We start from the raw sequence: 55,669 nt of genomic DNA, 5'->3' as shown, positions 1-55,669 counted from the left end.
CATCCGCAAGGAACGGATCGAGGCCGATGTCGGTCTCGAGGGGGGCCTGTGCGAAGCAGACCACTCGGAAGCGCCCACCCCATGCCTCGGGCTCGTCGGGGTCGTACAGCAGCACGAAGCGACCCGTGCCGAGATCGGAGTCGTCGCCGTGACGGCTCGGCACGATGTCGGCGGCGAACGCCACCGCGAAGGGGGCGAGCGATCCCGGGGCCGGGATCTCCGTGACGCGCAGCTCAGCTCGCGGCGAGGCCGCACGCAGGGCGTCGAGTGCGGCCGCGAACTCGGGTGGCTGATGCGTCGAGGAGTCGGGCACGTGTGCAGACTAGAGTCTCGGGTGGGAGGGATGCGGGCGGCACGCCGCACCGCAGCACACGTGATCGCTTCGCCGGAGGGGGTACGGATGGCTCGACGCATGGGGGCCCGCGACACGCTCGGAATCGCCGCCGCGGCGATCGGTCTGCTCGCGGCGGGGGTCACCGCCGCGGGTGCGATCATCGCGGTGAAGTTCGCTCGACAGGTGGTCACACCGCCGACGAGCCGGGTGGAGGACGTGCGGATCTCCGCGGTCGATCTCGCCAGCGGCGAGGTGGTGTTGGCGGCATCCGATGACTCGCGGATGCGCGGGCGCTACGGTTTCTGGTTCGAGCACGAGTCGGGACACGTCCGTCTCGGAGACGTCGTGGCGGAGGACGCGCGGCTCGTGCGCCGGCGCATCGAGCGCGTGGACTTCGGCAGGTTCGATCGCGCGGCGCGCGGGCGGGTGAACGGCTGGTATCACCTCGGGCCGTGGGAGCTCGGCCATGCCTACGAGAACGTCGTCGTGGAGACGGCGCTCGGGCCCGCTCCCGCCTGGTTCGTGCCGGCGGAAGGCGGCTCCGATCGATGGATCATCCAGGTGCACGGCCGCGGGGCGAAGCGGCAGGAGGGCCTGCGTGCGGTCGAGCCCGCATGGGAGGCCGGCTGGAACACGCTCCTCGTCTCCTACCGCAACGACGGTGAGGCGCCCGAGAGCGAAGACCGCAGGTACGGTCTCGGCGGCACGGAGTGGGCCGACGTGGTCGCGGCGACCCGCTATGCGATCGAGCACGGCGCCGAACGGATCGTGCTCATGGGCTGGTCGATGGGCGGCGCGATCGTGCTGCAGTCGGTGCTCCGGTCGGAAGAGGTGCGCGAACGCCTCGTGGCGGTGGTGCTCGACTCGCCCGCCATCGACTGGGTCGACATCCTGCGATTCCAGGGCGAAGCGCTCGGATTCCCGCGCGGGCTCGGCGACGTCGTGTCGCGGCTCATCGGCGGGCCGTGGAGCGGCGGCCTCACCGGCCTCGCCGCTCCCATCGACGTCACCGACCTGGACCCGGTCGCCCGCGCCGACGAGTTCGACATGCCGATGCTCCTCATGCACAGCGTCGATGACGGGTTCGTGCCGATCGACGGCTCACGACGTCTCGCGGAGGCGCGCCCGGATCTCATCGAGTTCGAGGTGTTCGAAGGCGCGCGGCACACCAAGCTCTGGAACCACGATCCGGAGCGGTGGACCGGGCTCCTACGCGGCTGGCTCGAGCGCAGCGCCGAAGGGCCGGAGCGAATCCAGGAGGAAGCCGAGATCGTCGGCTGATCTCTGGCTGAACTCAGCGGATGCCGACAGAGCGCCGCGCCCCCGCCCTCACGCGGCGATGCGCTCGCGCAATTGCCGTTTGATGCGCGCGAGCATCGCCGTCATCCCGCGCACCCGGAGCGGCGACACCGCCTCCGACAGGCCCAGCGACTGCGGGTAGTCATCGGGGATGTCGAAGACCTCGCCGACGGTCAGCCCGGCGAGTCCCTGCGCCAGGATCGAGGCGAATCCCCTGGTCGTGGGGGACTCGGCGGGAGCTGTCGCGTACAGGTGCACGAGCCCGTCATCGACCTCGACGAAGATGTAGACGGGGGACTGGCACTCCACGACTCGCTCGAGCAGGTCGGGGTGCTCGGCGTAGCGTTCGGGCAACTCGGGCAGCTCGTTCGAGAACTCGAGCAGCAGTTGCAGGCGGTCGGGGATGCCGAGCGCGAGGAAGTCATCGCGCGTCTCGGCGAGCGCGGTGGGCAGGGCCGTGGCGTCCATCGGTTCCATTCTCCCACCGATGACGACCGAGCCGGCCCGCCGGCGCCGTCGTCAGCGGGCCGGCACGTCGCCGCGCGCAGCGCCCGTCACGATCGGCACGCGCACGGCGCTGCCCCACTCGGTCCACGAACCGTCGTAGTTGCGCACCTTCTCGAAGCCGAGGAGATGCGCGAGCACGAACCACGTGTGGCTCGAACGCTCGCCGATGCGGCAATACGCGATCACGTCGTCGCCGTCGGTGAGGCCGGCCTCGTCTCGGTAGATCGCGTCGAGCTCTGCGCGCGGCTTGAAGGTTCCGTCGGGCGCCGCAGCACGTGCCCAGGGCACGGATGCCGCGGTCGGGATGTGGCCGGCACGCAGTGCACCCTCCTCGGGGTACGCGGGCGCGCTCGTGCGCTCGCCGTTGTACTCCTCGGGGGAGCGCACATCGATGAGGGGGTTGCCGAAGTGGGCGAGCACGTCTTCCTTGAACGCACGGATGATCGTGTCGTCACGCTCGACGACGGGGTAGTCGACCGGGGCCACCTCCATGACGTCGGTCGTGATCGGCCGGCCCTCGGTGATCCAGAGGTCGCGGCCGCCGTCGAGGAGGCGCACGTCTTCGTGGCCGAAGAGGGTGAACACCCAGAGCGCGTACGCCGCCCACCAGTTGTTCTTGTCACCGTAGATCACGACGGTGGTGTCTCGGGCGATGCCCTTCGACCCGAGGAGGGCGGCGAACTGCTCGGCGTCGACGTAGTCGCGCACGACGGGGTCGTTGAGCTCGGTGTGCCAGTCGACCTTCACTGCCCCCGGGATGTGCCCGGTCTCGTACAGCAGCACGTCCTCGTCGGACTCGACGACGACGATCCCGGGTTGCCCGAGGTGATCGGCGAGCCAGTCGGTGGTGACGAGGCGCTCGGGGTGGGCGTACTCGGCGAACTTGGCCGCAGAGTCGAACTCGACGGGCATGGGAACCTCCTGGGGTCGTCCGTTCGGACGGGGTCGGCGGGGAGCGGACTAGGCTGGTGACCTGTCCACCTCGAATCTACGCGGCATGCGGGTGGAATTCAGCATGCCGGTCATCCGGTGCAATACGGGAGCCCTCCAGCATGACCACGGCCTCGAGCCATGCCCTCGTTCGTCTCGTCGAACGGAATCCGTCGATCACGGGTGCCGAGATCGCGTCGGAGCTCGCGCCGCCCCCGCAGTTCGAGCACGCTTCGTTCGAATCGTACCGGCCCGACTCCGGGTTCCCCTCGCAGCAGGCTGCACTCGACCGACTCAACACATTCGCCGGCGCGTGGCGAGCTGCGCAACGGCCCGGCGGATTCTTCTCGCGCAAACGGCCCGCGCGCATCGAGCTGCCGGGCGTCTACCTCGACGGAGGGTTCGGCGTGGGCAAGACCCACCTTCTGGCCGCACTCTGGCATGTCGCGCACGGGCCGAAGTACTTCGGAACGTTCATCGAGTACACGGCGCTGGTCGGCGCGCTCGGCTATGCGAACGCCGTGAAGCTGCTCTCGGGGGCGCGGCTCATCTGCATCGACGAGTTCGAACTCGACGACCCGGGCGACACCATGCTCATGACGCGGTTCCTCGGGGAGCTCATGGCCGGGGGCACGCGGGTCGCCGCGACCTCGAACACGCCGCCGAACGCGCTCGGCGAAGGCCGTTTCGCCGCCGCCGACTTCCTCCGTGAGATCCACGCCCTCGCCTCGAACTTCGAAACGCTCCGCATCGACGGGCTCGATTACCGTCGCCGCGACACCGAGGGGCACGCCGAGGCGCTCGGCCGCGACGCCGATGCCGAGCACAGCGCGACGGCGCTCGCCGACCGCGGGCACCGCGTCTCACTCGACACGTTCGACGCGCTCATCGCACACCTGGCGACCGTGCATCCATCGAAGTACATCAAGCTGATCGACGGCATCGAGTTCATCGCGCTCACCGGTGTGCACCAGCTCACCGACCAGAACGCGGCGCTGCGGCTCGTGGCCTTCATCGACCGCGTGTACGACGCCGAGATCCCGATCATCGCGAGCGGCACGCCGCTCGATGAGGTGTTCGCCGACGACATGATGGCCGGCGGCTACCGCAAGAAGTACCTGCGCTCGATGAGCCGCATGATCGCGCTCACCACGGGCGAGCTCCCGCCGCACGAGTGAACCCGCGGCTCGTGATGCACACGGATTCCCGGGCCTGCCGAAACGTGCTGTTTACCCAGGGCCTGAGTCCGTAACACGGCGGAAACACCAGACGTTCCCACTCGAAACGTCGCCTCATGAAACTTGGCGGCACAGGCCCCCTGTGTCCCGAGAGAGGTTCGAGATGGATCAAGGCAACACGGCGTTCATTCTGATAGCGGCAGCACTCGTGTTGCTCATGACGCCAGGACTCGCGTTCTTCTACGGCGGTCTCGTCAAGGCGAAGAGCGTCATCAGCATGATGATGATGAGCTTCGGCGCGATGGGCCTTATCGGAGTGCTCTGGGTGCTCTTCGGGTACGCCATCGCGTTCCCCTCGGCCGAGGGCCTGAGCGCGCCGTGGGCCATCGACTGGTCGGCACTCGGCTTGAGCAGCCTTCTGGAGACCCCCGAAGGTGCTGCCTTCCCGCCGCTCGCGTTCGTGGCGTTCCAGGCGACCTTCGCGATCCTCACGGTCGCTCTGATCTCGGGTGCGATCGCCGACCGGGCGAAGTTCGGTGCCTGGATGGTGTTCGCGGGTATCTGGGCGACCATCGTCTACTTCCCGGTCGCGAGCTGGGTCTTCAACTTCGGTCTCGCAGATGACGGAAGCTTCGCGTACGGCGGCTGGATCACCTACGGCATGCAGGAGCTGTTCGGCGTCGGTGCCATCGACTTCGCGGGCGGCACGGCGGTGCACATCAACGCCGGTGCGGCGGCACTTGCTCTCGCCCTCGTGCTCGGCAAGCGCGTCGGCTTCTCGAAGGGCGCGCACGTGCCGCACAACCCGCCGTTCGTGCTCCTCGGCGCCGGCCTCCTGTGGTTCGGCTGGTTCGGCTTCAACGCCGGTTCCGAGCTCGCCGCCGACGGCACCGCTGCGCTCGCGTTCGTCAACACGATCGCCGCACCGGCCGCCGCGCTGCTCGCCTGGCTCGTCGTCGAGAAGCTCAAGGACGGCAAGCCCACCTCGGTCGGCGCCGCGTCGGGCGCGGTCGCCGGTCTCGTCGCGATCACCCCCGCCTGCGCATCGCTCACCCCGGTGTGGGCGATCGTGCTCGGCCTCGTCGCCGGAGCGGTCTGCGCCCTCGCCATCGACCTGAAGTTCAAGCTCGGGTTCGACGACTCGCTCGACGTCGTGGGCATCCACCTCGTCGGCGGCCTCATCGGAACGCTCTACCTCGGCTTCTTCGCCAACGGCAGCGGCCTCGTCTACAGCGGCGATCCCACGCAGCTGATCGTTCAGGCGATCGCCGCCTTCTCGGTGCTGGCCTACTCGTTCGTGCTGACGTTCGTCATCGGCACGATCATCCAGAAGACGATGGGCTTCCGCGTGACGAACGAGGACGAGATCGCCGGCATCGACACCGTCGTGCACGGCGAGGAGGGCTACAAGCTCGAGACCGTCTGACGACGCCGGTCCCTGAGCCCGTCGAAGCGGTCCCTGAGCCCGTCGAAGGGCGAGGGCGGTGGGGTAGTGTGCGGGTGTGCCTGACACCAGCCGCTTCCTCACCGCCCTCGGGCGCGTCATCCGGTCGTTTGCAGGTGCCCGGCCCGAAACGGTGGCGACGGATGCCGCGGGGCGCGGCTCCTCCGCAACGGACCTGCTCTCACCGGGGCAGGCCGGGCCGTCGGCCACGGTCGAGGTGGACCCTCGTGCCATCCGTCGCGTTCGACTCTCCTACACGCCATCGCGCGACGGTGAACCCGATCCCGGCGAGATCGTCTGGACCTGGGTGCCGTACGAGGAGAACGACGGGCGCGGCAAGGACCGCCCGGTCGTCGTGGTGGCGGCATCCGGTGCCGGCGACTACCTCGCGGTGCAGCTCACCAGCAAGGACCACGGTGGTGACCGCGACCATGTCGCCCTGGGCCGCGGCGCGTGGGATTCACAGGGGCGGCCGAGCTGGGCGCGCATCGATCGCGTCTTCCGCGTGCGCGGCGACGGCATGCGGCGCGAGGCCGCGTCGCTCGACGCGGAGCGGTATGCGCGGCTGGCCGACGCGCTCGGCGAACGGTACGGCTGGGGCTGACTTGTCCTCGCGTCAGTGACGTGGCGGGCGGTGCAGTCCGAACGGCGAGCCCTGGTCGTCACGGCACAGCCGGAACTCGCCGAAGATCGCCACGGATGCCTCGTCGTCCGCGTCGGTGACCGTGTCGACCGTGCCGCCGAGCCGCTCGACGGTGGCGACCGCGGCCTCGAGGTCGTCGACCCTGAAGAAGACGTAGGGCGCGGCCCCCTGGTCGCCGCCGTGGACGCCCGCCGGCACGCCCGCCCCGTCGATGGCATAACCGTCGCCTCCGGGACCGGACTCGAACGTCCAGCCGAACAACTTGCCGTAGAAGGAGCGTGCGGTCATGGCGTCCGCGGCCCCGAATTCGATGAATGACACCTCACCGGTCATGGTTCCCCCTCGAATCGCTGCTCGTGCGACACGTTAGGCGCGACGAACGCACGCCACAACGGGGTTGCACGGTCGAGTCTCGTGCTCGGCGCGAAACGAAGAACGCCCCCAGTGGAGTGGGGGCGTTCGTGGGCGATGCCGGGCTCGAACCGACGACCTCTTCCGTGTGAAGGAAGCGCGCTACCAGCTGCGCCAATCGCCCATCTGATCGCGACCCGGACGCGCCGTGCCGCGGACTCGATACTAGCCGACCCGGGTGCACGAATGCACATCGACGCGGGGTGGGGTGACCTGCTGTAGTTGCCGCGGTCGCATGACACGCCCGGGAATCTGTGACGGATTGGCGCGATGATCGGCATGAACGTGTCACACGACCCGCTCGGTTTGAGAATCGATCGGGGAATCGGCTAGAGTCTCTCTGCACGCAGAAATGCGGGCAACGCGGATGTGGCGCAGTGGTAGCGCATCACCTTGCCAAGGTGAGGGTCGCGAGTTCGAATCTCGTCATCCGCTCTGATCAGGATCGGGCGAAAGCCCGATTCCTGTTCTTTTGGTGGTGAACCCAGACACGGTGGATTGGCCGAGAGGCGAGGCAGCGGCCTGCAAAGCCGTATACACGGGTTCGAATCCCGTATCCACCTCCAAGCTGAGAACCCGTTCTCGACTTGGGCGATTGGCGCAGCGGTAGCGCGCTTCCCTGACACGGAAGAGGTCACTGGTTCGATCCCAGTATCGCCCACCACGACACCCCGGCCCCGGCCGGGGTTCTTTCGTTCTCCGCTGCAGACCCCGTTGACTTCCGTGCCGGGCGCGGCGTGATTCTCCCGCCATCGACGATCGCTCATGCGGCCGGTGCGAACCCGCCGTCGCACTACAGTTGAAGGGTTCGTTTCGACTCCAGGGATTGGATCACAGTGGCCGACGGCTTCGAGCTCTTCACCGATCGATCCGTTGTCGCGATGCGCGTCAACGGCGAGCTCAAGGACCTCGCCACGACGGTGACCGACGCCGACGCGGTCGAGCCGGTCACGATCGACTCGGCCGACGGGCTCGCGATCCTCCGCCACTCGACGGCGCACGTGCTTGCCCAGGCCGTGCAGGCCGTGAATCCCGAGGCGAAGCTCGGCATCGGGCCGCCGGTCACCGACGGCTTCTACTACGACTTCGATGTCGCCGAGCCGTTCACCCCCGACGACCTCAAGGCGCTCGACAAGGAGATGGCCCGCATCATCCGCTCAGGGCAGCGATTCATGCGCCGGGTCGTGACCGAAGACGATGCGCGCGCCGAGCTCGCCGACGAGCCCTTCAAGCTCGAGCTGATCGGGCTCAAGGGCCCTTCGACAGGCTCAGGGACCGAGGTCCCGACCGACGAGAACGAGTCCGTCGAGGTGGGTGGCGCCGAGCTCACGATCTACGACAACGTCGACCCGAAGACGGGCGAGACGATCTGGAAGGACCTGTGCCGGGGCCCGCACCTTCCGAACACCCGCATGATCGGCAACGGATGGGCACTCTCGCGCGTCGCGGCGGCGTACTGGCGGGGCTCCGAGAAGAACCCCCAGCTGCAGCGCATCTACGGCACCGCCTGGCCCACGAAAGACGAGCTGCGCGCCTACCAGCACCGCCTCGAGGAGGCCGCTCGCCGCGACCACCGCAAGCTCGGCGCCGAGCTCGACCTGTTCTCGTTCCCCGAGGAGATCGGCTCGGGCCTGCCCGTATTCCACCCCAAGGGCGGCGTCATCAAGCGCGAGATGGAGGACTACGTCCGTCGTCGCCACATCGAGGAGGGGTTCCAGTACGTCTCGACGCCGCACATCACGAAGTCGCACGTCTTCGAGCTGTCGGGTCACCTGCCGTACTACGCCGACACGATGTTCCCGCCGATGGAGCTCGAGAACAGCGAGTACTACCTGAAGGCGATGAACTGCCCGATGCAGAACCTCATCTTCCGGTCTCGCGGGCGCTCCTACCGCGAGCTGCCCCTGCGGTTCTTCGAGTTCGGCACGGTCTACCGCTACGAGAAGTCGGGTGTCGTGCAGGGCCTCACCCGCGTGCGCGGGCTGACCCAAGACGACTCGCACAGCTACGTCACGCCCGAACAGGCGCCCGGGGAGATCAAGCACCTCCTCGACTTCGTGCTCGGACTCCTGCGCGACTTCGGCCTGGACGACTTCTACCTCGAGCTCTCGACCCGCGACGCGGCATCCGACAAGTTCAAGGGCACTGATGAGCAGTGGGATGTCGCGACCGACGTACTGCGCGAGGCCGCCGAGGCCTCGGGCCTCGAACTCGTGCCCGATCCCGGCGGGGCCGCCTTCTACGGCCCGAAGATCTCGGTGCAGGCGCGCGACGCCATCGGCCGCACCTGGCAGATGTCGACCATCCAGTACGACTTCAACCAGCCGGCGGGCTTCGGGCTCGAGTACACCGCCGCCGACGGCACGCACCGGCAGCCCGTGATGATCCACTCGGCGAAGTTCGGCTCGATCGAGCGGTTCTTCGGCGTGCTCACCGAGCACTACGCAGGTGCGTTCCCCGTCTGGCTCTCGCCCGTGCAGGTCGTGGGCATCCCGGTGGCCGAGGAGTACGCCGACTACCTCGGCGGCATCGTCGATCGGCTTCGGCGCGATGGCGTGCGGGCCGAGCTCGACACGAGCGACGATCGCATGCAGAAGAAGATCCGCACGCACACCACGCAGAAGGTCCCGTTCCAGCTCATCGCCGGCGAGAACGACCGCGCGGCCGAGACCGTGAGCTTCCGGTTCCGCGACGGCAGCCAGGAGAACGGCGTGCCGATCGACGACGCGATCTCCCGCGTCCGCCGCTCCATCGAGGCGCGCATTCAGGTGACCACGAGGGACGACCTGTTCGCATGACGGCGTACCGACCCGATGAGTTCGATCGCGTTCCAACGGATGCCGCGGCCGACCTGGCCGGGGTCCCCGACGCGTTCCAGCGGCTCTGGACGCCGCACCGGCTGGTCTACATCCAGCACGGCCAGCAACCCGACGAGCATGCGTGCCCGTTCTGCCGTGCCCCTGAGATGACCGACGAGCAATCGCTCATCGTCGCGCGCGGCACGCACGCCTACGCGCTGCTGAACCTCTACCCGTACAACAGCGGACACCTTCTCGTGTGCCCCTACCGCCACGTCGCGACGTACGACGAGGCGACGCCTGAGGAGGTCGCCGAGATCGGCGAGCTCACGCAGACGGCGATGCGGGTCGTGAAGCAGGTGTCGAGGTGCGACGGCTTCAACATCGGCATGAACCAGGGTCGGATCGCCGGGGCGGGCATCGCCGAGCACCTGCACCAGCACATCGTGCCGAGATGGGCGCTCGACTCGAACTTCTTCCCGATCATCGCCGGAACGAAAGCGCTGCCCCGCCTGCTCGGCGAGGTGCGCCACGAGATCGCCGAAGCCTGGCCCGCCTGAACGCCGGCGGGCCGGCCGGACGGCGTGCGCGCTCAGCGCACCTGTCGCGCGGCGAACTGCATGCGCGGATTCGCGAAGTACTCCTGCGATTCGACGATCCGCAGTTCCCGATTGCCCGACTCATGGGTCTGCCGCAGCAGATCGAACACGCTCGACGCCGTGCGCGCGAGCGACTCCGCCGCGTCGCCGGTACGCCCGTAGTGGGCCGTGAAGAGCGCCGCAGTCACGTCGCCCGAGCCATTGGCCTTCAACGGCAGCAGCGGCGTCTGGACGATCCACGCGCCACGGTCGTCGACCGCGAGCATCTCGATGGTGCCGGGCTCACGGTCGGGGCGCTCCATGCTCGTGACCAGCACGGCGCCCGGACCCGAGGTGCGGGCGAGGTCGACGGCGTCGAGGGTCGACTCGAGGGTGTCGGGCCGGGTGCCCGTGAGGTACCCCAGCTCGAACTGGTTCGGGGTGATGAGGTCGGCGGAGGGCACGACGCGGTCGCGCAGCAGCACCGGGATGGCCGGGGCGACGAAGCATCCCGACTTCGCATTGCCCATCACGGGGTCGCAGGAGTAGACGACGTCGGGGTTCACCGCTCTGATGCGCGCGACCGCATCGAGGATCACGTCGGCGATGCCCTCACTGCCCTGGTAGCCCGACAGCACGGCATCGATCTCACCGAACACTCCGCGATCTTCGATGCCGGCGATCACCTCTCGCACGTCGTCGGGGCTGATCAGCGGCCCCCGCCAGGCGCCGTACCCCGTGTGGTTCGAGAAGTTCACGGTGTACACCGGGAGCACTTCGACCCCGATGCGCTGGAGCGGGAACACGGCCGCCGAGTTGCCGACGTGCCCGTAGGCGACCGCCGACTGGATCGAGAGGATCTTCACCGCTCGATCATCGCAGATCCGCCGCGTCCGGCTGTGGCCCGGGTCAGCTCGCGCGCAGCCCGGACGGAGGCGCCGACATCCGCCGCCAGCTTCTGCAGATCGGCGTCGTCGAGGTCGTGGACGGTGAGGCGCAGCCGGTCGGACGGAGCGCCCTCGCCGATCGCGAACTCATCGCCGGGTCGCGCGAGCCAGCCCCGCCGCATCAACTGCTCGGACACGGCGTAGGCGGGCGCGCCGAGTCGGACCCAGACACTGAGGCCGTCACCGTGCTGCGTCGGGATGCCCTCTGCCGTGAGCAACTCGGCGAACGCGGCGTTTCGCGCCGCGTAGTGCGCGCCCGCGGCCCGAATGCCCGTCGCGACCTCCGGGTCGGTCGCAAGGGCATGCACGAGACGCTGCAGGAGGTGGCTCACCCAGGTGGTGCCCGGTGTCAGCCGCATCGCGAGCCGCTCGGCGGTCTCAGGGTCGGAAGCAGTCACGGCGAGGCACATGTCAGGCCCGAGGAACTTCGACACGGAGCGAACAAGCGCCCAGCGCCGATGCTCGGCGCCGACCAGGGAGTGGTACGGCCGTCGTGAGAGCAGCGAGTAGTGATCGTCCTCGATGACCAGGACGTACGGGTGATCGCGGAGCACTGCGCGGAGTTGGGCCGCGCGCCGATCGGAGAGGCTCGCCCCCGTGGGGTTCTGCGCGCGCGGCGTGCAGATGACCGCGCGGACCCCGTGTTCGAGTGCTGCTCGGAGGCCGGAGACGGTCATCCCCTCGTCGTCGACTGCAACCGGCACAGGCCGGTAGCCGGCGACGCGGACCGTGTGCATGCTCGTGAGGAAGCACGGGTCCTCGAGGGCGACGGCATCATCGCGGGTGAGCGCTTGGGCGAGCAACCGCTCGACGGCGTCGGCGGCGCCGCTCGTCACCGTCAGGCGAATCTCGGTACTCGGTGGCAGATCTGCGCTCATCCATGCGTGCGCCCACCGTTCCAGGTCGGGGTCGATGACCGGTTCGCCGTAGAGGACAGGGCGCCGGACGATGCCCGCCAGCGCTCGCGACGGGTCGGGGATGTATGCGGCATCGGGATTGCCGGTGCCGATGTCGCGGAGCGCCGTGTCGGCGGCGAATCCCTCCTGAGCGACGTGCGTGGCGCCCGCCACGCGGGTGCCGCCGCGGCCCCTGGTGATGACGACGCCCGCGCTCGTCAGCTGCCGGTAGGCGGCCACCGCGGTGTTCCGATTGACGCCGAGGTGCTCCGCAAGCGCTCGAACTGACGGAAGTGCGTCGCCCGGGCGAAGCGTGCCGCGCTCGATGAGCGCGCGCAGGCTGTCGGCGATCTCGGCTGCAGAGCGCCCCTCGATCTGGATGGTCACGTCACCGCCTCTCCTCATGCATGCGACCATGCTATCTTTTGGCCTAGGACAATACTTCCGTTGATCTGTACCGGTGCGCGAGGTCATCGCGCGCGCTCGTCCGAGAGGATTCCCTGTGACCGTACCCGAGACTGGCTCGAGCCGCGTGAAGCGCGGGCTCGCCGAAATGCTGAAGGGCGGCGTCATCATGGACGTCGTCACGGCCGAGCAGGCACGCATCGCCGAGGACGCCGGCGCCGTCGCGGTCATGGCGCTCGAGCGGGTGCCCGCAGACATCCGCGCCCAGGGCGGCGTCGCGCGCATGAGCGACCCCGACCTCATCGAGGCGATCATCGCCGAGGTGTCGATCCCCGTCATGGCGAAGGCACGCATCGGCCACTTCGTCGAGGCCCAGGTGCTGCAGGCGCTCGATGTCGACTACATCGACGAGTCCGAGGTGCTCTCGCCCGCCGACTACGTGAACCACATCGACAAGTGGGCGTTCAACACCCCGTTCGTCTGCGGTGCGACGAACCTCGGCGAGGCGCTGCGTCGCATCAACGAGGGTGCCGCGATGATCCGCTCGAAGGGTGAGGCCGGCACCGGCGACGTCTCCGAGGCCACGAAGCACATCCGCAAGATCATGGGCGAGATCAACCAGCTGAAGTCGATGACTCGCGACGAGCTCTACGTCGCCGCGAAGGAGCTCCAGGCCCCGTACGACCTCGTCCTCGAGATCGCCGAGACCGGCAAGCTCCCGGTCGTGCTGTTCACGGCCGGTGGCGTCGCGACGCCGGCGGATGCCGCGATGATGATGCAGCTCGGCGCCGACGGCGTGTTCGTGGGCTCCGGCATCTTCAAGTCGGGCAACCCCGAGGCGCGCGCGGCCGCAGTCGTGAAGGCCACCACGTTCTACGACGACCCGTCGGTCATCGCCGACGTGTCGCGCGGCCTCGGCGAGGCGATGGTCGGCATCAACGTCGGCGACCTCGCGGCTCCGCACCGCCTCGCCGAGCGCGGCTGGTGACGACGCTCCGCACCGAATCACTCGACGCTGGGGCCACGGCTTCGGCCGGCCCTCGCGTCGGTGTTCTCGCGTTGCAGGGAGACTTCCGTGAGCACGCCCACGTGCTCACGAAGCTCGGCGCACGGGTCTCGCTTGTTCGGCGGCCCGAAGAACTTGCAGTGATCGACGGGCTCGTCATCCCGGGTGGCGAGTCGAGCGTCATGGACAAGCTCGCCCGTACCTTCGGCCTGCAGGCGCCACTCGAGGAGGCGATCGCGAGCGGAATGCCCGTGTACGGCACGTGCGCGGGCCTCATCATGCTCGCCGACACCCTGCTCGACGCGATCGACGGCCAGCAGAGCCTCGGCGGCCTCGACGTGGTCGTGCGCCGCAACGCCTTCGGGTCGCAGAACCAGTCGTTCGAGACCGACCTCGATATCCCCGCGCTCGGCGAGGTGCCGGTGCACGCCGTGTTCATCCGCGGACCGGTGGTCGAATCCGTCGGTCCCGCGGCGACGCCGCTCGCGTCTCTCGCCGACGGCCGCGTCGTCGCGGTCGAGCAGGGCAACCTCGTGGGCACGAGCTTCCACCCCGAGATCACGGGGGAGTACCGCTTCCACGAGTACTTCCTCGGCATGGTGCGCGCGGCCTGAGCCTGCACCAGCAGTGCGAGTCGACCTCTGGCGGATGCTTCGGACGGCGAGTACATTCGACTCGTCCGTTGTCCATTCGATGCGCCGACGACGGTGACCCCTACGCACGCGATGCGGCGCGGAACAGGGGTTCGACATGGTCACGAAACTGCCCAGCAGCTCAGGTCCGAAGCCTTCCGGGCAGCAACCGGGTTGCGACACCTCCGATCTCATCCAGGTGCACCGCATCTTCCGGTGGCTCTACAACGAACTCCCGGGCCTCATCCGGGGGGTCGACGACGGCGACGTGGATCGGGCATCCGTCGTCGGCGACTACGCGCACATGGACTTCTTCGGTCTGCATCTGCATCACGAGGGCGAGGATCTCGTGCTCTGGGATCGGCTCACGGAACGCTCGCCCGGCTGCGCGGCGCACGTCGACCAGATGAAGGCCCAGCACGCGCAGGTGGCGGCGCAACTCGCCGACGTCGAGCCGCTCCTCGAGCAATGGCGCACGCACGCGGATGCCCCGACACGCGACCGACTGGCGGCGGGCGTCGAGCACCTGCGAGACACGCTGTTCGGCCACCTCGCACCCGAGGAGGAGCACATCATGCCGGTCGCAGGATCGGTGCTGACGCAATCGGAGTGGGACGAGATGGGCGAGCACGCCCGAACCGGCCTCCAGAAGTCGCGCAAGGAGTTGCCGCGCGATGTCATGGCGCTGCAGCTGGGCCTCATGCTCGAGACCGTGCCGGCCGACGAGCGCCCCGAATGGATGAAGGCGAATCTGCCTGCCCCCGTGCGGCTGCTCTACTCGCTGCTCTTGAAGCGACGCTACGAGAACGCGATGAGCGAGTTGTACGAGGGCAGGCCGGTGCCGCCCATCCCATGACGGCAGTCCGTCATACGCTCGGCTCATGGCCGGTTACATCGCACTGCTCCGCGGCGTGAACGTCGGCGGCATCACCGTGAGGTCGGCCGAGCTGCGCGAACTCTTCGAGGGCCTCGGCTTCGGGGGAGTGCGCACCGTGCTCGCGAGCGGCAACGTCGCGTTCGAGAGCGACCGGCGCGAGACATCCGCGGCACTGAAGAAGCGCATCGAGCAGGCGCTCGGCGAGCGTTTCGGGTACGCCGCGTGGATCGTGCTCGTCACCCGCGAGCACCTCGCCGACGTGGTGCGCGACTTTCCGTTCGACGCCGAGCGCGAGGGGTGGCATCCGTACGTGCTGTTCGGTTCGGATGTCGCGAGCCTCGCCGAGCTCGCGAATTCGGCCGGCGATCTCGACGCTGCCGATGACGTGATCCGGCGCGGAAACGGCGTGATCTACTGGCACAACCGTCGAGCGCGGGGCATCGCCAGTTCCTTCGCGAAGCTCACTGCCAAGGCGCGTTTCAAGGAGACCACCACGAACCGCAACCTGCGCACGCTCGTGAAGCTGCTCGCCTGAACCGGGGTGCACGCGGCCCCTGTTCTAGAATGGACTCCGCGCGGCGCGCAGTGCCGTACGCCAGGATTCGATTCAGGAGACGCATGTCCGGGCATTCCAAGTGGGCCACGACCAAGCACAAGAAGGCGGTCATCGACGCACGCCGAGCCAAGTCGTTCGCCAAGCTGATCAAGAACATCGAGGTCGCCGCGAAGATGGGCGGGGCCGACCTCTCGGGCAACCCGACCCTCGTCGACGCCGTGCAGAAGGCGAAGAAGACCTCGGTCCCGAACGACAACATCGACCGCGCCATCAAGCGCGGCGCGGGACTCACCGGTGAGTCCATCGAGTACACGACCATCATGTACGAGGGCTACGGTCCCAACGGGGTCGCGCTCCTCATCGAGTGCCTCACCGACAACAAGAACCGCGCCGCTGCCGAGGTGCGCACCCTCATGACGCGCAACGGCGGCACCATGGCAGACCCGGGCTCGGTCGCCTACAACTTCGCGCGCAAGGGCGTCATCGTGGTTCCCGCCGAGGGCGCGACCGAAGACGACATCCTCGCTGCGGTGCTCGACGCCGGCGCCGAAGAGGTGACCGACGAGGGCGAGACCTTCGAGGTCGTCACCGAGGCCTCCGACATGGTCGCGGCGCGCACCGCGCTGCAAGAGGCCGGCATCGACTACGACTCGGCCGACGCCGCGTTCGTGCCGAACCTCAAGGTCGAGATCGACGCCGAGACTGCCCGCAAGGTCTTTCGCCTCATCGACGCGCTGGAAGACAGCGACGACGTGCAGAACATCTACAGCAACTTCGACCTGACCGCCGAGGTGCAGGCCGAGCTCGAAGCCGAGGACTAGCCGATCGCCGTGCGAGTGCTCGGCATCGACCCCGGCCTGACGCGATGCGGCGTCGGCGTGGTCGATGTCGAGCCCGACCGCACGGCGCGACTCGTCGACGTGGTGGTGCTGCGCTCGCCGGCCGATCTCGACACGCCGCGGCGTCTCGCGCGCATCGCCGACGGCATCGAGGCGATCCTCGAGGAGCACCGCCCGCAGGCGGTCGCGCTCGAGCGCGTGTTCGCGCGCAGCGACGTCTCGACGATCATGGGAACCGCCCAGATCTCCGGGGTCGCGATGCTCATCGCCGCGCGTCGGGCCCTGCCCGTCGCGCTGCACACCCCGAGCGAGGTGAAGGCGGCGATCACCGGGTACGGCCGCGCCGACAAGGCCCAGGTCGGCGCGATGGTCGCGCGAATCCTCGGTCTCGAAGCGGCGCCGAAGCCGGCGGATGCCGCCGACGCGCTCGCCCTCGCGATCTGCCACGCCTGGCGCACCGGAGGAGCGGCGGGTGCCGCGGTGACGGACGCGAGTGCGCCGGACGCGGCGGGCGTTCCGCTGACTCCCGCCCAGCGGGCGTGGATCGCCGCAGAGCGTTCGGCCGCGGTGTCGGGGGCCGCCCGTAGGCTGAAGGAGTGATCTCCTCTCTTCGCGGCCGCGTGCTCACCACGGCCGGCAGTTCGGTCGTGATCGAGGTCGGCGGCGTCGGGTTCCATGTGAACACCACGCCTGCGCTCGCACTCGCGAGTCGCGACGGCAACGAGCTCGCCGTGCACACGAGCCTCATCGTGCGCGAGGATGCACTCACCCTCTTCGGGTTCGCGACGCGTGCGGAACTCGAGGTGTTCGAACTGCTCATCGGGGTCACCGGTGTCGGGCCGAAATCGGCGCTCGGCGTGCTGTCGGCGCTGTCGCCCGACCAGGTCGCCGCGGCGGTGCAGGGCGACGACGATGCCGTGTTCCGCAGGGTGAGCGGCATCGGCCCGAAGACCGCGAAACTCATCACGGTCTCGCTCGCGGGCAAGCTCGTCGCGTCCGATTCGTCGGCCACGCCATCCGCCGTCGTCGTGGGCGGCGTCGCCGAGAGCGTGCTCGCCGCGCTCACCGGGCTCGGCTGGTCGGAGCGGGTGGCGGCAGAGGCCGTCGAAGAGACGATGGGTACGGCATCCGAGTCCGAAGCGGCATCCGTGCCCGCCCTGCTGCGGCTCACGCTCTCGCGGCTGGGCCCGGCCCAGCAGGCCGGGAGGTCGCGATGAATCTGGGCAAGATGAGGCCGGACGAGAAGAACGAGGGAGACCTCGATCTCACCGACCCGGTGCTCGCCTCCGAGGCGGAGCTCGCATTCGAGGGCGCTCTCAGGCCCCGAAGCCTGGCCGAGTTCGTCGGCCAGACCCGCGTGCGCGGGCAGTTGCAGCTCCTCCTCACGGCCGCGACGCTGCAGCAGCGCACGCCCGATCACATCCTGCTCGCGGGCCCGCCCGGTCTCGGCAAGACCACGCTTGCGATGATCGTCGCCCACGAGGGCGGGCGACCGCTGCGCATGTCCAGCGGGCCCGCGATCCAGCATGCCGGCGACCTTGCTGCGATCCTCAGCTCGCTCGTGCCGGGAGAAGTGCTCTTCATCGACGAGATCCACCGCATGGCCCGCTCGGCGGAAGAGATGCTGTACCTCGCGATGGAGGACTTCCGCATCGACATCATGGTCGGCAAGGGCGCAGGCGCCACGTCGGTGCCGCTCGACCTCGCGCCGTTCACCCTCGTCGGAGCCACGACGCGGGCGGGTCTGCTTCCGAACCCGCTCCGGGATCGGTTCGGCTTCACGGCGCACCTCGAGTTCTACGACGAGTCCGAGCTCGCGCAGGTGCTCGCGCGGGCGGCGTCGATGCTCGGGCTCTCGATCGACGGCGAGGCGATCGCCGAGATCGCAGGGCGGTGCCGCGGCACCCCCCGCATCGCGAACCGGCTCCTGCGCCGCGTGCGCGACTACGCGCTCGTTCACGGCAGCGATGCGAGCGTCGACGCAGTGCGTGCGGCCCTCGACCTCTACGACGTCGACGCGCTCGGCCTCGACCGACTCGATCGGGCCGTCATGCAGACCATTCTCACGCGCTTCGGCGGGGGGCCGGTCGGCCTCAACACGCTCGCCGTGTCCGTCGGCGAGGAGGCCGAGACGATCGAGGCGGTCGTCGAGCCGTTCCTTGTTCGCATCGGCCTCATCACACGTTCTCCGCGAGGGCGGGTCGCCACCCCGCAGGCATGGCGGCATTTCGGTCTGTCGGAGCGCAGCTCCGGCTCCAACGCCGCAGCCGTCCTTCCGATCGATGACCTATAATCCAATGAGGCTTCGTCCTCGCCGCCGTCGACTTCGTGCGGTTCACCGCACACCGGAAGGTTCCTCTCCCTCATGACGTTCGATCCGTTCACTATCATCATGCTCGCCGTCCTGGCGGTGCTGATCTTCTTCATGTTCCGCAACTCGCGCAAGCGGCAGGCGGACGCGCGCGAGCTGCAGTCGAAGGTCCAGCCGGGCGCCAAGGTGATGACGAACTTCGGCGTCTTCGGCACCATCCTCTCCATCGACGAAGACGAGAACCAGGTGCTCCTCGAGACCTCACCGGGCACGGTCCTCACCGTGCACCGTCAGACCGTCTCCCGGGTCGTCGAGCCGGTTGCCGCTGCTCCCGTGACCGAGGTCGGCGCAGCCGGAAGCGCGGCCGAGCCCGAGTTCGGCGAGCGCGTCGACGACACGCCGACCGATGAGGCGCCCGACACGAAGAAGTCGGACGACTAAGGCTCCCTACCGAGGCTCGGCTCGCGCGCTGTCGCGCGGGCTCCTGCAGAGAAAGCAGAACACGTGGCTGCACCATCCAAGCGGTCATCCCGGCCGACCCCCGTTCGCAAGGCATGGCGTTCGCTGAGCTGGCTCGGCGTCATCATCGCCGGACTCTTCGCGATCAACGCGGCCGGCGTGATCTGGGGCGGCGGCTCGTGGACGCCGAAGCTCGCCCTCGATCTCGAGGGCGGAACGCAGATCATCCTCGCGCCCAAGGTCGAGACCGGCCAGTCGGTCTCGCAGGAACAGCTCGATCAGGCGGTCTCGATCATCCGCCAGCGCGTCGACGCGTCGGGTGTGGCCGAGGCCGAGATCAACACCGAGGGCTCGAACGTCGTCGTCCGCATCCCGGGCGAGCTCGACGACCAGACCCGTGCCCGCATCGAGTCGTCCGCGAAGCTCGAACTGCGCGCCGTGCTGCTCGCGGATGCCGCGACGAACCAGTCGATCGACCCGAGCGCGAGCCCAGAACCGACGGATCCGGCCGCCGAGGAGCTCGAGTCGACCCCGACCACCGAGCCGACGGACGGCAGCGACCCGGCGTGGATCACGCCGGCTCTCCAGGCCGAGTTCGACGACTTCGACTGCTCGACGCTCGACGAGGCGGCCACGAACGTCGCCCCCGCCGACGAGCCGCTCGTCACCTGCGACGTCAGTCGCACGGCGAAGTACCTGCTCGGTCCGGTCGAGGCGAGCGGCGAGAACATCGTCGACGCCACGAACGGCATGGTGACCACGCAGACGGGCGCCAGCACCGGGCAGTGGGCCGTCAACATCCAGTTCGACGAGAAGGGCACCGAGGACTTCGCCGAGGTCAGCACACGCCTGTTCGGTCTGCAGAGCCAAGGGGCCTCCCCGCGCGACCAGTTCGCGTTCGTCCTCGACGGCGCCGTGCTCACCGCTCCGCAGATGAACGGCGCCATCACCGACGGCCGCCCCCAGATCACCGGGAGCTTCACTCAGGAGTCGTCGAAGTCCCTCGCCGACCAGCTGAAGTTCGGCGCCCTGCCGATCAGCTTCACCGTGCAGTCGTCCGACACCATCTCGGCGACCCTCGGTACCTCGCAGCTCCAATCCGGACTGGTGGCGGGTCTCGTCGGCCTCATCCTCGTCGTGATCTACACGCTCTTCCAGTACCGCGCGCTCGGATCGGTCACCATCGCCTCGCTCGCGATCGCGGCCCTCATCACCTACCTGATGATCACGATCCTGTCGTGGCGCGAGGGCTACCGTCTGTCGCTCGCCGGCATCGCGGGCCTCATCGTCGCCATCGGCTTCACCGCCGACTCGTTCATCATCTACTTCGAGCGCGTTCGCGATGAACTCCGCGACGGCCGGCCGCTCGTCGGTGCCGTCGAGGCCGGCTGGAAGCGGGCATTCCGTACGGTGCTCGCATCGAAGGCCACGAACCTGCTCGCGGCGATCGTGCTGTTCATCCTCGCGGTGGGCAGCGTCAAGGGCTTCGCGTACACGCTCGGCCTCACCACGATCATCGATGTCGTCGTCGTGATCCTCTTCACCCACCCGATGCTGCAACTGCTCGCGCAGACGAGGTTCTTCTCGAGCGGCAACCCGTGGTCGGGGCTCGACCCGAACGCGCTCGGCGCCGTGTACCGCGGGCGCGCGGAGTTCCGCAAGCCCGTCACCGTGCCCGCGAGCAAGGTCGCGTCGAGTTCCAAGGAGGCGCAGAAGCGCCAGACCATCGCAGAACGCAAGGCCACCGCGGGCGTCGGCAGCGGGACGAGCGAAGGCAAGGAGTCCTGATGGCCAACCGGCTCACGACATTCGGCAACGACCTCTACACGGGCAAGCGCTCGTTCAATTTCGTCGGCGGCCGCAAGAAGTGGTACGTGATCGTCGCACTGCTGATCATCCTCTCGGTACTCATTCCGGTGTTCCGGGGCATAAACTTCAGCATCGAGTTCCGCGGCGGGTCGCAGTTCCAGATCGCCGGCGTCGAGAACGCCGAAGCCCAGCCGGCGATCGATGCCGTGGCATCCGTCGTGGCCGACGCTGACGCGCACGTGATGATCGTCGGCGGCGACGGCGTGCGAGTGCAGACCGACCAGCTCGAGCAGGCGGACTCGCGGGCGGTCACGACGGCCCTCGCCGAGGCGTACGACGTGCCCGAATCCGAGGTCACGTCGTCGTTCATCGGGCCGAGCTGGGGAGCGGATGTCACGAGGCAGGCGCTCGTTGGACTGGTGGCGTTCCTCGTGCTGGCCGGGATCATCATGGCGCTCTACTTCCGCACGTGGAAGATGTCGCTCGCCGCCATCCTCGCGCTCATCGCAGACCTGGTCGTCACGGTCGGCGTCTACGCCGCGGTCGGATTCGAGATCAGCCCGGCGGCCACCATCGGCATCCTCACGATCCTCGCCTACTCGCTCTACGATACCGTCGTGGTCTTCGACAAGATCCGCGAGAACACCTCCGAGGACGGGCTGGAGTCGCGACGCACCTTCGCGGAGTCGGTGAACCTCGCGGTGAACCAGACGCTGGTGCGGTCGATCAACACGAGCGTCGTCGCTGCGCTGCCGGTCGCGGCGATCCTCTTCCTCGGTGTGGGCGTGCTCGGTGCCGACACGCTCCGCGACATCTCGCTCGCCCTGCTGATCGGCATCATCGTCGGCACGTGGTCGACGGTGTTCCTCGCCGCTCCCCTCTACTCGCAGCTGCGAGAGGGCGAGCCGGCGATCCGCCGTCATGACCAGAAGGTGCTGAAGGAGCGCGAGCGCGCGGCATCCGTGTCGAATGAAGCGGTGCCAGCCGTATGATGTTCGCCTCGGGGAGCGGCACGGAGCTGAGCCGGAGCGGCCATAATTGAGCTCTGGAGGTGCGCGCATGACTGAGGCCGGGGTCAATTCCACCGCTTCGCTGCGCCGCCTCGTGCCTCGCATCTTCTCGAAGGCGCAACCGTCGGGCGCGGTCGACACCCTCGTGCGGACCGTGCGGATGCACCACCCGAAGACCGATCTCGGTCTCATCGAGCGCGCGTACACCGTCGCCGAGCGGGCCCATGAGGGCCAGAAGCGCAAGAGCGGCGAGCCCTACATCACGCATCCGATCGCGGTCGCGCAGATCCTCGCCGACCTCGGCATCGGATCGAAGACCGTGGCGGCGGCCCTCCTGCACGACACGGTCGAGGACACCGCGTACACGCTCGATCAGGTGCGCGCCGACTTCGGCGACGAGATCGCGATGCTCGTCGACGGCGTGACGAAGCTCGACAAGGTCAAGTACGGCGACTCCACCCAGGCCGAGACCGTGCGCAAGATGATCGTCGCGATGTCGAAGGACATCCGCGTGCTCATCATCAAGCTCGCCGACCGGCTCCACAACGCCCGCACGTGGGGATTCGTGCCCGCGGAGTCGGCGACGCGCAAGGCGACCGAGACACTCGAGATCTACGCCCCGCTCGCGCACCGGCTCGGCATCCAGACCATCAAGTGGGAGCTGGAGGACCTCTCGTTCGCGGTGCTCTACCCGAAGCTGTACGCCGAGATCGAGAGTCTCGTGAAGCAGCGCACACCGCAGCGCGAGGAGTTCGTGCAGTCCGTCATCGACCTCGTGGGCGAAGACCTCAAGCTGGCGAAGATCCGCGGCAAGGTGATGGGCCGGCCGAAGCAGTACTACTCGATCTACCAGAAGATGATCGTGCGCGGCCGCGACTTCGACGAGATCTACGACCTGGTCGGCATCCGGGTGCTCGTGAACTCGGTGCGCGACTGCTACGCGGTACTCGGGGCGATCCACGCCAGGTGGACGCCGCTGCCCGGCCGCTTCAAGGACTACATCGCGACGCCGAAGTTCAATCTCTACCAGTCGCTGCACACCACGGTGATCGGGCCGAAGGGCCGCGCCGTCGAGATCCAGATCCGCACGCACGACATGCACCAGCGTGCGGAGTACGGCGTCGCGGCGCACTGGAAGTACAAGGAACGGATGACTTCCGGCCGCACCGCCGAAGCGCCGAGCACGCACGAGACCGACATGGCGTGGCTCGCGCACATCTCCGACTGGCAGGCGGAGACCGCCGACCCGGGCGAGTTCCTCGATTCGCTGCGGTTCGAGATCGGCGCGAAGGAGGTCTACGTCTTCACGCCCAAGGGCCGCGTGATCGGATTACCGGCGGGCGCGACGCCCATCGACTTCGCCTACGCCGTGCACACCGAGGTCGGCCACCGCACCATGGGCGCGAAGGTGAACGGCCGGCTCGTCCCGCTCGAGAGCGAGCTCACGAGCGGCGACGTCGTCGAGGTCTTCACGTCGAAGAATCCCGACTCCGGTCCGAGTAAAGACTGGCTCGGCTTCGTCAAGAGTCCGCGCGCCCGCAACAAGATCCGGCAATGGTTCACCAAAGAGCGTCGCGATGAGGCGATCGAGCAGGGCCGCGACGCGATCGCACGCGCGATGCGCAAGCAGAACCTCCCGCTCCAGAAGCTCATGAGCCAGGAGTCGTTCGCCGAGGTCGCGGCGCAGCTGAGATACGACGATGTCTCGTCGTTGTACGCGGCGGTCGGCGAGGGGCACGTCTCGACGCAGTCGGTGCTCGAGAAGGTCGTCGCGCTGGTGCGCGACGTCCCCGAGGGCGATGACGAGCCCGACCTGCCGATCTCGACTCGCACCCGTCCACTGCCGCGGCACAGCGACTCCGGGGTACTCGTGCGCGGCGCGCCCGACATCCTGGTGAAGCTCGCGAGGTGCTGCACCCCGGTGCCGGGCGACCAGATCGTCGGCTTCATCACCCGCGGCGCAGGCGTCTCGGTGCACCAGGCGAACTGCCACAACGTGCAGTCCCTGATGCGAGAGCCCGAGCGGATGATCGATGTCGAGTGGGCGCCGAGCTCGAAGAGCGTCTTCCTCGTGCAGATCCAGATCGAGGCGCTCGACCGGGCGGGCCTCCTTTCGGACGTCACGCGGGTGCTCTCGGAGCACCACGTGAACATCCTCTCCGCGAACGTGTCGACGTCGACGGATCGCCTGGCTCTCAGCCGCTTCGTGTTCGAGATGGGCGACACGACGCACCTCGATCGCGTGCTGAACGCGGTGCGGCGCATCGATGCGGTGTACGACGTCTACCGCGTCAGCGACGGCTGAACGAATCGTCGGCCGATCGAGCGGCCGACGCCTCCGCGCGGTCGAGCCGCGCGAAAGCGGCCGACTTGTGCGGCATGCGCGTCGCGGCATCGAGTCGCTCGCGAAGCTCGCAGCCGAGCGTCGACCGGGCCGCGATCATCGCCCCGACGACTTGCTCCACGAGGGCTGCCTCGAACGAAGGCTCGCGCAGGAGGTCGAAGCCCGTGCGCACGATCGACGTGCACCGGATACCGCCGAGCTCGATGATCTCCGAATCCTCGATGCGAACCTCGCGCACGGTGGCGCGGTGGTCGCCGATCACCGCGATGCGCGCGCTGAGCGGCACGCAGAACTGCGCGATGGCGGGCGGAGTGGCGAGTCCGCCGTGCACCCACGCGGCCGACAGCCGCTCGACGACGAGCCGCCTCGGCGCCCGGAGCGCCACGACCGCCGCGCGGAAGGCCGGAAGATCGGGCTCATCGACGGGCGCCCAACCGTCGTCGACGGCGAAGAGCTCACCGTCGAGACGGGCGGCGCAGAGCTCGGCGATGGGAAGGTCGTCGGTGCCGAGCACCACGGGAAGCCGTGCCATGCGCCCATGTTGCGGCATCCGGCCGGCGCCGGCGCGCGTCGGCACGTCACCTGTGGAGAAACGACCCCGGCGGCGCACACCGCGGAGAAGTCGGTGTCAGCCCCCGACGGCCTTGAGCCAGGCACGGCGAGCGTCGAGCGCCTCGCTCGCCGCCGCGGCGGCCTGCGCGTCACCGGATGCCTCGGCGGATGCGAGCTCGCTCTCGAGCTTGGCGATCGCATCGTGAAGCTGTCCGAGCATGCCCTCGGAGCGCGCCTTCTTCTCGGGGTCCTCACGCTGCCAGTGCTGGTCTTCGAGTGAACGCACATGGGTCTCGACCTTGCGCAGGCGGTCCTCCACGGGGCGCACCTGGTCGCGTGGCACGCGGCCGATCTCATCCCAGCTGCGCTGGATCCTGTTCAGGGCGGCACGCGCCTGCTTGGGGTCGGTCTCGGAGAGGAGCTTCTCGGCGTCCTCGAGAAGCGCGAGCTTCTCGCCGAGGTTGGCACGATAGGCCTCGTCTTCCTGCGCGTCGACCTCTGCCTTGGCCTGGAAGAGCACGTCGCCCGCGGCCTTGAACTTCGCCCAGAGTGAGTCGTCGAGCTTCTTGCCCGCCCGGCCGGCCTGCTTCCACTCGTCGAGGAGGTTGCGGTAGTCGGCGACCGCGTCGGCCCCGCGCGGGGCGAGCGCCTCGGCGCGCTCGATGAGGGCCTGCTTGCGTCCCCGGACATCGCGGTGCGCGGCGTCGAGTTCGGCGAAGAACGCCTTGCGGTGCTGCTCGATCGTCGAGCGAGCGGTTCGGAAGCGCTTCCACAGCTCGTTCGCCTCGTTCTTCGGGAGGCGCGGGCCGTTCTGCTGGTGCTGCTGCCAGCCGGCGAACAGGGCGTCGAGTTCGGCCGTCGCCTGCTTCCATTGCGTCTTCGCCGGGTCTTGCGCCGCGAGCGCCTCGGCCTGCTCGACGATCCGGGTGCGCTCGGCGATCGCTTCGCCGAGCGCGGCCTTCGCCTCGGCCTGCTGCTGCTCGGTGAGCTCCTTCGTAGTGCCCGAGAGCGCCTCGAGGCGACGGGCGAGCGACTCGAGGTCGCCGACCGCGTGCGCGCCGGCGACGGACTCCCGGAGCGTGGCGACGGCCTTGGCGACATCCGCCGCGGGGGCACCGCGCTTCACGCGCTGCTCGAGGAGGGTCACCTGGCCCGCGAGGTCGCCGTACTTGCGTTCGAAGTAGGCGAGCGCCTCTTCAGCCGTCGCGTCGGGATACTGGCCGACCTCACGCTCGCCGTCGCTCGTCCGCACGAAGACGGTGCCCGTCTCGTCGACGCGGCCCCACGGTTGCTGCTCTGAATCGGTCACGGCCTCACCCTGTCGTGGTCGGATGCCGCACGGGGGCGGCGATGACGGCATCAAGCCTATTGCACCGCCGGTGGGCCGGTGCCGGTCGTCACTCGATCGTGAAGCCGGTGATGCTCACCGGCACGGCCGGTGCCCCATCGGTCGCCCCGTCGGCGGTGCCGGCGGCAGTGATGCCGGCACGGAGTTCGTCGAGGCCGCTCGTCACGCGGCCGATCACCGAGTAGCCGCCGGTATCACCGGGGAGCGTCGTGTCCTCGTACACGATGAAGAACTGGCTGCCATGGCTGTACTGGTCGGCCGCGCGCGCCATGGCGATCGTACCGGCGGGATAGAGGTCGTCGGCGGGCGCGTTCTCGACCGGTCCGTAGCTGTAGCCGGGACCGCCCGTGCCGTCACCGGTCGGGTCGCCGCACTGGAGCACCCAGATGGCGTCCTTCGTGAGACGGTGGCACGTCGTGCCGTCGTAGAAGCCCGATTGGATCAGGCTGATCTCGCTCGAGACCGCTTGCGGCGCCGCGGCCCCGTCGAGCTCGATGCCGAGCGGGATGTCGTTGAGCGTGAGGGTGCCCGTCCAGGTGCGATCCCCGGCGAGATCGGCCGGCGGCACGTCCCCCTGGTTCTCGCCCGCCGGCGCGGTCGGGGTCGGGGTCGGTGCGGCGGACGGCTCGGCCTCGGGCGTGCCGGGACCGCCGTTGAAGTAGAGGAGCTGCGCGGCGGTCGCGATCGCGAGCACGACGACGAGTGCGACGGCAGCGATGACGTTGTCCCTCGTGCGTCTCCGCTGCTTGCGGACGTGCACTTCCTGGCGGGCCTGGTAGGTGCGGAGGCGCGCTCGTTCCTCACGCGCCTGACGGTCGTTCGATGCCACGCATGCTCCTTCTCCGGACTTCTGCGAGCCGACTCTACGCAAGGCCCGGGATCGGCACCAATCGCACGATCACGGCGTCGGCATCGGTGTCGGATGCCGCGGCTACGCTTGATGCCATGGTGGACTCCGGCTCGGGGCTGCGCTCCGGCGCGACGCCCCTCGCCGTGCGCATGCGCCCGACGAGCCTCGACGAGGTCGCCGGCCAACGCCACCTCCTCTCACCCGGATCGCCGCTGGTCGCGCTGGCGGGCGACCGCTCCGGCGAATCGGGTTCGGTCTCGGTGATCCTCTGGGGTCCGCCCGGCACGGGCAAGACCACCTTGGCGCAGGCGATCGCACGGTCGTCGGGACGCAAATTCGTCGAGCTCTCAGCCGTGACCGCCGGCGTGCGCGACGTGCGCCAGGTCATGGAGGAGGCCCGCGCGAGCCGAGACCTCTACGGCCTCTCGACGGTGCTCTTCCTCGATGAGATCCACCGGTTCACCAAGGCCCAGCAGGACGCGCTGCTCCCGGGCGTCGAGAACGGCTGGGTGATCCTCGTCGCCGCGACCACCGAGAACCCGTCGTTCTCGGTCATCTCGCCGCTGCTGTCGCGGTCGCTGCTGCTGACCCTCGAGCTGCTCACCGATGACGACCTCGGCGTGCTCGTCGACCGCGCCGTCGCAGACGCCCGCGGTCTCGCCGGGCGGGTCGAGCTCGAGCCCGAGGCCCGGGCCGCGATCATCCGGCTCGCCTCGGGCGACGCGCGGCGCGCGCTCACGGCACTGGAGGCCGCGTCGGTCGCGGCGTCGCAGTCCGCCTCGGTCGAGCCCGGCGAGGTGGCACCTCAGGCGCCGGAGGGCGATCAGGCGCTCGGTGACGACGAAGCGGATGCCGGGGCATCCGTGAAGCCCGTCATCACCGCCGACGTCGTGGCGCGGGCCGTCGACCGCGCGCTCCTGCGCTACGACCGCAACGGCGACGAGCACTACGACGTGATCAGCGCGTTCATCAAGTCCGTGCGCGGGAGCGACGTCGACGCCGCTCTGCACTACCTCGCCCGCATGATCGAGGCGGGTGAAGATCCGCGGTTCATCGCGCGACGCATCATCGTGCTCGCGTCGGAGGACATCGGCATGGCCGACCCGGCAGCCCTCGGCGTCGCGGTGGCCGCCGCCGATGCCGTGCAGTACATCGGGATGCCCGAGGGGCGCATTCCGCTCGCGCAGGCGGTGGTGCACCTCGCGACCGCGCCGAAGTCGAATGCCGCATACCTCGGCATCGACCGGGCCATCTCCGACGTGCGCGACGGCAGGGCCGGCCGCGTGCCGAAGCACCTGCGCGACGCGCACTACCCGGGTGCGAAGCGGCTCGGCCACGGCAGGGGATACGTGTACCCGCACGACGACCCGATCGGCGTCGTCTCGCAGGACTACCTTCCCGACCCGCTCCGCGGGGCGGTCTACTACGAGCCGACCGAGCACGGCAACGAGCGCGAGGTCGCGGCCCGCCTCGCGAAGCTCCGCCGGATCGTGCGGGGCGGCCGCTGACCGCGCTGCGCGGTCGGGGCGTGGTAGCATATGCGTTGGCCTGAAGCCAGATTCTCGAGCGCGGCTGCGAGAGAGTCATCGGCGAACGGGTGCGATCTGTAGCCGATCCACCCTTGGCGAATCCCTCTGACACAGATTTCCGGTGCATGATCGCGCCGTGAATTCACACTTGAGATTCTTCCGAAAGGACATTCGTGTCGAACCAGTCACGTAGCAAGACCCGCCTCTCCCGCGCGCTCGGCGTCGCCCTCACCCCGAAGGCCGCCCGGTACCTGGAGAAGCGTCCGTACGCCCCGGGCGAGCACGGCCGCACCAAGCGCAAGGCCGACTCCGACTACGCGGTGCGTCTGCGTGAGAAGCAGCGCCTCCGCGCCCAGTACGGCATCCGCGAGAAGCAGCTGCGCATCGCCTTCAACGAGGCGCGCCGCACCGACGGGCTGACCGGTGAGAACCTGGTCGAGCTGCTCGAGATGCGGCTCGACGCGCTCGTGCTGCGCGCCGGGTTCGCTCGCACCATCTCCCAGGCTCGCCAGTTCGTCGTGCACCGCCACATCCTCGTCGACGGCCAGATCGTCGACCGTCCCTCGTTCCGCGTGAAGCCGGGCCAGACCGTCGGAGTCAAGCAGCGCTCCGAGGGCACCGAGCCCTTCCAGGTCGCCGCGGCCGGCGGCCACGTCGACGTGCTGCCCAAGCTCCCCGGCTACCTCGAGGTCGAACTCGACAAGCTGCAGGCGAAGCTCGTGCGTCGCCCCAAGCGCGCCGAGGTCCCCGTCACGTGTGACGTGCAGCTCGTGGTCGAGTACTACGCCGCTCGCTGACGCGAAGGCCGATCGAACAGGGGTCGCGGGGTTCTCCCGCGGCCCCTGTCTTCATCCCCGAGGCATCCGTCGCCACTAGACTGTCAGGATGCGTGCCGAGCGGATGTCGCGCGGCGGAATCGGTCTGAGGGAGCACTTCGTGAAGAGCATTCTGTGGTTCGCCGTCGGTGTCGCTGCCGGGTTCGTCGCCGCGCACCAGTTCAACCAGACCAACCAGGGCCGCGAGTTCTTCTCCTCCATCGACGCCAAGGCCCGGGCATTCGGCCAGGCCATCGCAGAGGGCTACCACGAGCGCGACGCCGAGCTCCGCGCCGACGGCCACGTCCCGTCTGCCCCGACGGCCACACGCTGACGGCGGGAATCACGACCGGCCCGGCGAACCGGGCAGCCGACACCAGAACGGAACCATGCAGACAGCAGACATCCGCCAGCGCTGGCTGGACTTCTTCGCCGCGCGCGGCCACACCGTGGTGCCCTCGGCCTCCCTCGTGTCCGACGACCCGACGCTCCTGTTCACGGTCGCCGGCATGGTCCCGTTCGTGCCCTACCTCACCGGACTCGTGCCGGCGCCGTACCCGCGCGCGACGAGCGTGCAGAAGTGCATCCGCACCAACGACATCGAAGAGGTCGGCAAGACCCCGCGACACGGCACGTTCTTCCAGATGAACGGCAATTTCTCGTTCGGCGACTACTTCAAGGAGGGCGCCATCAGCATGGCGTGGGAGCTGCTCACCACGCCGGAGGCCGACGGCGGCTACGGATTCGACCCCGCTGCGCTCTGGGTCACCGTCTACAAGGACGACGACGAGGCGATCGAGCTGTGGAAGAAGGTCGCGGGCCTTCCCGAGGATCGCATCCAGCGCCTCGACAAGGACACGAACTACTGGCACACCGGCCAGCCCGGGCCGGCGGGGCCGTGCTCCGAGATCTTCTTCGACCGCGGACCCGAGTACGGCGCCGACGGCGGCCCGGCGACCGACGACGACCGGTACGTCGAGATCTGGAACCTCGTGTTCATGCAGTACCTCATCGACGACGTGACGTCGAAGACCGACTTCCGCATCGTCAAGGAACTGCCGAAGAAGAACATCGACACCGGCATGGGTCTCGAGCGCGTGGCGTTCATCAAGCAGGGCGTCGAGAACATGTACGAGATCGACCAGGTGCGCCCGGTGCTCGACGCCGCGGCCGAGCTCTCCGGCCGTCGCTACGGCGCCGACCACGACGACGACGTGCGCATGCGCGTCATCGCCGACCACGTGCGCTCCGCGCTCATGCTGATGAGCGACGGCGTCAGCCCGTCGAACGAGGGACGCGGCTACATCCTGCGGCGGCTGCTGCGGCGCACGATCCGGGCGATGCGCCTCCTCGGCGTCGAGGGGCCGACGTTCCGCGAGCTGTTCGCGGCCTCCCGTGACGCGATGAAGGCCGCCTACCCCGAGGTCGCGCGCGACTATGCGCACATCGAGCAGCTCGCGCTCGGCGAGGAGGAGACCTTCCTGCGCACCCTGACCGCCGGCACCTCCATCCTCGACCTCGAGGTCGCGAAGACCAAGGATGCAGGTCACTCGGAGATCGCGGGCGACACCGCGTTCCTGCTGCACGACACCTACGGCTTCCCGATCGAGCTCACGCTCGAGATGGCCGACGAGGCGGGTCTCGCGGTCGACCGCACCGCCTTCGACGAGCTCATGACGGCACAGCGCACCCGTGCGAAGGCCGACGCCAAGTCGAAGAAGAAGGTGCTCGCCGACCTCTCGGTGTACGGCGACTTCCGGGCCCGGGGCGAGACGATCTTCACGGGATACTCCGAGCTCGCCACCGAGTCGACCGTGCTCGGCCTGGTCGTCGACGGTCGCCCGGTGCCCGTCGCGTCGACCGGCGACACGGCCGAGGTCATCCTCGCGGAGACGTCGCTCTATGCCGAGTCGGGCGGTCAGGCGCCCGATCGGGGCCGCATCGTCGGCGACGGCTTCGAGCTCGAGGTCCTCGACGTGCAGAAGCCCGTCAAGGGCCTCATCAGCCACACGGTGAAGGTCGTGCAGGGCGAGGTCGGCGTCGGTGTCGGCGCGACGACGCTCGTCGACGAGGACTACCGTCGCGGCGCCACGCAGGCGCACTCGGGCACCCACATCGTGCACGCGGCGCTCCGCCAGGTGCTCGGTCCGAACGCGCACCAGTCGGGCTCGTTCAACAAGGCCGGATACCTCCGCCTCGACTACGGCTGGAACTCGGCGCTCTCGTCCGAGACCCGAACCGAGATCGAGGAGATCTCCAACAACGCGATCCGCGACAACCTGCCGGTCGTCACCCGCGAGATGCCGCTCGACCAGGCGAAGTCGCTCGGGGCGATGGCACTCTTCGGCGAGAAGTACGGCGATGTGGTCAGGGTCGTCGACATCGGCGGTCCATGGTCGCGCGAGCTCTGTGCGGGCACGCACGTGTCGGCGAGCGCCGAGATCGGCATGATCAACATCGTCGGCGAATCGTCGGTGGGTGCGTCGAACCGCCGGGTCGAATCGCTCGTGGGCCTCGAGGCGTTCCGGCGATTCGCCGCCGAGCGCGCGCTCGTGTCCGAGCTCAGCTCGAACCTGAAGACGAGGCCCGAGCAGCTCGTCGGTCGGGTCGGCGAGCTGGTCGCGAGCCTGAAGGCGGCAGAGAAGAAGATCCAGGCCTTCGAGGCGAGGGCGCTCAGCGACCGCGTCCCGGCCCTCGCTGCGGAGGCGGTGCGCACGGGCGACGTCCTCCTCGTCGCCGAGACGGTCGGGCAGCTCAGTTCCGGAGACGAGCTGCGCTCGCTCGCCACGGCCGTGCGGGCGAAGCTCGGCGATGCGGCATCCGTCGTCGCCCTCGCGGCCGAGGTCGGCGGCAAGCCCGTCGCGATCGTCGCGACCTCGCCCGCTGCACGTGACGCGGGCGCCGACGCGGGTGCGCTCGCGAAGACGATGGCGTCCGTGCTCGGCGGCGGAGGCGGCGGCAAGCCCGATCTGGCCCAGGGCGGCGGCAGCGACGTCTCGGCGATCCCCACGGCGCTCGACGCGGTACGCCGAGAGCTCGGCCGGTAGACCGCATGCGCACGGGCGCCAGGCTCGGGATCGACGTGGGGCGTGCACGCATCGGCGTCGCGCGCTGCGACGCGGGGGGGATGCTCGCCGTACCGGTGGAGACGGTTCCGCGCGCGACCGAGGGCGACGCCGACATCCGGCGCGTGCTCGCGCTCGCCGATGAGTTCGATGCGATCGAACTGGTGGTCGGGCATCCCTTGTCGTTGTCGGGAGGACCGACGGCCTCGACCGACGACGCGGTGGCGTTCGCCGAGCGTCTCGCCGCGTCCGGTGCCGCGGTGCGCCTGGTCGACGAGCGGCTCTCGACCGTGAGCGCCCAGCAGGCGCTGCGTGCGTCAGGCCGCTCGAGCCGGAGCCAGCGTCCCATCGTCGACCAAGTCGCAGCCGTTATCATTCTGCAACACGCCATCGACACGGAGCGGACGTCCGGAGTGGAGCCCGGGCGTGTGCTCACCACCGACGAAGGGTCGTCCCCCCTGTGACCCACCTTCCTCCAGAGCCGCGCACCTCGGCCGACGACCCGACGGCCGTCGACTGGCATGCGCTGCTCGCGGGCGACGCGCGCACGGATGCCGCGCGGAGCACCGATGCTCCTCCGGTCGCGCCGGGGTTCGCCGCCCCGGGCGAGCCCGAGCGTCCCCCCATGACGAGACGTGAGGCGCGCGAGGCGGAGCAGCGCCGGCTCGCCCTCACGGAGTCCGAGTCGTTCGTGCCCGCCAAGCCGTCGCGGGCCGACCGCCGAGCCGCGGCATCCGATTACGGCGACGACCGTGACGGTCACGACGCGCCGAAGCGGCGCGGACCGTGGGGATGCCTCATCGGCCTGCTGGTGGTCGCGGCACTCGTCGCCGGCGCCTTCTTCTTCCTGCAGGGGCCGGTGAGTTCGCTCATCGAGCGGTTCACGCCCGCCGAGGACTTCGCGGGTGCCGGCACCGGTGAGGTCGTGTTCATGATCCACGACGGCGACACCGGTTCCGATATCGCCGAGAACCTCGTCGACGAAGGGGTCACGGCGTCGTACGACGCGTTCTACGACCTCCTGCTCGCGCAGAGCCCTGAGCCCGAGTTCCAGCCGGGCGCCTACCTCCTCGCCTCGGAGATGAGCGCCCAGGCGGCCCTCGACGCGCTCACCGACCCCACGAAGAAGCTCGAGAACACGTTCGTCATCCAGGAGGGCATGTGGGCGAGGAACGCCCTCGCCGAGGCCGCCATCGTCACGGGCATCCCGATCGAGGAACTGCAGGCCGCCGCCGCGGATCCGCAGGCGCTCGGACTGCCGCCCGAGGCCACGAGCATCGAGGGATTCCTGTTCCCCGCGACGTACACCGCCGAACCCGGAATGACCGCGCCCGAACTCGTGCAGATGCTCGTCGACCGGTCGTTCGAGGCGCTCGACGAAGCCGGCGTGGCCCCCGAAGACCGCTGGCGCACCGTCGTGAAGGCCTCGCTCATCGAGCGCGAGGCGGGCCTCGAGCCCGACTACTACAAGGTGTCGCGCGTCATCGAGAACCGGCTGAACCCCGCGCTGTTCGACAGCGGCCTGCTGCAGTTCGACTCGACGGTGCACTACGGCGTGGGCGACGACTCGGTCGTGACCACGACCGATGCCCAGCGCGCCGACCCCGCGAACGCCTACAACACGTACGTGCATCCGGGTCTGCCGCCCGGCCCGATCGGCAACCCCGGCGATCTCGCGATCGACGCGGCCATCCATCCCGCCGACGGGCCATGGCTGTACTTCGTGACGGTCGACCTCGACACCGGTGAGACCGTGTTCTCCGCGACCGTCGAGGAGCACGACGCCGCGGTCGAGCGGTTCCTCGCGTGGCTGGAGCAGCACCCCGAGTACGGGAGCTGAGCGATGCGTCGACTCGCCGTGCTCGGCTCGCCCATCGCGCATTCGAAGAGCCCGGGACTGCATCGCGCGGCCTACCGTCTGCTCGGTCTCGACTGGGAGTACTCCGCCGTCGAGATGCGCGGGGAGGATCTCGCCGCGTTCATCGGCGGGCTGGACGATTCGTGGCGGGGGCTCTCCCTCACCATGCCGCTCAAGCAGGACGTGCTGCCGCTTCTCGACGAGGTCGACGAGCTCGCCACCCTCACGGGGGCGGCGAACACCGTGCTCTTCGATGGCGCCGCCCGTCGGGGCTTCAACACCGACGTCGGCGGCATCGTCCGCGCACTCGCCGAGGCTGGGTGCGACCGGGTCCGACACGGCGTGCTCATCGGCGGGGGGGCGACCGCCAAGTCGGCGCTCGCGGCCATGGCGGAACTCGGTGCGGCGTCCGTGCAGATCCTCGTCCGGCGCCCCGAGGCCGGCGCCGCGATCGCCGAACTCGGCCATCGGCTCGGACTCGCCGTCGAGCTGTCGAAGCTCGCCGAGCTCGAGGGCGTCGCCGAGGCCGAACTCCTGGTGAGCACCGTGCCGGGTGGCACAGAGCTCGGCGTCGAGGCATCCGCTGCCCTCGTCCGCAGCGCGGTGCTGCTCGACGTCGCCTACGCGCCCTGGCCGACCCCCCTCGCCGCGCACTGGCTCGGCCTGGGCGGCACGGTGGTGCACGGGCTCGGGATGCTGCTGCACCAGGCGCTGCTGCAGGTGCGCACCTTCGTGGCCGGCGACCCGTTCGCGGTGCTGCCCGACGAGGAAGCGGTGCTCTCCGTCATGCGCGAAACCCTCTGACTCGCCTGTGGAAGGATAGAGGGCATGCTCCGTTGGCTCACTGCCGGAGAGTCGCACGGCCCTGAGCTCGTCGCGATCCTCGAGGGTCTTCCCGCCGGTATCCCCGTCTCGCTCGACGCGATCCGCGCCGACCTCGCGCGCCGCAAGCTCGGCTACGGCCGGGGCGCCCGCATGAAGTTCGAGCAGGACGAGCTGGCGATCTCGGGCGGCGTGCGGCACGGCGAGAGCCTCGGCAGCCCCATCGCCCTGCGCATCGGCAACACCGAGTGGCCGAAGTGGCAGGAGGTCATGAGCCCCGAGCCCGTCGACCCGTCGACCCTCTGGCGTGGCCGCGGCGCCCCGCTCACCCGGCCCCGACCGGGTCACGCCGACCTCGTCGGCATGCAGAAGTACGACTTCGACGAGGCCCGGCCCGTGCTCGAGCGTGCAAGCGCCCGCGAGACGGCGGCGCGGGTCGCGCTCGGTGCCGTCGCTCGCGGCTTCCTCGGCGAACTCGGCATCCGGCTCGTGTCGCACACGATCGCGATCGGGCCCGTCCGCGTGCCCGAGGGCCGGCCGCTCCCGCTCCCGGTCGACGTCGACGCCCTCGACGCCGACCCGCTGCGCTGCTTCGACGCCGAGACCTCGACGCTCATGGTCGCCGAGATCGACGCCGCCCACAAGGACGGCGACACGCTCGGCGGCGTCGTCGAGGTGCTGGCGTACGGCGTGCCGCCGGGGCTCGGATCCTACGTGCACTGGGATCGTCGCCTCGACGCCCAGCTCGCGGCGGCGCTCATGGGCATCCAGGCCATCAAGGGCGTCGAGGTCGGCGACGGCTTCCTCACGACCACGCGGCGCGGGTCCGCCGCGCACGATGAGCTGCACCTCTCCGACGGGCGCATCGCGCGTGCGAGCGACCGGGCGGGCGGCACCGAGGGCGGCATGTCGACCGGCACGGTGCTGCGGGTGCGCGCCGGCATGAAGCCGATCGCGACGGTTCCGCACGCGCTCCCCACCGTCGACGTCGCCACCGGCGAGACGGCGGTGGCCCACCACCAGCGATCGGATGTCTGCGCGGTGCCCGCGGCCGGCGTCGTGGCCGAGGCGATGGTCGCCCTCACCCTCGCGAACGCGGTGCTCGAGAAGTTCGGCGGCGACGCGATCGCCGAGACCCGTCGCAACCTCGAGTCCTACCTCGCGCACATCCCCGACGCACTCCTCACGGAGGTCGCGACGGCGGATGTCGCGGGCGATCATGCCTGACCGGGTGCGGCTCGCCCTGCCGATCGTGCTCATCGGGCCGATGGGATCGGGCAAGTCACGCGTGGGGCAGCGGCTCGCGGCATCCGTGGACGCACCGTTCGTGGACACCGACCTGCGCATCGCCGAGCGCTACGGCCCCATCGACGAGATCTTCGAACGCGAGGGCGAGGAGTACTTCCGCATCGTCGAGCGCGAGGTCGTGGCCGAGGCGTTGCTCGAGGAGGCCGTCGTCTCCCTGGGCGGCGGCGCGGTGCTGCACGAGGACACCCGTTCCGACCTCGCCGACCTTCCCGTCGTGTGGTTGCAGGTCTCGTCCGAGGCGGTCGCGCCGAGGCTCGCGGGCGGTAACCGCCCGCTCATCGCGAACGGCGGGATCGGCGCCTGGAAGGCGATCCTCGAGGAGCGAACCCCGATCTACGCGGCGCTCGCAGACCTCGAGATCGACACGTCGCGCCGCTCGGTCGCGCGGATCGTCGACGACATCACCCAGCGGTTCGGAGGACACCGATGACGGCACGCGAGACGCGTACGAGCATCCACGTCGCAGGCGACGACGGATACGACGTGATCGTGGGGCGCGGCGTGCTCGCCGAGCTCGCCGACGCGCTCGGCAACGCACCGCGCAAGGTGCTCGTGGTGCATCCGCCGACGCTCGGCGCCCGCGCCGCCGCGCTCCGCGAGGAGCTGCAGGGCCGGTTCGAGGTGCTGCTCGCCGAGGTGCCCGACGCCGAGGCCGGGAAGCGCGTCGAGGTGGCGGCGTTCTGCTGGCAGATCCTCGGCCAGGCGGACTTCACGCGCACCGACGCGATCGTGGGGCTCGGCGGGGGAGCGATCACCGATCTCGCGGGATTCGTCGCCGCGACGTGGCTCCGCGGCGTGCGCGTCGTGCAGGTGCCGACGACGGTGCTCGGCATGGTCGACGCCGCGGTCGGCGGCAAGACCGGCATCAACACGAACGAGGGCAAGAACCTCGTCGGCGTCTTCCACTCGCCCGCCGCGGTGCTCTGCGACCTCGAGCTCCTCGACACGCTGCCCCGGAACGAGATCCTCGCCGGCTTCGCCGAGATCGTGAAGGCCGGGTTCATCCGCTATCCCGAGATCCTCGACGTCATCGAGGCCGACCCCGAGGTCGCGACCGACCCGTCGACGCCCGAGTTCCGACGCGTGGTGGAGCTCGCCATCCGAATGAAGGCCGACGTGGTGTCCGAGGACTTCACGGAGCAGGGGCTCCGCGAGATCCTGAACTACGGCCACACGCTGGGCCACGCCGTCGAGCACGCCGAACGGTACCAGTGGCGGCACGGCGCGGCGGTCTCGGTCGGCATGGCGTTCGCGGCCGAGCTGGGCCGGCTCTCGGGGCGTCTCTCCGACGAGGTCGCCGACCGGCACAAGCGCGTGCTCGACCTGCTCGGGCTGCCGACCAGCTACCCGGTCGGGCGGTGGAACACGCTCCTCGCGACCATGCAGCGCGACAAGAAGGCCCGCGCCGGTCAGCTGCGCTTCATCGTGCTCGACGACCTCGCGAAGCCCACGGTGATGCACGCCCCCGACCAGTCCCTCCTGTTCGCGGCGTACCAGGAGATCGGATCCTGAGCGCTGCAGGCGGCGGCGTTCCCCGAGCCTGTCGAAGGGGCCGCGACGCTAGGCTTGCCGGATGACGACGATCCTCGTGCTGAACGGGCCGAACCTCGGCCGGCTCGGCACGCGCGAGCCCGAGGTGTACGGCAGCGAGTCCCTCGCCGACATCGGGGCCCGCCTCGCGGCATCCGTGCCCGACGACGTCGAGATCGACCTGCGGCAGAGCGACGACGAGGCCGAGCTCATCGGCTGGCTTCACGAGGCGGTCGACCGGCGGCTGCCCGTCGTGCTGAACCCGGCCGCGTTCACGCACTACAGCTACGCGCTGCGCGATGCCGCGGCGCAGCTGAAGCAGGCGGGGCTGCCCCTCGTCGAGGTGCACCTGTCGAACCCGCATTCGCGTGAGACGTTTCGGCACACGAGCGTCATCTCGGGTGTCGCGACCGGCGTCATCGCGGGGTTCGGCGCCGACTCCTACCGACTCGCGGTGGACTGGGTTCTGCGTTCGCGCGGGTGAGTCGACTACACTCGATCAGTCGCACGCGTTCGACGCGTGCCCGCCGACTTCCCTCGATCGATCGGAATCTCCTCCAATGGCAAGCACCGCTGACATCAAGAACGGCGTCGTCCTCTCCATCGACGGCCAGCTCTGGAACGTCATCGAGTTCCAGCACGTCAAGCCGGGCAAGGGCGGTGCGTTCGTCCGCACGAAGCTGAAGAACGTCGTCACCGGCAAGACCGTCGATCGCACCTACAACGCCGGAGCGAAGATCGAGATCGAGAACGTCGACCGGCGCGACTTCACCTACCTGTACAACGACGGTGAGGGTTTCGTGTTCATGGACGCGACCGACTACGACCAACTCACCGTGCCGGCCACGGTCGTCGGCGACGCTGCGAACTTCATGCTCGAGAACCAGGCCGTCACGATCGCGCTGAACAACGGCAACCCGCTCTACATCGACCTCCCGGCATCCGTCGTGCTCGAGATCACCTACACCGAGCCCGGCCTGCAAGGCGACCGTTCGACCGGCGGCACGAAGCCCGCGACGGTCGAGACCGGGTACGAGATCCAGGTGCCGCTCTTCCTCGAGACGGGCACGAAGGTCAAGGTCGACACCCGCACGGGCGACTACCTCGGCCGCGTGAACGACTAGTGAGCGCCCGTACGAAGGCGCGCAAGCGCGCCCTCGACCTGCTCTATTCGGCCGACATGCGCCAGGTGCCCGTCGAGCGGCTGCTCGCCGTCGAGGCCGAGCGTGCGGTCGGCGAGCCCGAGCGCCAGGCGTCGTGGCTCTACGCCCGCGAGATCGTCGACGGGATCGTCGACCACCGGGTGGAGATCGACGAACTCATCACGACGCACTCGCGCGGCTGGACCCTCGAGCGCATGCCCGCCGTCGACCGCGCCCTGCTGCGCATCGGCGTGTGGGAGATCGTCTACAACGACGAGGTGCCCGACCCGGTGGCGATCTCCGAGGCCGTCGAGGCGGCCACGGTGCTGTCGACCGACGATTCGGCGGGCTTCGTGAACGGGCTGCTCGCCGCCGTCTCGCACGCCAAGGCCTAGCCTGAGTCGAGGTGCTTGGGCCGTCGCGCGCGGGGCGACGGCGCCGCCTCTTCGGCTCGCGCGTACTCGACCAAGCGGCCGAGTACGAGCGACCAGGCCACCGCGAGGAACTCGGCCTGCTCGGCGTCCTGCGCGGCCTGGTGCACCTCGACGCGGCAGCCGGGCGGGGCCGGCTCGAAGCGCACGTATCCCGGGAGCGCCCGCCCGGGCACGGGCACGGCGTCATCGTCGAAATCCCAGCGCAGAGCGATGAGCTCCGGAGGCACGACGACCTCGTACCGGCCGCGTACCTTCGTGCCCCATTCCAGCTCGGCGGAGAACCGCCGGTCCTCGATCGACACCGGGACCCCGAGCCAGGACGAGAACGTGGGGCCGTCGACGAAGGCCGCGAACGCCGTTGCCTCGTCGAACGCCACGTCGGCGTGCACCGTGAGCCAGAGCTGCGTTCGCGAATGGGCGAGTTCCTGCTCGGGGATGTCGTCGGCGACGCGCCACTTGTCGTCCGACCAGCGCAGGAACGGCAGGATGCGCTCGATCGCCGCCCGGTCGGCGCGGTAGCGCCGGAACGTGCCATCCCGACGCATGGCGACGAATCCGGCGTCTCGAAGCACCGACAGATGCGAGGAGATCGTGCCCGGCGTCAGGGCGAAGGCGGCAGCGATCTCACCGGCGGGCAACTCCGCATCCCAGATCAACCACAGGATCTCGCGGCGGATCGGGGAGGACAGCGCGTCGATGAGCGCCTGCACGTCGCCGCCATCGCCCCGTGGAGCGGTCGGAGTCTCCATGCGCACCGTCCTCGAAGTCCTGAGATCCCTTGTCGTGTCGGGGATCCAGGACTATTTTGACATCTATCAAAATAGTTTCACCGGAGGTGGACGTCATGACCAAGTACCTCGTGCTCTACCGGGCCACTGCATCGGCCGATGAGCAGATATCGAACGCCACACCCGAGGAGGCGCAGGCCGGGATCGACGCGTGGAACTCGTGGGGCGAGCGCGCAGGGTCGTCGATCGTCGACTTCGGTTCGCCGCTGCGTTCCGTCGACGTGCTCGGCGCCGGGTCGTCGTCGGGGAGCGCGAACCTGGGCGGCTTCTCCATCATGGAGGCCGACTCGGCGAGCGATCTGCGGACGCTCCTCGAGGGTCACCCGCACCTGATGCTCGACGGGGCCGCGATCGAGGTCTACGAGTTCCTCGATCTCCCCGGCATGTCGTGACGGGCGGGCTGTCCACGATGAGGCGGCGGGGCCCCGGCACGTGAAGACCCGGGCGCCGATCGAGGGTTAACCCGCTCGCGGTTCCCACGCGATCCCTGATCCGCGGTGGTGGCCAGGAGAGGTTCACTGGGTAATCGTCGCGCTGCTGCGCGCAGGTCCCATCACCTCGACCGCTCTGGAAGGAGCATCCGCGCCATGTCCTCGATCCCAGCCACCACTCCCGGCCTCCAGCCGGTCGGTCACCGGCCCGTCCCCGTCTCCCGCATCGGCATCCTCGTCCGCGTCGCGGCCCTCGAGGCGATGCTGAAGGCGTTCCTCGAGCGATGGAGCATCACCGCGCTCCGCGTCGCCCTCGGCGCCGTGTTCGTCGCGTTCGGCGCGCTGAAGTTCTTCCCCGGGGTCAGCCCCGTCGAGCCGCTCGTCGAGGCCACTTGGGGCGTGCTCACGTTCGGCGTCGTCGGCGGGCACCTCGCACTGGTGCTGACCGCGGTCATCGAGACCGTCGCGGGCGTCGCGCTGATCTCGGGCGTGTTCGCGCGCTTCGGCCTGGCGATGCTCGCGATCGCGTTCGTCGGCATCCTCTCGCCGCTGGTGTTCTTCCCCGGCGAGCTCTTCACCGCCGCCGGTCCGACGCTGCTCGGCCAGTACGTGCTCAAGAACCTGGTGCTCATCGCGGCCGCATCGGTGGTGGCGTCGAAGGTGCTCCGCGGGCCGATGCGGTCCGCGCGATGACCGGAAGTGCACAACCCGGGAGGGCGGGGCGCATCGCGCTCCGCCCTTCGTGCACCCGGCGGCGGTCGACACGTCGGGCGGGCGACCCGACTCCGGACACGGGCGCCGGATGCCTCAGACCGCCCGCATGCGATTGTTGCGCGCGTCGTGCGTGAGCTCGGCGAGGCCGAGCTCCTCGAGCAGCGGCGGCAGGTACATCCCGAACCGCCCGCGGTAGCCCTTCCTCAAGCCGTACCAGCCGCCGACGGGATTCTCCTCGGAGCGACCCCATGCCTCGACGGTGCCCTCGGCGGCCGGCTTCTGCTCGTCGGCGGCGCCGAGCGGCACCCAGTCGCCCTGCTCGCGCAGCCATGCTGCGAGGTCGTCGATCGCCGCCAGGTGGTACTTCAGCGTCGTCGAGCCGACGACGCAGACGAGCGACGGCGGGTCGGCGGCTTCGTCGCGGTACATCGTGTAGGACGACGTGCCCGGCGCCGTCGTCAACTGCCAGGGATCCTCCGCGGTACCGCTGCCGGCCATGATCGACTCCCATCCTCGTGCGGGGCCTGCCCGCTCCGGCCGATGCTACTCCGGGCCGGCGGCGGCGGCATCCGGCTCGGCTGGTAGGCTGGATCGGAACGCAACCTTTAAGGCCGTCCTGTGAGGCGGAGAAGGGAGTCGGTCGATGGCACGTGCCGTGCTGAGTCAGGCTGACATCTCGCGGGCGTTGACCCGCATCTCGCACGAGATCCTCGAGTCCAATCGGGGCAGTTCCGATCTCGTCATCCTCGGCATCCCGACCAGGGGCGTGGCGCTCGCCCGTCGCATCGCCGAGACGATCGCACGCATCGAGCCCGATGCGCCGCCCGCGCTCGCGGGCGCCCTCGACGTGACCATGTACCGTGACGACCTCGGCCGCACCCGCACGCGCACGCCCGCGCCGACGGAGGTGCCGCCGGGCGGCATCGACGGCAAGACCGTCGTGCTCGTCGACGACGTGCTCTACTCCGGACGCACCATTCGTGCCGCGTTCGACGCGCTCGCCGACCTGGGCAGGGCGCGCGCGGTGCGCCTCGCGGTGCTCGTCGACCGCGGACACCGGGAGTTCCCCATCCGCGCGGACTTCGTCGGCAAGAACCTGCCGAGCTCGACCCGCGAGCGCATCAACGTTCGGCTCGTCGAGACCGACGGCGAGGACGCCGTCACGATCGAGGGGGGCGGCGAGTGAAGCACCTGCTCGGCACCCGCGGACTCGCCCGCGACGAGGCGATCGGCCTCCTCGACATCGCCGAGGACATGGCCGCCGTGCAGGAGCGCGAGGTGAAGAAGCTCCCGACGCTCCGCGGCAAGACCGTCGTGAACCTCTTCTTCGAGGACTCCACCCGCACCCGCATCTCGTTCGAGGCCGCCGCGAAGCGGCTCTCCGCCGACGTCATCAACTTCAGCGCGAAGGGCTCGAGCGTCTCGAAGGGCGAGAGCCTGAAGGACACCGCACAGACCCTGCACGCGATGGGCGCCGACGGCGTCGTCATCAGGCACCAGGCATCGGGTGCCCCGCGGACGCTCGCGACGAGCGGGTGGATCGACGCCGGGGTCGTGAACGCCGGCGACGGCACGCACGAGCACCCGACACAGGCGCTCCTCGACGCCTTCACCATCCGTCGCCGCCTGCACGGCGCCGGGTCCCGGGGCCGCGGCCTCGACGGGGTCGGGGTGGTGATCGTCGGCGACATCCTGCACTCGCGCGTCGCCCGCTCGAACGTCTGGCTCCTCACGACGCTCGGCGCCGAGGTGCGGCTCGTCGCCCCGCCCACGCTCCTGCCCGTCGACACGACCGGATGGCCCGCGACGATCGCCTACGACCTCGACGCCGCGCTCGCGGGCAAGCCCGACGTCGTCATGATGCTCCGCATCCAGGCGGAGCGCATGAACGCCGCCTTCTTCCCCAACAGTCGCGAGTACGCGCGCACGTGGGGGCTCGACGACGCCCGGTTCGACCGGCTGCCCCCGGCTACGATGGTGATGCACCCAGGGCCCATGAATCGCGGGCTGGAGATCGCCGCCCGCGCCGCCGACTCGCCGCAGTCCACGGTGCGCGAGCAGGTCGCGAACGGAGTATCAGTGAGAATGGCCGCCCTCTATCTGCTGTTGTCGGGCGAGCGGGGTGAGGCCTGATGGCCGAGCGTTTCGTCATCACCGGTTCGACCCTGCCCTCGGGCGAGCGCGCCGATCTCCGGCTCGAAGGCGGCGTGATCGCCGAGATGGGAAGCATCGCGGATGCCGCGGGCGCTACCATCGTCGACGCCGACGGGCTCATCGCCCTGCCCGGGCTCGTCGACCTGCACACGCACCTCCGCGAACCGGGCTACGAGCAGAGCGAGACCGTGCTCACCGGCACTCAGGCCGCCGCGGCCGGCGGATTCACCGCCGTGTTCGCGATGGCGAACACGTTCCCGGTGGCCGACACCGCCGGCGTCGTCGAACAGGAGGCGAGCCTCGGCCGCGCCGCCGGCTACGCGACCGTGCAGCCGATCGGCGCGGTGACGGCGGGCCTGAAGGGCGAGCAGCTGGCCGAGCTCGGTGCGATGGCCCGCTCACGCGCCAACGTTCGCGTCTTCTCCGATGACGGCTCCTGCGTCTTCGACCCGCTGCTCATGCGTCGCGCTCTCGAGTACGTGAAGGCCTTCGACGGCGTCATCGCGCAGCACGCGCAGGAGCCGCGCCTCACCGAGGGTGCGCAGATGAACGAGGGCGCGCTCTCGGGCGAGCTCGGCCTCGCCGGCTGGCCGGCGGTCGCCGAGGAGTCGATCATCGCCCGAGACGTGCTCCTCGCCGAGCACGTCGGCGGTCGGCTGCACGTGTGCCACGTGTCGACCGCCGGCTCCGTCGAGGTCATCCGCTGGGCGAAGGCGCGCGGCATCGACGTCACCGCCGAGGTCACCCCCCACCACCTGCTCCTCACCGAAGACCTGGTCGCGAGCTACGACCCCCGGTACAAGGTGAACCCGCCGCTCCGTCGCGCAGAAGACGTCGAGGCGCTGCGTGCCGCGCTCGCCGACGGCACTCTCGACATCGTCGCGACCGACCACGCACCGCACCCGGTCGAGGCGAAGGAGAGCGAGTGGGACGCCGCCGCGAACGGCATGGTCGGGCTCGAATCCGCCCTGTCGGTCGTGCACGCGGCCGTCGTCGAGACGGGGCTCCTCGACTGGGCGGATGTCGCGCGCGTGCTGTCTGCGGCCCCGGCCCGCATCGGGCGCCTGGCGGGCCACGGGCAGGCGCTCGCGGTCGGGGCGCCGGCGGAGGTCGTGCTCTACGACCCCGCCGCGGCATCCGACTTCGCACTCGACCGGCTCGCAGGACGCAGCGTGAACTCGCCCTACCTGGGCCGACGCCTGCCCGGGCGGGTCTTGGCCACATTCCACGCCGGCTACGCCACGATGCTCGACGGCGCGATCCGGCCGGCCGACGAGGTCGCGCGGCTCGCGGCCGAGCGGGAGGTCGAACGTGGATAAGGCGATCGGAGCGGCCGTCGCGATCGCCGTCGTGGTGGTCGTCGCCTGGCTCATGATCCGCTCGTGGCGTCGGCGCACGAAGCGCGATGCGACCCTCTCGGCGTACCCGATCCCACCCGCACTGCGAGCCGCGACGCTCGATGCCGAGGTGCTGTACGTCGCGACCACCCCCGCCGGCGAACCGCTCGAACGCCTCGCCCTGCCGGGACTCGCCTTCCGTGGCACCGCACGCGTCGAGGTGTCGCGCGACGGACTGGTGCTCCGGGTCGCCGGGGAGCCGGCCACATACCTGCCGGCCGACCGCATCGTCGCGGTGGGGAAGGCCAGCTACGCGATCGACCGCGGTGTCGAGCCCGAGGGACTCGTCGTGATCACGTGGATCGCCCGGGTCGCCGATCCCGAGCTCGTCGCCCCGCACGTCGACAGCCACCTCAGGGCCCGGTATCCGGGCGACTCGGCTCGCATCATCGCGGCCGTCAACGACATCGCCGCCGCGCGCACCGTGCTGCGGCCGGAACAGGAGAGCGAGGCCTCGGATGACTGAGACCCCCACCCGCACCCACGAGCCGGCTGTGCTCGTGCTCGAAGACGGGCGCCGCTACGAGGGGCGCGCGTACGGCGCCCGCGGGCAGACCCTCGGCGAGGCGGTCTTCGCGACCGGCATGACCGGATATCAGGAGACCCTCACCGATCCGTCGTACGCCGGCCAGATCGTCATGATGACCGCGCCCCACATCGGCAACACGGGCATGAACGACGAGGACATGGAGTCCGCCCGCATCTGGGTGTCGGGCTTCGTCGTGCGCGATCCCTCCCGTGCCGTCTCGAACTTCCGCTCGCAGCGGAGCCTCGACGCCGACCTCGAGGCCGCGGGCATCGTCGGCATCAGCGGCATCGACACCCGCGCGGTCACCCGCCATATCCGCTCGGCCGGTGCGATGCGCGCCGGCATCTTCTCGGGCGACGCCGCGCTGCTCACCCACGGCGAGCAGCTCGAGCTCGTGCTCGGCGGAGCTGAGATGACCGGGCTGAACCTCTCGGGCACGGTCTCGACCGCCGAGTCCTACATGCTGCCCGCCGAGGGCGACCGCGTCGGATCCGTCGCCGTGCTCGACCTCGGCGTGAAGACATCGACCCTGAACCACCTCGCGGAGCGGGGCTTCGACGTGCACGTCGTGCCGCAGTCGATCACCGCGGAGGAGGTGCTCACGCTCGGCCCCGACGCCCTGTTCTTCTCGAACGGACCCGGCGACCCCGGGGCATCCGACCGGCATGTCGAACTCCTGCGCACCACCCTGCGCGCCGGCCTTCCCTACTTCGGTATCTGCTTCGGCAACCAGCTGCTCGGCCGCGCCCTTGGCTTCGGCACGTACAAGCTGCCGTTCGGCCACCGGGGCATCAACCAGCCCGTGCTCGACAAGGCCACGGGCCGGGTCGAGATCACGGCCCACAACCACGGCTTCGCCGTCGATGCGCCGATCGACCGCGTCAGCGAGTCGAGCCAGGGATTCGGCCGCGTCGAGGTCAGCCACTACGACCTGAACGACAATGTCGTCGAGGGACTCAACTGCCTCGACATCCCCGCGTTCTCCGTTCAGTACCACCCCGAATCGGCGGCAGGCCCCCACGACGCCGAGTACCTCTTCGACCGGTTCCGCGACATGGTCGTCGCGAACGCCTCGACGAGCTCAGCGACCGGAGGAAACGAGTAATGCCCAAGCGCGACGACATCAACAGCGTCCTCGTCATCGGATCGGGTCCGATCGTCATCGGCCAGGCCGCCGAGTTCGACTACTCGGGCACGCAGGCCTGCCGGGTGCTCCGCGGGGAGGGCGTGCGCGTCATCCTCGTGAATCCGAATCCGGCGACCATCATGACCGACCCCGACTTCGCCGATGCGACGTACATCGAACCGATCACCCCCGAGGTCATCGAGTCGATCATCCTGAAGGAGAAGCCCGACGCGGTGCTGCCGACCCTCGGCGGGCAGACCGCGCTCAACGCCGCGATCGCCCTGCACGACGCGGGCATCCTCGACAAGCACGGCGTCGAGCTCATCGGCGCGAAGGTCGACGCGATCCGGAAGGGCGAAGACCGGCAGCTCTTCAAGGACCTCGTCATCGAGGCGGGGGCGGATGTCGCGCGCTCCCACGTCGCGAAGACCCTCGACGAGGCGAAGACGTTCGCCGAAGACCTGGGGTACCCGCTCGTCGTACGCCCGTCGTTCACCATGGGCGGCCTCGGGTCGGGCTTCGCCTACACCGAGGAGGACCTCGTGCGCATCGTCACGCAGGGCCTCCACGACTCGCCGACCACCGAGGTGCTCCTCGAGGAGTCGATCCTCGGCTGGAAGGAATACGAGCTCGAGCTCATGCGCGACACGCACGACAACACGGTCGTCGTGTGCTCGATCGAGAACGTCGACCCCGTCGGCGTGCACACCGGCGACTCGATCACGGTCGCCCCTGCCCTCACGCTCACCGACCGCGAGTACCAGCACCTGCGCGACATCGGGATCGACATCATCCGCGCGGTCGGCGTCGACACGGGCGGCTGCAACATCCAGTTCGCGGTGAACCCCGACACCGGCCGCGTCATCGTCATCGAGATGAACCCGCGCGTCTCGCGCTCGAGTGCGCTCGCGTCGAAGGCCACCGGCTTCCCGATCGCCAAGATCGCGGCGAAGCTCGCGATCGGCTATCGCCTCGACGAGATCCCGAACGACATCACCCGGGTGACCCCGGCGAGCTTCGAGCCCACCCTCGACTACGTGGTCGTGAAGGTGCCGCGGTTCGCGTTCGAGAAGTTCCCGGCCGCCGACCCCACCCTCACGACCACCATGAAGTCGGTCGGCGAGGCCATGGCGATCGGCCGCAACTACGCCACTGCGCTGCAGAAGGCGCTCCGATCGCTCGAGAAGCGCGGCTCCTCGTTCCACTGGGGCGACGAGAATCGCACCGCCGACGAGCTCGTCGAGGCATCCCGCATCCCGACCGACGGGCGCATCGTGCTCGTGCAGCAGGCCCTCCGCAAGGGTGCCACCCTCGAGCAGCTGTTCGAGGCCACGAAGATCGACCCCTGGTTCCTCGACCAGATCGTGCTCATCAACGAGGTCGCCGAGACCGTCGCTGACGCTTCGGCACTCGACCACGACACCCTGCTCCTCGCGAAGGACCACGGCTTCTCCGACGCCCAGATCGGGCAGCTGCGGGGATTCGGAGAGGCCGACGCCCGAGAGGTACGGCACATCCTCGGCATCCGGCCGGTCTACAAGACCGTCGACACCTGCGCGGGGGAGTTCCCTGCGCTCACTCCGTACCACTACTCGAGCTACGACCTCGAGACCGAGGTCGAGCCGTCGGATCGGCGCAAGGTCGTGATCCTCGGCTCGGGCCCCAACCGCATCGGCCAGGGCGTCGAATTCGACTACTCGTGCGTGCACGCCTCGTTCGCGCTCTCGGCGGCGGGTTTCGAGACGATCATGATCAACTGCAACCCCGAGACGGTCTCGACCGACTACGACACGAGCGACCGGCTCTATTTCGAGCCGCTCACCCTCGAGGACGTGCTCGAGGTCATCCACGCCGAGTCGCAGACGGGCGAGCTCGTGGGCGTCGTGGTGCAGCTGGGCGGCCAGACCGCGCTCGGCCTCGCGAAGGGCCTCGAGGCGGCCGGCGTACCGATCCTCGGCACCAGCCCCGACGCGATCGACCTCGCCGAGGAGCGCGGGCTCTTCGCGGGCATCCTCGAGAACGCCGGGCTGCTCGCACCGCGCAACGGCACCGCGATCGACCTCGCCGGCGCCGTGCACGTGGCCGAGGGCATCGGCTACCCGGTGCTCGTGCGCCCGAGCTACGTGCTCGGCGGCCGCGGCATGGAGATCGTGTACGACACGGCGTCGCTGGGCGACTACTTCGCCCGCATCGAAGGCCAGGGCATCGTCGGCCCGAGTCATCCGCTGCTCGTCGACCGGTTCCTCGACGACGCGATCGAGATCGACGTCGACGCGCTGTACGACGGCACCGAGCTGTACATCGGCGGCGTGATGGAGCACATCGAGGAGGCCGGCATCCACTCCGGCGACTCGAGCTGCACGCTGCCGCCCGTCACGCTCGGCCGCGCCGAGGTCGACCGGGTGCGCGAGGCGACTCGTGCGATCGCAGAGGGCATCGGCGTGAAGGGCCTGCTCAACGTGCAGTTCGCGATCGGCGCCGGGGTGCTCTACGTGCTCGAGGCGAATCCGCGTGCGAGCCGCACCGTGCCGTTCGTGTCGAAGGCGCTCGGGATCCCGCTCGCGAAGGCCGCCTCGCGCATCATGGTCGGAGCGATGATCGACGAGCTGATCGGGGAGGGCATGCTCCCGGCATCCGACGGCTCCCGCGTGCCGCTCGACGCACCGGTCGCGGTGAAGGAGGCCGTGCTGCCGTTCCACCGGTTCCGCACTCGGGAGGGCATCATGGTCGATTCGGTGCTCGGACCCGAGATGCGCTCCACCGGCGAGGTCATGGGCATCGACCGGGACTTCCCGACCGCGTTCGCGAAGAGCCAGCTCGCGGCCTACGGCGGGATGCCGCTTTCGGGCAGCGTGTTCGTGTCGGTGTCCGACCGCGACAAGCGCTCGATCATCTTCCCGATCCTGCGGCTGCAGCAGCTGGGCTACGGGATCGTCGCCACCGAGGGCACCTCGGAGGTGCTGCGCCGCCACGGCATATCGGCACGCCAGGTGCTGAAATTCAGCGACAAGACGTCGGCCGACGCGACATCCGTCGTCGAGCTCATCCACCGCGGCGAGGTCGACATCGTCGTGAACACGCCGAGCGGCCGCTCGGCCCGCGCCGACGGTTACGAGATCCGCGCGGCGGCGGTCGCGGCCGACATCCCGCTCTTCACCACGATCGCCGAGCTCTCGGCCGCCGTCGCATCGCTCGACGCGGTGCGCACGGGCTTCGAGGTCACGAGCCTTCAGGAGTACGGCGAGCGGCGGGAGGCGTCGGCGTGAGAGCCGAGGGCGTGACGCCGTTCGGCGACCGGCTCGAGGCCGTGTTCGCCGCCTACGGCCGGCTCTGCGTGGGCCTCGATCCGCACGCGTCGCTGCTCGACGCATGGGGTCAGCCCGATTCCGCCGAGGGGGTGCGGGAGTTCGGGCTGCGCGTGATCGAGGCCGCCGCAGATCGGGTCGGCATCCTGAAACCGCAGGTCGCCTTCTTCGAGCGCCACGGTGCGGCAGGCTACGCCGTGCTCGAACGGCTGCTCGGCGAGGCGCGTGACGCAGGGTTCCTCGTGATCGCCGACGTGAAGCGCGGCGACATCGGAACGAGTGTCGCCGCCTATGGCGAGGCCTGGCTCACGCCGGGTTCGAGCCTGGAGGCCGACGCGATGACGATCAGCGCCTACCAGGGACTCGGCTCGATCGAGCCGGTCATGGTCGCTGCAGAAGGGGTGGGCAAGGGACTCTTCGTGCTCGCCGCCACATCGAACCCCGAGTCCGCCGCCATCCAGCGTGCCGTGCTGCAGCAGTCGAGCCGAGCCGGGTCGACGGTCGCACGGGCGATCACCGACGGCGTCAGCGGCTGGAATCAGATGCGGGCGGATGCCGCGGACCAGGCTCTCGGCTCCATGGGCGTCGTCCTGGGCGCGACCACCGACCTGCAGCTCGTCGGGCTCGACACCGACGCCGAACCGCCGCGCCCCGGACTCCCGGTGCTCGCTCCGGGATTCGGCCACCAGGGCGCCGAGCCGGGCGACCTCCGCCTGCGCTTCGGCTCCTACTCGGCGGGCGTGATCGCGAGCGAGTCGCGGTCGATCCTCGCCGCGGGTCCCGAGGGCATCGCCGATGCGATCTCGCGTCGTGCCGACGAGTACGGAGTGGCAGTTGGCTGACGACACGACGACCTTCCCGGCACAGGCGAGCACGGCGAGCACGGCGACCACGAGGCCGCCCGAGGTCGACCGCGTCGCGGCATCCCGAGTCGCGGTGGCCGCGCGCCGCGCTCGCGCCGCCGTCAAGGCCGCCATCGCCGGCGGATCCCGCAGCCCGCTCGACGTGCTGCGTACGGCGTACGAGGAGCCCGAAGGCGTCGAGGGGCGCCTTCGGGTCACCGAGTTCCTCACGTCCATCCCCGCGATCGGAGCGACGAAGAGCGCCCGCATCATGACGGAGCTCGCGATCTCGACCTCGAAGCGGCTCGGCGGCCTCGGGCGGCTCCAGCGCAGGCGCCTGCGCGAGTTCGTCGCCGACTGGGTGGCGTTCCACGGGGGCACGGGCGACCGCCTCGTGGTGCTCGCCGGTCCCACGGCCGTGGGCAAGGGCACGGTGGCGTCGTACATTCGCAGGCATCATCCCGACGTGCAGCTCTCGGTCTCGGCGACCACGCGCGCCCCGCGGCCCGGCGAGGTCGAGGGCGAGCACTACTACTTCGTCGGCGACGCCGAATTCGACCGCATGGTCGAGGCGGGCGAGCTCCTGGAGTGGGCGATGGTGCACAACGCCTCCCGTTACGGCACGCCGCGCAGGCGCGTCGAGGAGGCGATCGCCGCGGGCAACAGCGTGCTCCTCGAGATCGACATCCAGGGCGCACGATCGGTGCGCCGCGCGATGCCCGAGGCGACGCTCGTGTTCCTGCTGCCGCCGACCTGGGACGAGCTCGTGCGGCGGCTCGTCGGGCGGGGCACCGAGAGCCCGGCCGAGCAGCAGCGTCGGCTCGAGACGGCGAAGGTCGAGCTCGCCGCCGTCGATGAGTTCGACCACCAGGTCGTGAACCACGACGTCGGCGAGGCCGCGCAAAAGGTCGTAGACTTGATGCGGTCCCGCAAGGGTCGGCGTTGAGCTGCCCGGGCCTCAGGTTTGCGCGCACCAGTGTGCGCACGTTCTCGTTCTAAGGAGCTCTGTACATGGCTGAGAAGCTGTCCGGCATCATCGATCCGCCCATCGACGACCTGCTCTCGAAGGTCGACTCGAAGTACCAGCTCGTGATCTTCGCGTCCAAGCGCGCCCGCCAGATCAACGACTACTACGCGGATCTGCACGAAGGCAGTCTCTTCGACAACGTCGGCCCGCTCGTCGACTCCTCCATCGACGACAAGCCCCTCTCGGTCGCGCTGCACGAGATCAACGAGGACAAGCTCAAGCTCCGCCCGATCGGCGAATAGCACGCTGCGGATGTCGCCGCTCAAGGTCGTCGTCGGCATCACGGGCGGCATCGCGGCGTACAAGGCCGTCGGCGTCGTCCGTGCCCTCGTGCTCGGCGGGCACGACGTGCACGTCGTGCCCACCGATGGTGCGCTCCGTTTCGTCGGACGCCCCACGCTCGAGGCCATCTCGCGCAACCCGGTGCACACCGACCTGTACGAGGGCGTCGCAGAGGTGCGCCACGTCGCGATCGGGCAGTCCGCCGACCTCATCGTGATCGCGCCGGCGACGGCGAACGCCATCGCGAAGCTCGCCACCGGACTCGCCGACGACCTGCTCGGCAACACCGTGCTCGCGAGCGAGGCGCCGGTCGTCATCGCGCCCGCCATGCACACCGAGATGTGGCGGCATCCGGCGACCCAGGCGAATATCGCAATTCTCCGTTCCCGCGGGGTCACCGTCGTCGGTCCGGCGGTCGGCCCCTTGACCGGCGTCGACAGCGGGCCCGGACGCATGGAGGAGCCCGACGTCATCGTCGCGGCCGCACTCGATCGCGTGGCGGCATCCGGTCGACGCGACCTCGCGGGGCGTCGAGTGGTGGTCACCGCGGGCGGCACCCGAGAGCCGCTCGATCCCGTGCGCTTCCTCGGCAACCGCTCCAGCGGCAAGCAGGGCGTCGCGATCGCCGAGGCGGCGCGCAGCCGGGGCGCCGACGTCATGCTCATCGCCGCGAACCTCGAGATCGCCGAGCCCGCCGGCTGCGACATCCGCCGCGTCTCGACTGCGCTCGAACTGCAGCAGGCGGTGACGGATGCCGCGAAGGGCGCCGACGTCGTGGTCATGGCGGCCGCCGTCGCCGACTACCGGCCCGCCGCGGTCAGCGAGTCGAAGATCAAGAAGGACGCCGGCGACTCGGGGCTGACGCTCGAGCTCGTGCGCAACCCCGACATCCTCGCGGGGCTCGGCCGTTCGCCGCACGACGGCACCCTGCTCATCGGCTTCGCCGCCGAGACCGAGTCCGACGACGAGCAGCTCCTCGCCCTCGGCCGTGCCAAGCGCGAGGCAAAGGGCGCCGACCTGTTCGTCGTGAACCGGGTCGGATGGAGCGAGGGATTCGCGAGCGACGAGAACCGCATCGTCGTCATCGGACGAAATGGCGAGATCGTCACACGAGTACACGGAACGAAGATGTCGGTGGCCGACGACATCATCGACGTGGTTGTCTCGGAGATGAAGACCGCGGCGGTCGCCGCCCCCACGACGAAGGAACACGAGCCCACATGAGCGCACTCCGCCTCTTCACGTCCGAGTCCGTGACCGAAGGGCACCCCGACAAGATCTGCGACCAGGTCTCGGACTCGATCCTCGACGCACTGCTCACGGTCGACCCGCACAGCCGGGTGGCCGTCGAGACCCTGGTGACGACGGGCCTCGTGCACGTCGCCGGCGAGGTGACGACGTCGGGGTACGTGGAGATCCCCGCGATCGTGCGCGACCGGGTCACGTCGATCGGGTACAACTCGTCCGACGTGTGGTTCGACGGGCGCTCGTGCGGCGTGTCGGTGTCGATCGGCGGCCAGTCGCCCGACATCGCGCAGGGCGTCGACCACGCCTACGAAGCGCGCGAGCGGGCGAGTGACGACGCGCTCGACATGCAGGGCGCGGGCGATCAGGGCATCATGTTCGGGTACGCGACCCGTGAGACCCCCGAGCTCATGCCGGTGCCGATCTGGCTCGCCCACCGCCTCGCCGAGCGGCTCTCCGCCGTTCGCAAGCAGGGCGAGCTCGACTACCTCCGCCCCGATGGCAAGACCCAGGTCACGATCGGCTACGAAGGCCAGGTACCGCGCACGATCGAGACCGTCGTGCTCTCGACGCAGCACTCGCCCGCGGTGTCGACCGAGCAGCTCCGGGCAGAGGTCGAGGAGCTCGTGATCCGTCCCGTGCTCGATACCGTCGAGCTCTCGCGAGCCGAGCTCGCCGTGCTCATCAACCCGACCGGGCGGTTCGAGATCGGCGGCCCGCAGGGCGACGCCGGCCTCACCGGCCGCAAGATCATCATCGACACCTACGGCGGCGCGAGCCGGCACGGCGGCGGCGCCTTCAGCGGCAAGGACCCGTCGAAGGTCGACCGCTCCGCCGCCTACGCGATGCGATGGGTCGCGAAGAACGCGGTCGCGGCGGGCCTCGCCGACCGCCTCGAGCTGCAGATCGCCTATGCGATCGGCAAGGCGGCGCCGGTGGGCCTGTACGTCGAGGCGTTCGGCACCGCGCACCTGCCCGAGGAGCGCATCATCTCCGCGATCCGCGAGGTCTTCGACCTGCGGCCCGCGGCGATCATCCGCGACCTCGACCTGCTCCGGCCGATCTACGCCCAGACCTCGACGTACGGCCACTTCGGGCGCGAGCTTCCCGACTTCACGTGGGAGCGGCTCGACCGGGTCGACGAGCTCCGCAGCGCAGCCGGGCTCTGACGTGCCGGGCGGCCCCGTCGCCAGGGTGCTCATCGATTCGCCGCTCCCGCAACTCGACCAGCTCTTCGACTACGCGGTTCCCGAGCGACTCCGTGACGTGTCACGCGCCGGTGTGCGGGTGCGGGTGCCGCTTCGCTCGGGGGGACGCATCGCCGGCGGCTGGCTCGTCGAGCTCGCCGAGGCGAGCGACTACCGCGGCGAGCTGAGCGAGCTCGACGACGTGGTCTCCGAGGTGCCGGTGCTGCGCCCCGAGGTCTGGGCGCTCGCCCGCGCCGCTGCCGACCGGGCGGCCGGGAACGCGAGTGACATCCTGCGCGTCGCGATCCCCGGCAGGTACGTGCGTGCCGAGCGATTCTGGCTCGCCTCGGAGGCCGATCCCGGACCGCTTCCCACCGGCCTGCCGCCGACCCCGGGGAGTGAGCCCGGCCGCCTCGAGGCGGGGATCGAACACGGTGAACGGATGTCGCTCGCCGCCGACCCCCGCCCGGTCCGACTCCCGACGGGGGAGTGGGTGGGCGCGTGGGCGGCGACGCTCGCACAGGCGGCCGCGCACACGCTGGCCGCGGACCGGTCGGCGCTCGTCATCGTGCCCGACTATCGCGACCAGGAGCAGCTCGCGGCGGCGCTCGCGGCATCCGTCGATCCGAGGCGAGTGCTGCGCACCGACGCTCGGCAGTCGGGTGGCGAGCGGTACCGGTCCTTCCTGGAGGCGACGCGCGACGAGGCGCGGATCATCGTTGGCAACCGTTCCACGGTGTACGCACCGGCCGCGCGTCTCGGCCTCATCGCGATGTGGGACGACGGCGACCCGCTGCTCACCGAGCCGCTTGCTCCCGGCGTGCACCCGCGGGATGCGGCGCTCATCCGCCAGGGGCAGTCGGGCGCCGCGCTGCTGTTCCTCGCGCACACCCGAAGCGTCGAGGTCGAACGCCTCGTCGAGATCGGTTGGGTTGCGCCCGTGCCGGCGGCCGGGCACGTGCGGCCTCGGGTGATTCCGACGGAGCAGCAGGTCGCGCTCGACCCTGGCTCGGCGCGCATCCCGTCCACCGCATGGCGAGAGGCGCAGGGGGCGGCCCGCGTCGGGCCCGTGCTCGTGCAGGTCGCGCGCCCCGGGAACGCGCCGCTCCTCGCGTGCGACCGGTGTCGCGAACCGGCGCGATGCGCAGCCTGCGGCGGCGCGCTCGCGATCCCGCG

56 protein-coding genes and 4 tRNA genes (2 of these 60 only partly in view) are annotated in these 55,669 nt (G+C 69.8%); 48 read left to right on the top strand and 12 right to left on the bottom strand.

From position 1 onward, the window contains the following. A protein-coding gene (locus ACFWN7_RS01345) for a DUF3000 domain-containing protein (RefSeq protein WP_376936863.1) crosses the window boundary here: on the bottom strand, window positions 1-313 show its 5' portion. It extends 278 nt beyond the left edge of the window; the window shows 313 of its 591 coding nt (coding positions 1-313); the start codon lies at window positions 311-313; its stop codon lies beyond the left edge, outside the window. Window positions 314-400: 87 nt separating this feature from the next. Between ACFWN7_RS01345 and ACFWN7_RS01340 the strand changes: the two genes are divergently transcribed. Beyond that, the gene (locus ACFWN7_RS01340; RefSeq protein WP_376936862.1) at window positions 401-1,615 is read left to right on the top strand and encodes an alpha/beta hydrolase family protein; all 1,215 of its coding nucleotides are present in this window, start codon (window positions 401-403) and stop codon (window positions 1,613-1,615) included. Between the two features lie 48 nt (window positions 1,616-1,663). On the opposite strand, the gene ACFWN7_RS01335 is transcribed toward ACFWN7_RS01340, so the two are convergent. Beyond that, a complete protein-coding gene (locus ACFWN7_RS01335; RefSeq protein ID WP_376936861.1) occupies window positions 1,664-2,101 on the bottom strand; it encodes a SufE family protein in 438 nt (145 codons plus the stop codon). Window positions 2,102-2,152: 51 nt separating this feature from the next. Beyond that, window positions 2,153-3,052, bottom strand: a complete 900-nt coding sequence (locus ACFWN7_RS01330) for a sulfurtransferase (protein ID WP_376936860.1) — start codon at window positions 3,050-3,052, stop codon at window positions 2,153-2,155. Between the two features lie 140 nt (window positions 3,053-3,192). On the opposite strand from ACFWN7_RS01330, the gene zapE reads away from it, so the two are divergent. From zapE to ACFWN7_RS01315, 3 genes are all read left to right on the top strand, one after another. Beyond that, window positions 3,193-4,248 (top strand): cell division protein ZapE, encoded by a 1,056-nt coding sequence (gene zapE / locus ACFWN7_RS01325; protein ID WP_376936859.1) that lies wholly within the window; start codon window positions 3,193-3,195, stop codon window positions 4,246-4,248. A 163-nt stretch (window positions 4,249-4,411) separates the two neighbouring features. Beyond that, on the top strand, window positions 4,412-5,674 hold the full coding sequence (locus ACFWN7_RS01320; RefSeq protein WP_376936858.1) for an ammonium transporter: 1,263 nt from the start codon (window positions 4,412-4,414) through the stop codon (window positions 5,672-5,674). Window positions 5,675-5,750: 76 nt separating this feature from the next. Further along, window positions 5,751-6,296, top strand: a complete 546-nt coding sequence (locus ACFWN7_RS01315) for a type II toxin-antitoxin system PemK/MazF family toxin (protein WP_376936857.1) — start codon at window positions 5,751-5,753, stop codon at window positions 6,294-6,296. Between the two features lie 12 nt (window positions 6,297-6,308). Here the strand turns inward: ACFWN7_RS01315 and ACFWN7_RS01310 are convergent, their stop codons facing one another. After that, a complete protein-coding gene (locus tag ACFWN7_RS01310; RefSeq protein WP_376936856.1) occupies window positions 6,309-6,668 on the bottom strand; it encodes a VOC family protein in 360 nt (119 codons plus the stop codon). Between the two features lie 129 nt (window positions 6,669-6,797). Further along, window positions 6,798-6,870: transfer RNA gene (locus ACFWN7_RS01305), tRNA-Val, on the bottom strand. Between the two features lie 239 nt (window positions 6,871-7,109). Here ACFWN7_RS01305 and ACFWN7_RS01300 point away from each other — a divergent pair. The 5 genes from ACFWN7_RS01300 (at window position 7,110) to ACFWN7_RS01280 (ending at window position 10,104) form a co-directional block, all read left to right on the top strand. Further along, window positions 7,110-7,181, top strand: a tRNA-Gly gene (locus ACFWN7_RS01300). A gap of 57 nt (window positions 7,182-7,238) precedes the next feature. Further along, window positions 7,239-7,312: transfer RNA gene (locus ACFWN7_RS01295), tRNA-Cys, on the top strand. A 23-nt stretch (window positions 7,313-7,335) separates the two neighbouring features. Beyond that, window positions 7,336-7,410, top strand: a tRNA-Val gene (locus ACFWN7_RS01290). 217 nt (window positions 7,411-7,627) lie between these two features. Then, window positions 7,628-9,544: a threonine--tRNA ligase gene (thrS, locus tag ACFWN7_RS01285; RefSeq protein ID WP_376937097.1), complete on the top strand. Its 1,917-nt coding sequence runs from the start codon at window positions 7,628-7,630 to the stop codon at window positions 9,542-9,544. Continuing rightward, entirely contained in the window at window positions 9,541-10,104 is a 564-nt protein-coding gene (locus ACFWN7_RS01280; protein WP_376936855.1) for an HIT family protein, read from the top strand. The genes thrS and ACFWN7_RS01280 overlap by 4 nt, the downstream gene beginning before the upstream one ends. Window positions 10,105-10,136: 32 nt before the next feature. Here the strand turns inward: ACFWN7_RS01280 and pdxY are convergent, their stop codons facing one another. Both pdxY and ACFWN7_RS01270 read right to left on the bottom strand, forming a co-directional pair. After that, the gene (pdxY, locus tag ACFWN7_RS01275) at window positions 10,137-10,988 is read right to left on the bottom strand and encodes a pyridoxal kinase PdxY (protein WP_376936854.1); all 852 of its coding nucleotides are present in this window, start codon (window positions 10,986-10,988) and stop codon (window positions 10,137-10,139) included. Beyond that, window positions 10,985-12,370: an aminotransferase class I/II-fold pyridoxal phosphate-dependent enzyme gene (locus ACFWN7_RS01270; protein WP_376936852.1), complete on the bottom strand. Its 1,386-nt coding sequence runs from the start codon at window positions 12,368-12,370 to the stop codon at window positions 10,985-10,987. The genes pdxY and ACFWN7_RS01270 overlap by 4 nt, the downstream gene beginning before the upstream one ends. Before the next feature lie 97 nt (window positions 12,371-12,467). On the opposite strand from ACFWN7_RS01270, the gene pdxS reads away from it, so the two are divergent. The 12 genes from pdxS to ACFWN7_RS01210 all read left to right on the top strand — a co-directional run bounded on the left by pdxS (window position 12,468) and on the right by ACFWN7_RS01210 (window position 24,174). After that, a complete protein-coding gene (pdxS, locus tag ACFWN7_RS01265; protein WP_376936850.1) occupies window positions 12,468-13,358 on the top strand; it encodes a pyridoxal 5'-phosphate synthase lyase subunit PdxS in 891 nt (296 codons plus the stop codon). Between the two features lie 101 nt (window positions 13,359-13,459). After that, complete coding sequence (pdxT, locus tag ACFWN7_RS01260; protein WP_376936849.1) at window positions 13,460-13,990, top strand: pyridoxal 5'-phosphate synthase glutaminase subunit PdxT; 531 nt, start codon at window positions 13,460-13,462, stop codon at window positions 13,988-13,990. A 136-nt stretch (window positions 13,991-14,126) separates the two neighbouring features. Beyond that, window positions 14,127-14,864, top strand: coding sequence for a hemerythrin domain-containing protein (locus ACFWN7_RS01255; protein ID WP_376936847.1), 738 nt, complete (start codon window positions 14,127-14,129; stop codon window positions 14,862-14,864). Between the two features lie 25 nt (window positions 14,865-14,889). Then, on the top strand, window positions 14,890-15,420 hold the full coding sequence (locus tag ACFWN7_RS01250; protein WP_376936845.1) for a DUF1697 domain-containing protein: 531 nt from the start codon (window positions 14,890-14,892) through the stop codon (window positions 15,418-15,420). Between the two features lie 83 nt (window positions 15,421-15,503). Further along, window positions 15,504-16,262, top strand: coding sequence for a YebC/PmpR family DNA-binding transcriptional regulator (locus ACFWN7_RS01245; protein WP_376936844.1), 759 nt, complete (start codon window positions 15,504-15,506; stop codon window positions 16,260-16,262). A gap of 9 nt (window positions 16,263-16,271) precedes the next feature. Then, complete coding sequence (ruvC, locus tag ACFWN7_RS01240) at window positions 16,272-16,880, top strand: crossover junction endodeoxyribonuclease RuvC (protein WP_376936842.1); 609 nt, start codon at window positions 16,272-16,274, stop codon at window positions 16,878-16,880. Beyond that, window positions 16,877-17,497: a Holliday junction branch migration protein RuvA gene (gene ruvA, locus ACFWN7_RS01235; RefSeq protein ID WP_376936840.1), complete on the top strand. Its 621-nt coding sequence runs from the start codon at window positions 16,877-16,879 to the stop codon at window positions 17,495-17,497. The genes ruvC and ruvA overlap by 4 nt, the downstream gene beginning before the upstream one ends. A gap of 11 nt (window positions 17,498-17,508) precedes the next feature. Next, window positions 17,509-18,573, top strand: a complete 1,065-nt coding sequence (gene ruvB, locus ACFWN7_RS01230; RefSeq protein ID WP_376936839.1) for a Holliday junction branch migration DNA helicase RuvB — start codon at window positions 17,509-17,511, stop codon at window positions 18,571-18,573. Between the two features lie 99 nt (window positions 18,574-18,672). Beyond that, entirely contained in the window at window positions 18,673-19,032 is a 360-nt protein-coding gene (gene yajC, locus ACFWN7_RS01225) for a preprotein translocase subunit YajC (protein ID WP_376936838.1), read from the top strand. 63 nt (window positions 19,033-19,095) lie between these two features. Continuing rightward, the gene (secD, locus tag ACFWN7_RS01220; protein WP_376936837.1) at window positions 19,096-20,838 is read left to right on the top strand and encodes a protein translocase subunit SecD; all 1,743 of its coding nucleotides are present in this window, start codon (window positions 19,096-19,098) and stop codon (window positions 20,836-20,838) included. Beyond that, window positions 20,838-21,851, top strand: a complete 1,014-nt coding sequence (gene secF, locus ACFWN7_RS01215; RefSeq protein ID WP_376936836.1) for a protein translocase subunit SecF — start codon at window positions 20,838-20,840, stop codon at window positions 21,849-21,851. Before secD ends, secF begins: the two co-directional genes overlap by 1 nt. Before the next feature lie 67 nt (window positions 21,852-21,918). Further along, the gene (locus tag ACFWN7_RS01210; RefSeq protein ID WP_376936835.1) at window positions 21,919-24,174 is read left to right on the top strand and encodes a RelA/SpoT family protein; all 2,256 of its coding nucleotides are present in this window, start codon (window positions 21,919-21,921) and stop codon (window positions 24,172-24,174) included. On the opposite strand, the gene ACFWN7_RS01205 is transcribed toward ACFWN7_RS01210, so the two are convergent. The 3 genes from ACFWN7_RS01205 to ACFWN7_RS01195 all read right to left on the bottom strand — a co-directional run bounded on the left by ACFWN7_RS01205 (window position 24,161) and on the right by ACFWN7_RS01195 (window position 26,942). Further along, a complete protein-coding gene (locus ACFWN7_RS01205) occupies window positions 24,161-24,745 on the bottom strand; it encodes a hypothetical protein (protein WP_376936834.1) in 585 nt (194 codons plus the stop codon). The genes ACFWN7_RS01210 and ACFWN7_RS01205 overlap by 14 nt on opposite strands. 96 nt (window positions 24,746-24,841) lie before the next feature. Beyond that, window positions 24,842-26,074, bottom strand: coding sequence for a DUF349 domain-containing protein (locus ACFWN7_RS01200; protein ID WP_376936833.1), 1,233 nt, complete (start codon window positions 26,072-26,074; stop codon window positions 24,842-24,844). An 88-nt stretch (window positions 26,075-26,162) separates the two neighbouring features. After that, the gene (locus ACFWN7_RS01195) at window positions 26,163-26,942 is read right to left on the bottom strand and encodes a peptidylprolyl isomerase (RefSeq protein WP_376936832.1); all 780 of its coding nucleotides are present in this window, start codon (window positions 26,940-26,942) and stop codon (window positions 26,163-26,165) included. A 116-nt stretch (window positions 26,943-27,058) separates the two neighbouring features. On the opposite strand from ACFWN7_RS01195, the gene ACFWN7_RS01190 reads away from it, so the two are divergent. From ACFWN7_RS01190 to nusB, 13 genes are all read left to right on the top strand, one after another. Beyond that, entirely contained in the window at window positions 27,059-28,471 is a 1,413-nt protein-coding gene (locus ACFWN7_RS01190) for a replication-associated recombination protein A (RefSeq protein ID WP_376936831.1), read from the top strand. Window positions 28,472-28,665: 194 nt separating this feature from the next. Continuing rightward, the gene (rpsD, locus tag ACFWN7_RS01185) at window positions 28,666-29,289 is read left to right on the top strand and encodes a 30S ribosomal protein S4 (protein WP_376936830.1); all 624 of its coding nucleotides are present in this window, start codon (window positions 28,666-28,668) and stop codon (window positions 29,287-29,289) included. 88 nt (window positions 29,290-29,377) lie between these two features. After that, entirely contained in the window at window positions 29,378-29,641 is a 264-nt protein-coding gene (locus tag ACFWN7_RS01180) for a hypothetical protein (protein WP_376936829.1), read from the top strand. 55 nt (window positions 29,642-29,696) lie between these two features. Continuing rightward, a complete protein-coding gene (alaS, locus tag ACFWN7_RS01175; protein WP_376936828.1) occupies window positions 29,697-32,354 on the top strand; it encodes an alanine--tRNA ligase in 2,658 nt (885 codons plus the stop codon). A gap of 5 nt (window positions 32,355-32,359) precedes the next feature. Beyond that, a complete protein-coding gene (ruvX, locus tag ACFWN7_RS01170; protein ID WP_376936827.1) occupies window positions 32,360-32,836 on the top strand; it encodes a Holliday junction resolvase RuvX in 477 nt (158 codons plus the stop codon). Next, on the top strand, window positions 32,833-34,212 hold the full coding sequence (mltG, locus tag ACFWN7_RS01165) for an endolytic transglycosylase MltG (RefSeq protein WP_376936826.1): 1,380 nt from the start codon (window positions 32,833-32,835) through the stop codon (window positions 34,210-34,212). Before ruvX ends, mltG begins: the two co-directional genes overlap by 4 nt. Window positions 34,213-34,215: 3 nt before the next feature. After that, a complete protein-coding gene (locus ACFWN7_RS01160; protein ID WP_376936825.1) occupies window positions 34,216-35,034 on the top strand; it encodes a shikimate dehydrogenase in 819 nt (272 codons plus the stop codon). A gap of 24 nt (window positions 35,035-35,058) precedes the next feature. Then, entirely contained in the window at window positions 35,059-36,279 is a 1,221-nt protein-coding gene (aroC, locus tag ACFWN7_RS01155; protein ID WP_376936824.1) for a chorismate synthase, read from the top strand. After that, window positions 36,272-36,790 carry a shikimate kinase gene (locus ACFWN7_RS01150; protein ID WP_376936822.1) on the top strand — a complete coding sequence of 173 codons (519 nt, stop codon included), beginning with the start codon at window positions 36,272-36,274 and terminating at the stop codon, window positions 36,788-36,790. The genes aroC and ACFWN7_RS01150 overlap by 8 nt, the downstream gene beginning before the upstream one ends. Further along, window positions 36,787-37,872 (top strand): 3-dehydroquinate synthase, encoded by a 1,086-nt coding sequence (aroB, locus tag ACFWN7_RS01145; protein WP_376936821.1) that lies wholly within the window; start codon window positions 36,787-36,789, stop codon window positions 37,870-37,872. Before ACFWN7_RS01150 ends, aroB begins: the two co-directional genes overlap by 4 nt. 61 nt (window positions 37,873-37,933) lie before the next feature. Next, window positions 37,934-38,374: a type II 3-dehydroquinate dehydratase gene (locus ACFWN7_RS01140; protein WP_376936820.1), complete on the top strand. Its 441-nt coding sequence runs from the start codon at window positions 37,934-37,936 to the stop codon at window positions 38,372-38,374. Window positions 38,375-38,450: 76 nt separating this feature from the next. Further along, a complete protein-coding gene (gene efp, locus ACFWN7_RS01135) occupies window positions 38,451-39,014 on the top strand; it encodes an elongation factor P (protein WP_376936818.1) in 564 nt (187 codons plus the stop codon). Then, window positions 39,014-39,427 carry a transcription antitermination factor NusB gene (gene nusB, locus ACFWN7_RS01130; RefSeq protein ID WP_376936817.1) on the top strand — a complete coding sequence of 138 codons (414 nt, stop codon included), beginning with the start codon at window positions 39,014-39,016 and terminating at the stop codon, window positions 39,425-39,427. The genes efp and nusB overlap by 1 nt, the downstream gene beginning before the upstream one ends. Here the strand turns inward: nusB and ACFWN7_RS01125 are convergent. Beyond that, complete coding sequence (locus ACFWN7_RS01125; RefSeq protein ID WP_376936816.1) at window positions 39,424-40,215, bottom strand: metalloregulator ArsR/SmtB family transcription factor; 792 nt, start codon at window positions 40,213-40,215, stop codon at window positions 39,424-39,426. The two genes, nusB and ACFWN7_RS01125, sit on opposite strands and share 4 nt — an antisense overlap. Before the next feature lie 95 nt (window positions 40,216-40,310). Here ACFWN7_RS01125 and ACFWN7_RS01120 point away from each other — a divergent pair, with 95 nt between their 5' ends. Both ACFWN7_RS01120 and ACFWN7_RS01115 read left to right on the top strand, forming a co-directional pair. After that, window positions 40,311-40,646: a hypothetical protein gene (locus ACFWN7_RS01120; RefSeq protein WP_376936815.1), complete on the top strand. Its 336-nt coding sequence runs from the start codon at window positions 40,311-40,313 to the stop codon at window positions 40,644-40,646. Window positions 40,647-40,841: 195 nt separating this feature from the next. Next, window positions 40,842-41,378, top strand: coding sequence for a DoxX family membrane protein (locus tag ACFWN7_RS01115; RefSeq protein WP_376936814.1), 537 nt, complete (start codon window positions 40,842-40,844; stop codon window positions 41,376-41,378). A 114-nt stretch (window positions 41,379-41,492) separates the two neighbouring features. Here the strand turns inward: ACFWN7_RS01115 and ACFWN7_RS01110 are convergent, their stop codons facing one another. Then, complete coding sequence (locus tag ACFWN7_RS01110; protein WP_376936813.1) at window positions 41,493-41,897, bottom strand: DUF6855 family protein; 405 nt, start codon at window positions 41,895-41,897, stop codon at window positions 41,493-41,495. A gap of 145 nt (window positions 41,898-42,042) precedes the next feature. Between ACFWN7_RS01110 and pyrR the strand changes: the two genes are divergently transcribed. The 12 genes from pyrR to ACFWN7_RS01050 form a co-directional block, all read left to right on the top strand. After that, the gene (gene pyrR / locus ACFWN7_RS01105; protein ID WP_376936812.1) at window positions 42,043-42,585 is read left to right on the top strand and encodes a bifunctional pyr operon transcriptional regulator/uracil phosphoribosyltransferase PyrR; all 543 of its coding nucleotides are present in this window, start codon (window positions 42,043-42,045) and stop codon (window positions 42,583-42,585) included. Then, entirely contained in the window at window positions 42,582-43,532 is a 951-nt protein-coding gene (locus ACFWN7_RS01100) for an aspartate carbamoyltransferase catalytic subunit (protein WP_376936811.1), read from the top strand. The genes pyrR and ACFWN7_RS01100 overlap by 4 nt, the downstream gene beginning before the upstream one ends. Beyond that, the gene (locus ACFWN7_RS01095) at window positions 43,532-44,872 is read left to right on the top strand and encodes a dihydroorotase (RefSeq protein WP_376936810.1); all 1,341 of its coding nucleotides are present in this window, start codon (window positions 43,532-43,534) and stop codon (window positions 44,870-44,872) included. Before ACFWN7_RS01100 ends, ACFWN7_RS01095 begins: the two co-directional genes overlap by 1 nt. Beyond that, window positions 44,865-45,416 (top strand): hypothetical protein, encoded by a 552-nt coding sequence (locus tag ACFWN7_RS01090; RefSeq protein ID WP_376936809.1) that lies wholly within the window; start codon window positions 44,865-44,867, stop codon window positions 45,414-45,416. Before ACFWN7_RS01095 ends, ACFWN7_RS01090 begins: the two co-directional genes overlap by 8 nt. Next, a complete protein-coding gene (carA, locus tag ACFWN7_RS01085; protein ID WP_376936808.1) occupies window positions 45,409-46,584 on the top strand; it encodes a glutamine-hydrolyzing carbamoyl-phosphate synthase small subunit in 1,176 nt (391 codons plus the stop codon). The genes ACFWN7_RS01090 and carA overlap by 8 nt, the downstream gene beginning before the upstream one ends. Further along, window positions 46,584-49,871 (top strand): carbamoyl-phosphate synthase large subunit, encoded by a 3,288-nt coding sequence (gene carB / locus ACFWN7_RS01080; protein ID WP_376936807.1) that lies wholly within the window; start codon window positions 46,584-46,586, stop codon window positions 49,869-49,871. The genes carA and carB overlap by 1 nt, the downstream gene beginning before the upstream one ends. After that, window positions 49,868-50,752 (top strand): orotidine-5'-phosphate decarboxylase, encoded by an 885-nt coding sequence (gene pyrF, locus ACFWN7_RS01075; protein ID WP_376936806.1) that lies wholly within the window; start codon window positions 49,868-49,870, stop codon window positions 50,750-50,752. The genes carB and pyrF overlap by 4 nt, the downstream gene beginning before the upstream one ends. Continuing rightward, window positions 50,745-51,698 carry a guanylate kinase gene (gene gmk / locus ACFWN7_RS01070; protein WP_376936805.1) on the top strand — a complete coding sequence of 318 codons (954 nt, stop codon included), beginning with the start codon at window positions 50,745-50,747 and terminating at the stop codon, window positions 51,696-51,698. The genes pyrF and gmk overlap by 8 nt, the downstream gene beginning before the upstream one ends. 65 nt (window positions 51,699-51,763) lie before the next feature. Further along, window positions 51,764-52,021 carry a DNA-directed RNA polymerase subunit omega gene (rpoZ, locus tag ACFWN7_RS01065; protein ID WP_376936804.1) on the top strand — a complete coding sequence of 86 codons (258 nt, stop codon included), beginning with the start codon at window positions 51,764-51,766 and terminating at the stop codon, window positions 52,019-52,021. Window positions 52,022-52,031: 10 nt separating this feature from the next. Further along, on the top strand, window positions 52,032-53,285 hold the full coding sequence (gene coaBC / locus ACFWN7_RS01060) for a bifunctional phosphopantothenoylcysteine decarboxylase/phosphopantothenate--cysteine ligase CoaBC (protein WP_376936803.1): 1,254 nt from the start codon (window positions 52,032-52,034) through the stop codon (window positions 53,283-53,285). Beyond that, on the top strand, window positions 53,282-54,475 hold the full coding sequence (gene metK, locus ACFWN7_RS01055; protein WP_376936802.1) for a methionine adenosyltransferase: 1,194 nt from the start codon (window positions 53,282-53,284) through the stop codon (window positions 54,473-54,475). Before coaBC ends, metK begins: the two co-directional genes overlap by 4 nt. Before the next feature lies 1 nt (window position 54,476). Continuing rightward, a protein-coding gene (locus tag ACFWN7_RS01050; RefSeq protein WP_376936800.1) for a primosomal protein N' crosses the window boundary here: on the top strand, window positions 54,477-55,669 show its 5' portion. Its footprint extends 763 nt past the window's final position; 1,193 of the gene's 1,956 nt are visible here — the first part of the coding sequence; its start codon is at window positions 54,477-54,479; its stop codon lies off the right edge, out of view.

Source organism: Agromyces sp. NPDC058484, from assembly GCF_042720415.1.
Classification (GTDB): Bacteria; Actinomycetota; Actinomycetes; order Actinomycetales; family Microbacteriaceae; genus Agromyces.
This window is presented reverse-complemented; position numbering and strand designations above follow the sequence as displayed.

Excerpts from the sequence above, each read along its gene's own strand:
- ACFWN7_RS01140 (WP_376936820.1), top strand. The coding sequence starts at position 37,934 with ATGACGACGATCCTCGTGCTGAACGGGCCGAACCTCGGCCGGCTCGGC.
- pyrR (WP_376936812.1), top strand. The coding sequence starts at position 42,043 with ATGGCACGTGCCGTGCTGAGTCAGGCTGACATCTCGCGGGCGTTGACC.
- ACFWN7_RS01110 (WP_376936813.1), bottom strand. The coding sequence starts at position 41,897 with ATGGCCGGCAGCGGTACCGCGGAGGATCCCTGGCAGTTGACGACGGCG.
- ruvB (WP_376936839.1), top strand. The coding sequence starts at position 17,509 with ATGAGGCCGGACGAGAAGAACGAGGGAGACCTCGATCTCACCGACCCG.
- alaS (WP_376936828.1), top strand. The coding sequence starts at position 29,697 with ATGCAGACAGCAGACATCCGCCAGCGCTGGCTGGACTTCTTCGCCGCG.
- carB (WP_376936807.1), top strand. The coding sequence starts at position 46,584 with ATGCCCAAGCGCGACGACATCAACAGCGTCCTCGTCATCGGATCGGGT.
- ACFWN7_RS01255 (WP_376936847.1), top strand. The coding sequence starts at position 14,127 with ATGGTCACGAAACTGCCCAGCAGCTCAGGTCCGAAGCCTTCCGGGCAG.
- yajC (WP_376936838.1), top strand. The coding sequence starts at position 18,673 with ATGCTCGCCGTCCTGGCGGTGCTGATCTTCTTCATGTTCCGCAACTCG.
- efp (WP_376936818.1), top strand. The coding sequence starts at position 38,451 with ATGGCAAGCACCGCTGACATCAAGAACGGCGTCGTCCTCTCCATCGAC.
- ACFWN7_RS01335 (WP_376936861.1), bottom strand. The coding sequence starts at position 2,101 with ATGGACGCCACGGCCCTGCCCACCGCGCTCGCCGAGACGCGCGATGAC.
- ACFWN7_RS01150 (WP_376936822.1), top strand. The coding sequence starts at position 36,272 with ATGCCTGACCGGGTGCGGCTCGCCCTGCCGATCGTGCTCATCGGGCCG.
- zapE (WP_376936859.1), top strand. The coding sequence starts at position 3,193 with ATGACCACGGCCTCGAGCCATGCCCTCGTTCGTCTCGTCGAACGGAAT.
- aroB (WP_376936821.1), top strand. The coding sequence starts at position 36,787 with ATGACGGCACGCGAGACGCGTACGAGCATCCACGTCGCAGGCGACGAC.
- ACFWN7_RS01210 (WP_376936835.1), top strand. The coding sequence starts at position 21,919 with ATGACTGAGGCCGGGGTCAATTCCACCGCTTCGCTGCGCCGCCTCGTG.
- ruvX (WP_376936827.1), top strand. The coding sequence starts at position 32,360 with ATGCGCACGGGCGCCAGGCTCGGGATCGACGTGGGGCGTGCACGCATC.
- ACFWN7_RS01330 (WP_376936860.1), bottom strand. The coding sequence starts at position 3,052 with ATGCCCGTCGAGTTCGACTCTGCGGCCAAGTTCGCCGAGTACGCCCAC.
- metK (WP_376936802.1), top strand. The coding sequence starts at position 53,282 with ATGAGCGCACTCCGCCTCTTCACGTCCGAGTCCGTGACCGAAGGGCAC.
- carA (WP_376936808.1), top strand. The coding sequence starts at position 45,409 with ATGACTGAGACCCCCACCCGCACCCACGAGCCGGCTGTGCTCGTGCTC.
- ACFWN7_RS01310 (WP_376936856.1), bottom strand. The coding sequence starts at position 6,668 with ATGACCGGTGAGGTGTCATTCATCGAATTCGGGGCCGCGGACGCCATG.
- thrS (WP_376937097.1), top strand. The coding sequence starts at position 7,628 with ATGCGCGTCAACGGCGAGCTCAAGGACCTCGCCACGACGGTGACCGAC.
- ACFWN7_RS01180 (WP_376936829.1), top strand. The coding sequence starts at position 29,378 with ATGCGTGCCGAGCGGATGTCGCGCGGCGGAATCGGTCTGAGGGAGCAC.
- ACFWN7_RS01120 (WP_376936815.1), top strand. The coding sequence starts at position 40,311 with ATGACCAAGTACCTCGTGCTCTACCGGGCCACTGCATCGGCCGATGAG.
- ACFWN7_RS01340 (WP_376936862.1), top strand. The coding sequence starts at position 401 with ATGGCTCGACGCATGGGGGCCCGCGACACGCTCGGAATCGCCGCCGCG.
- coaBC (WP_376936803.1), top strand. The coding sequence starts at position 52,032 with ATGTCGCCGCTCAAGGTCGTCGTCGGCATCACGGGCGGCATCGCGGCG.
- ACFWN7_RS01160 (WP_376936825.1), top strand. The coding sequence starts at position 34,216 with ATGCGTCGACTCGCCGTGCTCGGCTCGCCCATCGCGCATTCGAAGAGC.
- aroC (WP_376936824.1), top strand. The coding sequence starts at position 35,059 with ATGCTCCGTTGGCTCACTGCCGGAGAGTCGCACGGCCCTGAGCTCGTC.
- secF (WP_376936836.1), top strand. The coding sequence starts at position 20,838 with ATGGCCAACCGGCTCACGACATTCGGCAACGACCTCTACACGGGCAAG.
- ACFWN7_RS01280 (WP_376936855.1), top strand. The coding sequence starts at position 9,541 with ATGACGGCGTACCGACCCGATGAGTTCGATCGCGTTCCAACGGATGCC.
- ACFWN7_RS01205 (WP_376936834.1), bottom strand. The coding sequence starts at position 24,745 with ATGGCACGGCTTCCCGTGGTGCTCGGCACCGACGACCTTCCCATCGCC.
- ACFWN7_RS01270 (WP_376936852.1), bottom strand. The coding sequence starts at position 12,370 with ATGAGGAGAGGCGGTGACGTGACCATCCAGATCGAGGGGCGCTCTGCA.
- ACFWN7_RS01125 (WP_376936816.1), bottom strand. The coding sequence starts at position 40,215 with ATGGAGACTCCGACCGCTCCACGGGGCGATGGCGGCGACGTGCAGGCG.
- ACFWN7_RS01320 (WP_376936858.1), top strand. The coding sequence starts at position 4,412 with ATGGATCAAGGCAACACGGCGTTCATTCTGATAGCGGCAGCACTCGTG.
- ACFWN7_RS01250 (WP_376936845.1), top strand. The coding sequence starts at position 14,890 with ATGGCCGGTTACATCGCACTGCTCCGCGGCGTGAACGTCGGCGGCATC.
- ACFWN7_RS01245 (WP_376936844.1), top strand. The coding sequence starts at position 15,504 with ATGTCCGGGCATTCCAAGTGGGCCACGACCAAGCACAAGAAGGCGGTC.
- ACFWN7_RS01095 (WP_376936810.1), top strand. The coding sequence starts at position 43,532 with ATGGCCGAGCGTTTCGTCATCACCGGTTCGACCCTGCCCTCGGGCGAG.
- ACFWN7_RS01190 (WP_376936831.1), top strand. The coding sequence starts at position 27,059 with ATGGTGGACTCCGGCTCGGGGCTGCGCTCCGGCGCGACGCCCCTCGCC.
- ACFWN7_RS01115 (WP_376936814.1), top strand. The coding sequence starts at position 40,842 with ATGTCCTCGATCCCAGCCACCACTCCCGGCCTCCAGCCGGTCGGTCAC.
- rpoZ (WP_376936804.1), top strand. The coding sequence starts at position 51,764 with ATGGCTGAGAAGCTGTCCGGCATCATCGATCCGCCCATCGACGACCTG.